The 57671-nt window shown below is 40.9% G+C and carries 51 protein-coding genes and 6 tRNA genes (1 of these 57 only partly in view); 19 read left to right on the forward strand and 38 right to left on the reverse strand.

The window, feature by feature from the left end; translation table 11 throughout:
* On the forward strand, nucleotides 1-1847 hold the 3' portion of the coding sequence (locus tag NO991_RS08180) for a TonB-dependent receptor (RefSeq protein WP_371351933.1). It extends 169 nt beyond the left edge of the window; the window shows 1847 of its 2016 coding nt (coding positions 170-2016); its start codon lies off the left edge, out of view; the stop codon is at nucleotides 1845-1847.
* Here the strand turns inward: NO991_RS08180 and NO991_RS08185 are convergent.
* From NO991_RS08185 to xerD, 13 genes are all read right to left on the reverse strand, one after another.
* Nucleotides 1844-2716 (reverse strand): hypothetical protein, encoded by an 873-nt coding sequence (locus tag NO991_RS08185; protein ID WP_166338101.1) that lies wholly within the window; start codon nucleotides 2714-2716, stop codon nucleotides 1844-1846. The two genes, NO991_RS08180 and NO991_RS08185, sit on opposite strands and share 4 nt — an antisense overlap.
* Complete coding sequence (locus NO991_RS08190) at nucleotides 2700-4082, reverse strand: alpha/beta fold hydrolase (protein ID WP_166338103.1); 1383 nt, start codon at nucleotides 4080-4082, stop codon at nucleotides 2700-2702. Before NO991_RS08190 ends, NO991_RS08185 begins: the two co-directional genes overlap by 17 nt.
* A gap of 603 nt (nucleotides 4083-4685) precedes the next feature.
* Nucleotides 4686-4762: transfer RNA gene (locus NO991_RS08195), tRNA-Arg, on the reverse strand.
* 95 nt (nucleotides 4763-4857) lie between these two features.
* A tRNA-Arg gene (locus NO991_RS08200) sits at nucleotides 4858-4934 on the reverse strand.
* A 140-nt stretch (nucleotides 4935-5074) separates the two neighbouring features.
* Nucleotides 5075-5151: transfer RNA gene (locus NO991_RS08205), tRNA-Arg, on the reverse strand.
* Between the two features lie 81 nt (nucleotides 5152-5232).
* Nucleotides 5233-5309, reverse strand: a tRNA-Arg gene (locus NO991_RS08210).
* 37 nt (nucleotides 5310-5346) lie between these two features.
* A tRNA-Ser gene (locus NO991_RS08215) sits at nucleotides 5347-5439 on the reverse strand.
* A 112-nt stretch (nucleotides 5440-5551) separates the two neighbouring features.
* Nucleotides 5552-5749: a hypothetical protein gene (locus NO991_RS08220; protein ID WP_054551252.1), complete on the reverse strand. Its 198-nt coding sequence runs from the start codon at nucleotides 5747-5749 to the stop codon at nucleotides 5552-5554.
* Between the two features lie 251 nt (nucleotides 5750-6000).
* A complete protein-coding gene (gene lysS / locus NO991_RS08225; protein ID WP_166338105.1) occupies nucleotides 6001-7536 on the reverse strand; it encodes a lysine--tRNA ligase in 1536 nt (511 codons plus the stop codon).
* 26 nt (nucleotides 7537-7562) lie between these two features.
* Nucleotides 7563-8661, reverse strand: a protein-coding gene (gene prfB, locus NO991_RS08230; protein WP_105181232.1) for a peptide chain release factor 2 whose coding sequence is annotated in 2 segments (ribosomal slippage) — nucleotides 7563-8585 and nucleotides 8587-8661 — 1098 coding nt in all. Because the reading frame shifts where the segments join, the coding sequence is not laid out codon by codon here.
* 143 nt (nucleotides 8662-8804) lie between these two features.
* The gene (gene recJ, locus NO991_RS08235; protein ID WP_054551250.1) at nucleotides 8805-10526 is read right to left on the reverse strand and encodes a single-stranded-DNA-specific exonuclease RecJ; all 1722 of its coding nucleotides are present in this window, start codon (nucleotides 10524-10526) and stop codon (nucleotides 8805-8807) included.
* A gap of 77 nt (nucleotides 10527-10603) precedes the next feature.
* Nucleotides 10604-11338 carry a bifunctional protein-disulfide isomerase/oxidoreductase DsbC gene (dsbC, locus tag NO991_RS08240; protein ID WP_054551249.1) on the reverse strand — a complete coding sequence of 245 codons (735 nt, stop codon included), beginning with the start codon at nucleotides 11336-11338 and terminating at the stop codon, nucleotides 10604-10606.
* Between the two features lie 59 nt (nucleotides 11339-11397).
* Entirely contained in the window at nucleotides 11398-12285 is an 888-nt protein-coding gene (gene xerD / locus NO991_RS08245; RefSeq protein WP_229677541.1) for a site-specific tyrosine recombinase XerD, read from the reverse strand.
* Between the two features lie 128 nt (nucleotides 12286-12413).
* Here xerD and fldB point away from each other — a divergent pair, with 128 nt between their 5' ends.
* Entirely contained in the window at nucleotides 12414-12935 is a 522-nt protein-coding gene (fldB, locus tag NO991_RS08250; protein WP_054551247.1) for a flavodoxin FldB, read from the forward strand.
* A gap of 43 nt (nucleotides 12936-12978) precedes the next feature.
* Here the strand turns inward: fldB and NO991_RS08255 are convergent, their stop codons facing one another.
* On the reverse strand, nucleotides 12979-13407 hold the full coding sequence (locus NO991_RS08255; protein WP_138619817.1) for a DUF2147 domain-containing protein: 429 nt from the start codon (nucleotides 13405-13407) through the stop codon (nucleotides 12979-12981).
* Nucleotides 13408-13511: 104 nt separating this feature from the next.
* On the opposite strand from NO991_RS08255, the gene NO991_RS08260 reads away from it, so the two are divergent.
* Entirely contained in the window at nucleotides 13512-13946 is a 435-nt protein-coding gene (locus tag NO991_RS08260; protein ID WP_138619818.1) for a hypothetical protein, read from the forward strand.
* Between the two features lie 57 nt (nucleotides 13947-14003).
* Entirely contained in the window at nucleotides 14004-14687 is a 684-nt protein-coding gene (locus NO991_RS08265) for a hypothetical protein (protein ID WP_138619819.1), read from the forward strand.
* A gap of 3 nt (nucleotides 14688-14690) precedes the next feature.
* Here NO991_RS08265 and NO991_RS08270 read toward each other — a convergent pair whose 3' ends face one another.
* On the reverse strand, nucleotides 14691-15389 hold the full coding sequence (locus NO991_RS08270; protein WP_166340642.1) for a tRNA1(Val) (adenine(37)-N6)-methyltransferase: 699 nt from the start codon (nucleotides 15387-15389) through the stop codon (nucleotides 14691-14693).
* A gap of 76 nt (nucleotides 15390-15465) precedes the next feature.
* Here NO991_RS08270 and srmB point away from each other — a divergent pair, with 76 nt between their 5' ends.
* Nucleotides 15466-16698 (forward strand): ATP-dependent RNA helicase SrmB, encoded by a 1233-nt coding sequence (gene srmB, locus NO991_RS08275; protein WP_055198154.1) that lies wholly within the window; start codon nucleotides 15466-15468, stop codon nucleotides 16696-16698.
* 221 nt (nucleotides 16699-16919) lie between these two features.
* A complete protein-coding gene (locus tag NO991_RS08280; RefSeq protein ID WP_054551241.1) occupies nucleotides 16920-17258 on the forward strand; it encodes a BON domain-containing protein in 339 nt (112 codons plus the stop codon).
* Nucleotides 17259-17279: 21 nt separating this feature from the next.
* Here NO991_RS08280 and NO991_RS08285 read toward each other — a convergent pair whose 3' ends face one another.
* Entirely contained in the window at nucleotides 17280-18212 is a 933-nt protein-coding gene (locus tag NO991_RS08285; RefSeq protein ID WP_138619821.1) for a hypothetical protein, read from the reverse strand.
* 41 nt (nucleotides 18213-18253) lie between these two features.
* A complete protein-coding gene (gene radA, locus NO991_RS08290) occupies nucleotides 18254-19639 on the reverse strand; it encodes a DNA repair protein RadA (RefSeq protein WP_054551239.1) in 1386 nt (461 codons plus the stop codon).
* Between the two features lie 326 nt (nucleotides 19640-19965).
* Between radA and NO991_RS08295 the strand changes: the two genes are divergently transcribed.
* Complete coding sequence (locus NO991_RS08295) at nucleotides 19966-22446, forward strand: PilZ domain-containing protein (RefSeq protein WP_166340641.1); 2481 nt, start codon at nucleotides 19966-19968, stop codon at nucleotides 22444-22446.
* Here NO991_RS08295 and serB read toward each other — a convergent pair.
* Nucleotides 22429-23448 carry a phosphoserine phosphatase SerB gene (gene serB, locus NO991_RS08300; protein ID WP_166340640.1) on the reverse strand — a complete coding sequence of 340 codons (1020 nt, stop codon included), beginning with the start codon at nucleotides 23446-23448 and terminating at the stop codon, nucleotides 22429-22431. The genes NO991_RS08295 and serB overlap by 18 nt on opposite strands.
* Before the next feature lie 125 nt (nucleotides 23449-23573).
* Between serB and NO991_RS08305 the strand changes: the two genes are divergently transcribed.
* Entirely contained in the window at nucleotides 23574-24194 is a 621-nt protein-coding gene (locus tag NO991_RS08305) for an AhpA/YtjB family protein (RefSeq protein ID WP_054551236.1), read from the forward strand.
* Here the strand turns inward: NO991_RS08305 and NO991_RS08310 are convergent.
* The 4 genes from NO991_RS08310 to prfC form a co-directional block, all read right to left on the reverse strand.
* The gene (locus NO991_RS08310) at nucleotides 24161-24934 is read right to left on the reverse strand and encodes a TatD family hydrolase (RefSeq protein ID WP_054551235.1); all 774 of its coding nucleotides are present in this window, start codon (nucleotides 24932-24934) and stop codon (nucleotides 24161-24163) included. The two genes, NO991_RS08305 and NO991_RS08310, sit on opposite strands and share 34 nt — an antisense overlap.
* Complete coding sequence (gene pdxH / locus NO991_RS08315; RefSeq protein ID WP_055020972.1) at nucleotides 24935-25573, reverse strand: pyridoxamine 5'-phosphate oxidase; 639 nt, start codon at nucleotides 25571-25573, stop codon at nucleotides 24935-24937. It abuts the gene before it with no gap.
* A gap of 415 nt (nucleotides 25574-25988) precedes the next feature.
* Nucleotides 25989-27731: an arginine--tRNA ligase gene (gene argS / locus NO991_RS08320; RefSeq protein WP_138599630.1), complete on the reverse strand. Its 1743-nt coding sequence runs from the start codon at nucleotides 27729-27731 to the stop codon at nucleotides 25989-25991.
* A 61-nt stretch (nucleotides 27732-27792) separates the two neighbouring features.
* Nucleotides 27793-29376 carry a peptide chain release factor 3 gene (gene prfC, locus NO991_RS08325; RefSeq protein ID WP_054551232.1) on the reverse strand — a complete coding sequence of 528 codons (1584 nt, stop codon included), beginning with the start codon at nucleotides 29374-29376 and terminating at the stop codon, nucleotides 27793-27795.
* 251 nt (nucleotides 29377-29627) lie between these two features.
* On the opposite strand from prfC, the gene NO991_RS08330 reads away from it, so the two are divergent.
* Complete coding sequence (locus tag NO991_RS08330) at nucleotides 29628-32282, forward strand: hybrid sensor histidine kinase/response regulator (RefSeq protein ID WP_054551231.1); 2655 nt, start codon at nucleotides 29628-29630, stop codon at nucleotides 32280-32282.
* Here NO991_RS08330 and rimI read toward each other — a convergent pair.
* The 4 genes from rimI to NO991_RS08350 all read right to left on the reverse strand — a co-directional run bounded on the left by rimI (nucleotide 32279) and on the right by NO991_RS08350 (nucleotide 34248).
* Nucleotides 32279-32725 (reverse strand): ribosomal protein S18-alanine N-acetyltransferase, encoded by a 447-nt coding sequence (gene rimI, locus NO991_RS08335; protein ID WP_054551230.1) that lies wholly within the window; start codon nucleotides 32723-32725, stop codon nucleotides 32279-32281. The two genes, NO991_RS08330 and rimI, sit on opposite strands and share 4 nt — an antisense overlap.
* A complete protein-coding gene (locus tag NO991_RS08340) occupies nucleotides 32712-33014 on the reverse strand; it encodes a hypothetical protein (RefSeq protein ID WP_138616322.1) in 303 nt (100 codons plus the stop codon). Before NO991_RS08340 ends, rimI begins: the two co-directional genes overlap by 14 nt.
* A 68-nt stretch (nucleotides 33015-33082) precedes the next feature.
* Nucleotides 33083-33159: transfer RNA gene (locus tag NO991_RS08345), tRNA-Trp, on the reverse strand.
* Nucleotides 33160-33345: 186 nt separating this feature from the next.
* Complete coding sequence (locus NO991_RS08350; RefSeq protein ID WP_054551228.1) at nucleotides 33346-34248, reverse strand: LysR family transcriptional regulator; 903 nt, start codon at nucleotides 34246-34248, stop codon at nucleotides 33346-33348.
* A gap of 101 nt (nucleotides 34249-34349) precedes the next feature.
* Between NO991_RS08350 and NO991_RS08355 the strand changes: the two genes are divergently transcribed.
* Nucleotides 34350-35480 (forward strand): FAD-dependent oxidoreductase, encoded by a 1131-nt coding sequence (locus NO991_RS08355; protein WP_194441776.1) that lies wholly within the window; start codon nucleotides 34350-34352, stop codon nucleotides 35478-35480.
* An 86-nt stretch (nucleotides 35481-35566) separates the two neighbouring features.
* On the opposite strand, the gene guaA is transcribed toward NO991_RS08355, so the two are convergent.
* Together guaA and guaB are read right to left on the reverse strand one after the other, a co-directional pair.
* The gene (gene guaA, locus NO991_RS08360) at nucleotides 35567-37144 is read right to left on the reverse strand and encodes a glutamine-hydrolyzing GMP synthase (RefSeq protein ID WP_054551226.1); all 1578 of its coding nucleotides are present in this window, start codon (nucleotides 37142-37144) and stop codon (nucleotides 35567-35569) included.
* Nucleotides 37145-37244: 100 nt separating this feature from the next.
* A complete protein-coding gene (gene guaB, locus NO991_RS08365) occupies nucleotides 37245-38714 on the reverse strand; it encodes an IMP dehydrogenase (RefSeq protein WP_054551225.1) in 1470 nt (489 codons plus the stop codon).
* A 134-nt stretch (nucleotides 38715-38848) separates the two neighbouring features.
* Here guaB and xseA point away from each other — a divergent pair, with 134 nt between their 5' ends.
* Nucleotides 38849-40183: an exodeoxyribonuclease VII large subunit gene (xseA, locus tag NO991_RS08370; RefSeq protein WP_166340638.1), complete on the forward strand. Its 1335-nt coding sequence runs from the start codon at nucleotides 38849-38851 to the stop codon at nucleotides 40181-40183.
* A gap of 2 nt (nucleotides 40184-40185) precedes the next feature.
* Here the strand turns inward: xseA and NO991_RS08375 are convergent, their stop codons facing one another.
* Together NO991_RS08375 and cysE are read right to left on the reverse strand one after the other, a co-directional pair.
* Nucleotides 40186-40776: a hypothetical protein gene (locus NO991_RS08375; protein ID WP_166340637.1), complete on the reverse strand. Its 591-nt coding sequence runs from the start codon at nucleotides 40774-40776 to the stop codon at nucleotides 40186-40188.
* Between the two features lie 86 nt (nucleotides 40777-40862).
* Complete coding sequence (cysE, locus tag NO991_RS08380) at nucleotides 40863-41687, reverse strand: serine O-acetyltransferase (RefSeq protein ID WP_135925949.1); 825 nt, start codon at nucleotides 41685-41687, stop codon at nucleotides 40863-40865.
* Nucleotides 41688-42025: 338 nt separating this feature from the next.
* On the opposite strand from cysE, the gene NO991_RS08385 reads away from it, so the two are divergent.
* Both NO991_RS08385 and NO991_RS08390 read left to right on the forward strand, forming a co-directional pair.
* On the forward strand, nucleotides 42026-42430 hold the full coding sequence (locus NO991_RS08385) for a hypothetical protein (RefSeq protein WP_166340636.1): 405 nt from the start codon (nucleotides 42026-42028) through the stop codon (nucleotides 42428-42430).
* A gap of 3 nt (nucleotides 42431-42433) precedes the next feature.
* Nucleotides 42434-42751, forward strand: coding sequence for a helix-turn-helix transcriptional regulator (locus NO991_RS08390; RefSeq protein ID WP_138616330.1), 318 nt, complete (start codon nucleotides 42434-42436; stop codon nucleotides 42749-42751).
* A gap of 159 nt (nucleotides 42752-42910) precedes the next feature.
* On the opposite strand, the gene NO991_RS08395 is transcribed toward NO991_RS08390, so the two are convergent.
* Genes NO991_RS08395 through NO991_RS08405 form a run of 3 tightly spaced genes read right to left on the reverse strand, consistent with a single transcriptional unit; the run spans nucleotide 42911 to nucleotide 44887 of the window.
* Nucleotides 42911-43351, reverse strand: a complete 441-nt coding sequence (locus tag NO991_RS08395) for a PaaI family thioesterase (RefSeq protein ID WP_166340635.1) — start codon at nucleotides 43349-43351, stop codon at nucleotides 42911-42913.
* A gap of 28 nt (nucleotides 43352-43379) precedes the next feature.
* On the reverse strand, nucleotides 43380-43979 hold the full coding sequence (locus NO991_RS08400) for an NAD(P)H-dependent oxidoreductase (protein WP_054551218.1): 600 nt from the start codon (nucleotides 43977-43979) through the stop codon (nucleotides 43380-43382).
* A gap of 8 nt (nucleotides 43980-43987) precedes the next feature.
* Nucleotides 43988-44887 carry a haloalkane dehalogenase gene (locus tag NO991_RS08405; protein ID WP_166340634.1) on the reverse strand — a complete coding sequence of 300 codons (900 nt, stop codon included), beginning with the start codon at nucleotides 44885-44887 and terminating at the stop codon, nucleotides 43988-43990.
* Between the two features lie 149 nt (nucleotides 44888-45036).
* On the opposite strand from NO991_RS08405, the gene NO991_RS08410 reads away from it, so the two are divergent.
* Both NO991_RS08410 and NO991_RS08415 read left to right on the forward strand, forming a co-directional pair.
* On the forward strand, nucleotides 45037-45615 hold the full coding sequence (locus NO991_RS08410; RefSeq protein WP_138616334.1) for a TetR/AcrR family transcriptional regulator: 579 nt from the start codon (nucleotides 45037-45039) through the stop codon (nucleotides 45613-45615).
* 130 nt (nucleotides 45616-45745) lie between these two features.
* Entirely contained in the window at nucleotides 45746-46687 is a 942-nt protein-coding gene (locus NO991_RS08415) for a diguanylate cyclase (RefSeq protein ID WP_166340633.1), read from the forward strand.
* 35 nt (nucleotides 46688-46722) lie between these two features.
* Here NO991_RS08415 and NO991_RS08420 read toward each other — a convergent pair whose 3' ends face one another.
* The gene (locus NO991_RS08420) at nucleotides 46723-49608 is read right to left on the reverse strand and encodes a pitrilysin family protein (protein WP_300360167.1); all 2886 of its coding nucleotides are present in this window, start codon (nucleotides 49606-49608) and stop codon (nucleotides 46723-46725) included.
* Between the two features lie 247 nt (nucleotides 49609-49855).
* Between NO991_RS08420 and NO991_RS08425 the strand changes: the two genes are divergently transcribed.
* Nucleotides 49856-50812, forward strand: a complete 957-nt coding sequence (locus NO991_RS08425) for a methylenetetrahydrofolate reductase (protein WP_235377090.1) — start codon at nucleotides 49856-49858, stop codon at nucleotides 50810-50812.
* Here the strand turns inward: NO991_RS08425 and NO991_RS08430 are convergent.
* The 3 genes from NO991_RS08430 to NO991_RS08440 form a co-directional block, all read right to left on the reverse strand.
* The gene (locus NO991_RS08430) at nucleotides 50809-51777 is read right to left on the reverse strand and encodes a sensor domain-containing diguanylate cyclase (protein ID WP_235377089.1); all 969 of its coding nucleotides are present in this window, start codon (nucleotides 51775-51777) and stop codon (nucleotides 50809-50811) included. The two genes, NO991_RS08425 and NO991_RS08430, sit on opposite strands and share 4 nt — an antisense overlap.
* Before the next feature lie 41 nt (nucleotides 51778-51818).
* Nucleotides 51819-53060, reverse strand: coding sequence for a DEAD/DEAH box helicase (locus tag NO991_RS08435; RefSeq protein ID WP_300360170.1), 1242 nt, complete (start codon nucleotides 53058-53060; stop codon nucleotides 51819-51821).
* Between the two features lie 95 nt (nucleotides 53061-53155).
* Nucleotides 53156-53857 (reverse strand): DUF3581 domain-containing protein, encoded by a 702-nt coding sequence (locus tag NO991_RS08440; protein WP_300360172.1) that lies wholly within the window; start codon nucleotides 53855-53857, stop codon nucleotides 53156-53158.
* Nucleotides 53858-54379: 522 nt separating this feature from the next.
* Here NO991_RS08440 and NO991_RS08445 point away from each other — a divergent pair.
* The 3 genes from NO991_RS08445 to NO991_RS08455 are packed head-to-tail and all read left to right on the forward strand — an operon-like array spanning nucleotide 54380 to nucleotide 56651.
* Nucleotides 54380-54775: a DUF3019 domain-containing protein gene (locus tag NO991_RS08445; protein ID WP_054551209.1), complete on the forward strand. Its 396-nt coding sequence runs from the start codon at nucleotides 54380-54382 to the stop codon at nucleotides 54773-54775.
* Nucleotides 54772-55464, forward strand: a complete 693-nt coding sequence (locus NO991_RS08450) for a response regulator transcription factor (protein WP_138599614.1) — start codon at nucleotides 54772-54774, stop codon at nucleotides 55462-55464. Before NO991_RS08445 ends, NO991_RS08450 begins: the two co-directional genes overlap by 4 nt.
* Nucleotides 55461-56651, forward strand: coding sequence for an ATP-binding protein (locus tag NO991_RS08455; protein ID WP_054551207.1), 1191 nt, complete (start codon nucleotides 55461-55463; stop codon nucleotides 56649-56651). Before NO991_RS08450 ends, NO991_RS08455 begins: the two co-directional genes overlap by 4 nt.
* Here the strand turns inward: NO991_RS08455 and NO991_RS08460 are convergent.
* On the reverse strand, nucleotides 56635-57477 hold the full coding sequence (locus tag NO991_RS08460) for a MipA/OmpV family protein (RefSeq protein ID WP_300360176.1): 843 nt from the start codon (nucleotides 57475-57477) through the stop codon (nucleotides 56635-56637). The two genes, NO991_RS08455 and NO991_RS08460, sit on opposite strands and share 17 nt — an antisense overlap.
* Nucleotides 57478-57671: the final 194 nt, after the last annotated feature.

The following is a 57671-nucleotide window of genomic DNA, read 5'->3' on the forward strand; positions in this document are numbered from 1 at the left end:
GATCTACTGAATTGCTTGAGTTAATTCCCGGCATGGCTGTCACCCAACACAGCGGCTCTGGAAAAGCGAATCAATATTTTATTCGTGGCTTTAATCTTGATCATGGAACAGACTTTGCCACGAACATTGATGGTATGCCTATCAATATGCGCAGTCATGGTCATGGGCAAGGCTATACTGACTTAAACTTTATAATTCCAGAAACAATTGCCACTGTTAGTTATCAAAAAGGCAGTTATGATGTGCGCCAAGGCGACTTTTCAACGGCTGGCAGTGCTTATTTTCACTTATCTGACAACCCTAAACATGATCAGCTCAGTATCACTGTAGGGGAAGATAACTTCTATAGAGGTGTTGCATTAGGGAGTACCTCAATTGGTAGTGGCAAACTGGTAGGCGCGACAGAGTGGCAAGTTTATGATGGGCCTTGGCAGGATATTAATGAAGACGTTAATAAAAAAAACGCATTGCTACGTTATAGTCGTGATTCAGAACAAGGTAACTTATCAATTACGGCAATGGCTTATGACAACAGTTGGAATTCAGCAGATCAGATCCCGCAAAGGGCTATTGAGCAAGGTATCATTTCAGAGCTTGGCTCACTCGATAAAACACTTGGCGGAGAGTCAAGTCGGTATAGCTTATCGACAAATTGGCAAGGACAAAACTTATCAGTAAGTGCATACCTCATCGACTACGAGCTAAATTTATACTCTAACTTCTCATATTTCCTTAATGATCCAATTAATGGCGATCAGTTTAACCAACGAGATAATCGCACTATCTCAGGTGGAACACTAAGCTATCAATTTACAGCTAATGTAGGTGATATTCCCGTTAATCATACCGTTGGAACAGAGCTTCGGCATGATAATGTGAATAAAGTTGGCCTATACAATACACAAGCCCGAAAGTACCTTTCAACAGTACGACAAGACAGTGTCGAGGAAACAAGCTATACAGCATACTGGCAAACACAACTTCATTTAAGCCAACAGTTAGAGGCAACCCTTGGTGTTAGATATGATTATTTAGATGCTCACGTTGATAGCGACAACAGTTTAAATTCTGGAGATGCAGATGATGATTTACTCGGCTTTAAGGCGAGTCTAACTTACTTATTTACTGATAACCTTGCTGGTTATGCAAACTGGGGGCAGTCTTTTCATTCAAATGATGCTCGTGGCGCAACCATTGCTCAAGACCCAGTAACATTTGAGGCAACAAACACCGTAGACTTACTCGTTAAGAGTAACGGTGCAGAGTTAGGGTTGCGCTACTTCGATGAGCAACAATTTAACTTTTCTGCAGCCCTTTGGTGGCTAGAACTCGACTCAGAATTGTTGTTTGTTGGTGATGCAGGTAACACTGAGGCCAGTGATGCATCACAGCGCTATGGTATAGAACTAAGTGCCTACTACTGGCTTAGTGACACATTAAGCTTAGATGCAGAAGCGTCATTTACGTATTCTCGTTTAGACATTAGCAATAACAACAACCGTATTGAGGGAGCTGTACCAGTGGTTGCAAGTGCCGGGATTAGCTGGCAGTTTGCACAACAGTGGCAAAGCTCATTACGTTTACGCCATATAGGTAAACGTATGTTGAGTGATGATGGCAGCAAACGTTCAGAGCCTTTAACTGTGGTAAATGGTTTAGTGAGTTATCAGCAAACTCACTGGAAAGCAGAGCTTGAATTACTTAACTTGTTTGATAGTAATGACCATGACATTGATTACTACTACTCATCAAGACTAGCGGGCGAACCAACAGAAGGGGTAGAAGATAATCACTTTCACCCCATTGAGCCACGCACAGTCCGATTAAGCATGAGTTTTTTATTTTAAAGAACTTGCTCAGTGTACTTTTGTAAGTCAGTGATCAAATCACGATATAATATTGAGCTTTTATCTTTAATGCGGTCAAGAAAGAAATCATCGGCAATACTGGTGATTTTTTGACGCTTCTTTTTATCGCTTAACTTGCTTTGCGCAACATCCATCAGTTCGGCTATTTTCTCACGTTCATAGCCGTTTAAAGAGGGGTCTGTGCTGATATCTTTTAGCATGATTAATGAGTCTATTGTTGAGCCATTTAATGCTACCGTTAACGCTTTTGCTAAGCTTGGTAGCCAAGGTTTTTCGATCTGCTCACCTATCACATAAAACATGTTTTGTGCTGTCGCCAAGTCACCATCACGCACTGCAACACTGCCAAGAATGAGGTAAGAAATAAGCTGCTCTTTTGGATAGCTCTGGCTCACTGTCGCAAACAAAGGGTCGGTGCGAATAAAGTCAGCTTTTTGTTTAGCCATTTTACGCCAGCCTTTATTATAAAAAGCCAAAGACTGAGCACTATATGCTAAATACTTACCCCGCAAATCAGTTGCTTTAGCAAGCGCTAAGTCGCTTTCAGCAATTGCAAAATCTTTACTTACACCAAGGCTCAAAATGTAGCTCATCATGGCATGAGTGAGTGTTGGCTCAATTGCACCTATTTGCTCTAACTGTTCTTTTTGCAGTTTGTTATAACCATAAGCAATGGTATCGACACTGGTATTCGACACTCCCCTGTACGTTTCATAACTAAAACTATCTTGTAGATCAGCATATTGTTGTTGCTCAGTCTTTGTTGATTTGCAACCACTTAGTAAAGCGATACAAAACAGCGAGCACGCTGCTAATTTAACAAAAGGGATGCTATTTAAAGCGGTCATCAATAATTCCTTTTTCTACTTCTATGGCATCATGTGCCAAACCTTGATATATCGGGCTATGGATTCTACTTAACGAAAATATAATATTGCTGTCATCGACAACATTTATTGCATGCTCAGATGCATTGATTTGCATACCAGCACCATCAAATCGGCTTTCATTAAGTTTTACGCCTTGTTGTGCGGTAATAGTGACATTGGTTAGCTCAACTACTGAACGCTTAATATTCAAAGCGAGTTTAGCCCCTGACAAGCTGACATTTTCTAATCTCACTAATGAATCTTTAATACGAATAGATTCAGCAACCACATTTTTAAGTAACACATTATTACAGTCTTCAATGATCATATGACGATAGTGACCTGAAAACTCACGGCTGTGTTGATCTTCACAATGAAATGTCTCGATTTGCCTAGCTGAAACTTCTGCGCTGACTTCTTTTTGAACTCCCCCATTTAAAGCACTATCTAATAAAGCTAAAAACTGCTTAGGCTGTTGCTTCATCGGAACATGACCCACATCAGGCAAAGTTGCTAAGTCACTATTAATTAACTGGCTGTTCAATACTTTTGCAGTTCGTAATGGAGCAATGGCATCTTCTTCACCCCAGATAATATGTGTTTCTATTTTCAGATTGCTAACAATCTCGCTAAAATCTTCTTCAACTAAACTCAGCGCTGCATTCATATTCGGTGTTTCGCCCATAACTAGCTTCCACGCACCATCACTACGTTGTAATAGCTCTGAAAGATATGAGTAAATTGCCCCTTCTTCAATGAGTCCGGTTGTAAAATCATTAAGCTGGGCTAACTTAGTTGAGAGAAATTTAGGTAGCCTAATATCAGGCTTAGGTACGTTAGAGATAGGCTTTATAAATGCCACTTTATGTAAAATCCCCGCTGCGTCGACTAACACCAATTTATTGAGTTTCTCCGGGTATTTGCCAGCAAAATACAGACTGACCGCGCCACCCATTGAGTGACCCACAACCGAGGTTGGTTCTGCAATATAGTGATCGACCACTTCCGCCAGTACAGCAGCATAATTGCGAGGAGAGTAACGCCCTTCGGGGTTTTCTGAGTGAGCAAAACCAGGTAAATCAATCGCAATAACATGATAATGCTTAGTGAGTTCAGGGATAACCCCAAACCAATCTTGCATACCTAATACGCCTAAACCATGTACGAGCAACAAAGGCGGAGCCTTTTTATCACCTGCTTCTAAGACCAAAATTGATGAATTAAATACGGACTCTTGGTAAGTACTAAATATCCAATCAGCTTTAATAGGTGACTCAAACCTGAGTGCTTGGATTTGTTGTTGGTTCAATGATGTTGATTGCGATGCAATTGACTCGCTTTGCACTGCAAACGCACAAAGCACGATGCAAAAGAAATAGAATAAGTGAAATAGGCGCAAGGGATATTGGTTTAATTATTATTGTATTAGCTAGATTGTACCCTTTGTCGGTTAAATGTAAATAATGCAGAGCATGAACCTAATATTGAGAAATGGTTATTCTGGGATAGATAACAAGATGTGGTAGATAGAGGTCATCATTTATGGCGACTGTATCTTGATCCGCGCGAAACAAGTTTCACGCCTACGGGGTGCATTTTTTGTATTTTGAGTTGGGGATTTAATTTGTGGTGTGGAAGCGTGATGTTCACAACTGAAGTCGCTCCTACAACCACACCTACGCGAATTGCAGGCACAAAAAAACCGACTTTCGTCGGTTTATGTCACTTTAACTCTACTTAAGAGAAAGAGGCGGACGCGGGACGTATTTTGAAACAGTGAACCTCCGGCTGCGTGATTCAAAGTCGCCTAAAGAATAATAAGGTGCAATAAAACGGTATATTTATTCACGACTGAAGTCGCACCTACAACCAAACCTACGCGAATTGCAGGCACAAAAAAACCGACTTTCGTCGGTTTATGTCACTTTAACTCTACTTGAGAGAAAAGTGGCGGACGCGGGAGGATTCGAACCTCCGACCGCCTGGTTCGTAGCCAGGTACTCTATCCAGCTGAGCTACGCGTCCGCAGTATGTTTTGCATGTTTAAGTCGCGCATTGACCATGTCTTAAAGACAAAAAAACCGACAGCTTGTCGGCTTATATCACTTTCTAAGAGAAAGTGGCGGACGCGGGAGGATTCGAACCTCCGACCGCCTGGTTCGTAGCCAGGTACTCTATCCAGCTGAGCTACGCGTCCGCAGTTGCATTTTATAATCTTGCAATGATTTATCTTTATACTCGATGTGAGCTTTCAAATATGGCGGTTTCGGGACGTCTCTTGAAAGAGTGAACCTCCGACCAAATTTGTATCTTTAAACTCGATGTGAGTTTCAAATATGGCGGACGCGGGAGGATTCGAACCTCCGACCGCCTGGTTCGTAGCCAGGTACTCTATCCAGCTGAGCTACGCGTCCACACGCACATTTGAACATTGCTAATTTATTCTCTTAGCAAGAGACTCAAGTTTATACTCGATGCAGAGTCAAAGTAAAAAGTGGCGGACGCGGGAGGATTCGAACCTCCGACCGCCTGGTTCGTAGCCAGGTACTCTATCCAGCTGAGCTACGCGTCCACACATATTACTTTCAAGACATGCCATTTTAGAAAAATGGTGGAGAAGGAGGGATTCGAACCCTCGATAGAGCTACAAACCCTATACTCCCTTAGCAGGGGAGCGCCTTCGGCCACTCGGCCACCTCTCCGTCTTGTGGGGCGTATAATAAAGACTTCAGGAAATATGTCAAACACTTTTCAAGGAAAATCGTACAGATGGTTATAGATTATCCACAACGCACAAAAACAACTCGTTTTTGTTTACCCTTTAGTCGTTTTTTCTTTATCACTCAACGGCTCAAGACCCGTCAGTGGGATTAGTTCATCTGTTAATTCGGCTAGGTATTGGTCTTGATAACCCAATTGTTGGAATTCGGCGATGCAGGCACGATAAAAAGCTTCACGTTGATGCTCGCTTGGCGTTGTCTCTACTGAAGACTGCGAAGGCTTTTTTGTCATTATTATTAAGTCCGTTTAAACGTTGAAGAGAATGGCGTAATGATGTCATATCTTGTCTAAAAATAATACTATCGGACTTAGAATTAGTAGAAAAACTTTACAACTTAGTAACTTCGTTTGAAAAATAATTCAGCATTTTCTTTTAGATCAGCTAATTACAATTAAATATAAAAATTGAGAGCAATAAAAATCAGAAAATTCTGATAACAAAAACGCCGCTAAAAAGCGGCGTTTTCAGAACATTTAGCTGATTAGTCAGCTTGAGGACGCATGTGTGGGAATAGGATCACGTCTTTAATTGTTGGTGAGTCAGTAAATAACATCACTAGACGATCGATACCAATACCCTCACCCGCTGTTGGTGGTAAGCCGTACTCTAACGCACGAATGTAATCTTCATCGTAGTGCATTGCTTCATCATCACCTGCGTCTTTCTCTTCAACTTGACGAGCAAAACGCTCAGCTTGATCTTGTGCATCGTTAAGCTCAGAGAAACCATTTGCTAATTCACGGCCACCTACGAAGAATTCGAAACGGTCAGTCACAAATGGGTTTTCATCGTTACGGCGCGCAAGTGGAGACACTTCCCACGGGTAAGCGGTAATGAAAGTTGGTTGAATTAACTTATGCTCAGCAGTCTCTTCGAAGATTTCACACAAGAACTTACCAGGGCCCCATACGCAGTTTTCTGGGATCTTAACGTGTACTTGCTTCGCGTACGCTTTAAGTTCTTCAAAATGGTTTTCAGGGTCACTAAATACCGCAGCATCAAAGTCTGGGTTGTACTTAAGGATAGCCTCGCTCATTGTTAAACGAGCAAAAGGTTGTCCAAAGTCGTACTCTACTGAATCAACCACTTCACCATTTTCATCTTTCGTTGTGTTTACAACAATTGGTGAACCAAGTACGTCTGTCGCAACAGTACGTAACATATCTTCAGTAATGTTCATCAGGTCAATGTAATCCGCATATGCTTGGTAGAATTCGATCATCGTGAATTCTGGGTTATGACGCGTTGATAAACCTTCGTTACGGAAGTTACGGTTGATTTCGAATACACGCTCAAAGCCACCTACAACTAAACGTTTTAAGTAAAGTTCAGGGGCAATACGTAAGTACATGTCGATATCAAGTGCATTGTGGTGTGTGACGAATGGACGAGCAGACGCACCACCTGGGATCACTTGTAGCATCGGTGTTTCAACTTCCATGAAATCACGATCAGCTAAGAAACGACGGATACCTTCAACAACCTTAGAGCGAATACGGAAAGTTTCACGTGTCGCATCATTAGTAATTAAATCAACATAACGTTGACGGTATTTAGTTTCTTGGTCAGATAAACCATGGAATTTTTCTGGTAACGGACGTAATGACTTTGTCAGTAACTCGTACTCTGTCATTTCTACGTAAAGGTCACCTTTACCTGATTTATTTAGTGCGCCTTTAACACCGATGATGTCACCGATATCAAGTTGACCGTATTTTGCTTTTAAATCTTTTTGTACGTCTTTTGATGCGTACGCTTGAATTTGACCTTTCATGTCTTGCAACGCAAGGAAAGGACCACGTTTTGCAAGAATACGACCTGCTACAGATACAACGTGCTGCTCAGCAACTAATTCTTCTTTCGATTTATCACCAAACTCAGCTTGCAAATCAGCCGTGTAATGTTCACGACGGAATTGGTTTGGATGACCGTTGGCTGGGCAATTTTCGCGGATTGCGTCTAATTTGCCACGACGCTCAGCGATTAACTTATTTTCGTCTTGGATTTGATCAGTCATTTTTTAGCTCTTTTTTAGCTTGGTGGTTATAGGCCAGATTTAAGGCTGGCTTCAATAAATTTATCTAAGTCGCCGTCAAGAACCGCTTGTGTATTACGGTTTTCAACGCCAGTACGTAAGTCTTTAATGCGCGAGTCATCAAGTACGTATGAACGAATTTGACTACCCCAGCCAATGTCAGATTTAGCATCTTCTTGGCTTTGTTTTTCAGCATTTTGTTTTTGAATTTCAAGTTCAAACAATTTCGCTTTTAACTGCTTCATTGCTTGGTCTTTATTCTTGTGCTGTGAACGCTCATTTTGGCACTGTACAACAGTGTTAGTTGGTATGTGAGTAATACGAACCGCTGACTCTGTTGTATTTACGTGCTGACCACCTGCGCCTGATGCGCGGTAAACGTCAATACGTAAGTCTGCCGGATTAATATCAATTTCGATATTATCGTCGATTTCTGGGTAAACGAATGCCGATGCAAACGAGGTATGGCGACGACCACTTGAGTCGAACGGGCTCTTACGCACTAAACGGTGAACACCTGTTTCTGTACGTAACCAACCGTATGCATATTCGCCAACAAAGCGCACTGTTGCGCCTTTGATACCAGCCACATCACCATCCGTTGCTTCAACCAGTTCAACTTTAAAGCCTTTTGCTTCACCCCAACGTAAATACATACGCAGTAGCATGTTGCACCAGTCTTGGGCTTCAGTGCCGCCAGAGCCTGATTGTAAATCAAGGTAAGCATCGTTTTGGTCATGGTCGCCTGAGAACATACGACGGAACTCTAGCTTTTCAAGCTGTGCATTTAAATCGCCTAATTCAGCTTCAGCTTCAGCGAAGGTTTCTTCATCTTCTGCTTCAACAGCAAGCTCAACTAAACCTTCAACATCTTCGGTACCAGACACTAGATTATCAATGGTCTCAACAATAGCTTCGAGTGCCGACTTTTCACGGCCAAGTGCTTGAGCTCGCTCTGGCTCATTCCACACTGCTGAATCTTCAAGTTCTGCGTTAACTTCTTCTAACCGCTCTTTCTTAAGAGGGTAGTCAAAGGTACCCCCGAAGCAGTTCAGTACGTTCGCGAATTTCCTTGATTTGATTAATCACAGGATTCACTTCAAACATGTACATTACTCCAAAATGGCTGATTTACCGCGCACCGATATCGACAATAAATACGGTAAATTATCTACAAATATTAAAAACGCCCGATTTTAACAAAAAACCGAGCGTTTTATTAGCCTTTTATGTCGATTATAACGATATTTTTATGTCGCTTTTTGTAGCTCTCGAATAATCAACTGTAACGAGAATTTACCACGGAATTCATTTATATCGAGTTGATAAGCAGCTTTCACATAACGCACTTCGGTATCTGGCCATGCACGCACATCAACCCCAAATGCAATGCCATCAACTAATCGTCCAGACTGATGTTTTAAAACTAGTTTTAAGTGTTTTTCACCGACAATGCGCTGCTGTATTACTTCGAATACATGTTCAAACACTGGCTCTGGAAATTGCTGACCCCAGGGGCCGGCATTTTTTAGCTGGTTTGCAAACTCCATCGAAAAGCACTCATTAGGTAATTCACCATCGGTAAGTAAAATACTTTGCTTATGCTCTTCAGTGAGTGTGTCTGTCACCATTTGCTCAAACACGGTTTTAAATTCAGTAAAACACTGCTCATTGATACTCAGCCCCGCTGCCATGGCATGGCCACCAAATTTACTGATCAAATGCGGGTAGAGTGTATTTACTCGCTCAAGCAAATCACGCATATGTAGCCCTTCAATAGAGCGGCAAGAGCCTTTTATTTCGCCGTTATCGCCAGCTGCAAAAATAATCGTCGGGCGGTGATACTTTTCTTTTAAGCGGCCAGCCAAAATACCAATCACACCTTGGTGCCAATCAGCTTGGTATAAACAAATGGCATCAGGCACTGACTCGGTTTTAAATGCTAAACGATCAAGCACCGCTTGTGCTTCAGTTTGCATACCCTGCTCTATTTCACGGCGCTCATGATTGAGGCTGTCGAGCTCACTGGCAATACGGCGAGCTTGGTTTATATCGCTTGATAACAAACAGGCTATACCTAAACTCATATCATCTAAACGCCCAGCTGCATTTAAGCGTGGTGCCAATGAAAAGCCAAAGTCACTGGCACTTAAACGGGCCGCATTGCGATTTGCCACTTCAATGAGAGCACTAATACCAGGGCGTGTTTTACCACTGCGAATACGTGCTAAACCTTGATGAACTAAGGTTCGGTTATTGGCATCAAGCGCGACCACATCGGCAACGGTACCAAGGGCTACAATATCAAGTAACTCAGCCAAATTTGGCATTGGATTTTGCTGAAAGTACCCTTGTTCACGTAAGTGGCTACGTAAAGCAATGAGCAGATAAAAAGCCACCCCAACGCCTGCTATCGATTTCGATGGAAACTGACAGTCATGGCGATTCGGATTCACGATAGCATCTGCATTTGGTAGGGCTTCACCTTGTAAATGATGATCAGTTACCAGCACCTTAATACCTGCTTGCTTTACAATGGCAATGCCATCGATACATGAAATACCGTTATCAACGGTGATCACAAGCTCGGGTTGCATGGTTACTATTTGCTCAGCAAGTGCGGGGCTTAGGCCATAACCTAGGCTGAATCTGTCTGGTACCAAGTAATCAAGGTTCTTTAAGCCGAACATAGCAAGACCTTGCATTAAGGTTGCTGTGCTGGTTGCACCGTCGGCATCAAAGTCACCGACGATTAACACGCGACTTTGATCCGCGAGGGCTTGTTGTAATAGCACAACAGCTTTGTCGATATCTTTAAACAGCTTAAAGTCATGTAATGTTGCAGCGCTATTATCGAGTTCAGTGGCACTTTGCACCTGCCGAGTCGCATATATTTGCTTAATTACAGGATGTAAATGGTGTGGTAAATGCGAATCATCAACATGAGGACGAGCTTGAATTATTTTTTCCATGTCGGAAATGGTACTTCTTTGCTTAAGACAAATAAAAAAGGCCTACGACAAATAGGCCTTTTCGTTAAAAAAATCAGTTATGAAGATGTTTTTGGTAAAGCATCAAGCGCTTGGCTAATTTGCGCAGCTGATTGATAACCAGGGATCATGGTACCATCTTCTAAAATAATTGCCGGTGTGCCCGACATTCCAAAGCTTTGACCTAGTTGGTAGTGCTCTGCAATTGGTGCGTTACAACCAGGCACGACAGCGACTTCTGCACCCGCTTTTGCTTCTGTTAATGCTTCAGCAGGGTCTTTAGCACACCATACATTCATTAAATCTTGGTAACCTTTACCACGTAAACCACCACGTGGGAAAGCAAGGTATTTAACCGTGATACCCGCATCTAAGAAGTCATCAAGTTCACGGTGTAATTTACGACAATAACCACAGGTGATATCGGTAAAGACTGTGATCGAATGCTTTTCGTCTTTCGCTTTGTAAACGATCATTGAGTCTTCGTACTCAGCAACACCTTCTTTACGAACGTCACTTAGAGCATGCTCTGTTAAATTAACTCGATTATTAAGGTCAATCAGTGTTCCTTGCATTAGAAATTGACCGTCAGGGCTTGCGTACAACACACCTTTGTCAGTAATTAGTTCTTTAAGACCTGCCACTGGGCTTGGGTTGATTTGCTTAACGGTTACGCCTAATTCAGCAAACTTAGCAATGATAGGGGCATCAGCAGCGTCTGTTGTTGATACGCCATTGGCAAACACATTTAAGCTTGTGCCTAGTAGTGCTGTGGCTAAAACTAACTTTTTCATAAATATCCTATATCCTGATCATTTTTTATATAGACCGGTACATCTTTAAAAATCTTGCACTAAGCACGTGGATGATGTTGCTCGTGTACCGACTTCAATCTTTCATTCGCTACATGGGTATAAATTTGTGTTGTTGATAAGTCACTGTGACCTAACATCATTTGCACGACTCTAAGGTCCGCCCCATGATTAAGCAAATGCGTTGCAAACGCGTGTCTGAGCGTATGCGGTGATAACGGCGATTCAACTGATGCCAAAATAGCATAGTGTTTGATGCGATGCCAAAAAGTTTGTCGTGTCATGCCAATCCCGCGCTTTGATGGGAACACAAAGTCAGTGGCATGTTTAATCATTTGCGAACGACCCACTTTTAAAAACTGCTCAAGCCAGTACATTGCTTCTTCGCCTAAGGGAACTAAACGCTCTTTATTACCCTTACCTTTTACAAAGACCACCGCTTGGCGCAAATTAATTTGCTCCATTCTGAGTCCTACTAGCTCTGTAACACGAAGCCCAGTAGCATATAACAGCTCAAGCATAGCTTTATCACGAAGCCCCATTGCATCTTCTATGTCTGGGGCTGCAAGCAAAGCTTCGACTTCGGCTTCTGACAGTGTTTTTGGTAATGACTGCCCAGCTTTTGGCTGAGCAATATTGACCATCGGCGAATCGGCAATGGCTTTTTCGCGTACAAAATACTGATAAAAACGCTTAAGTGCACTGATGCTTCGCGCTGTACTGCGCGACTTCAGTCCTAAATCAACACGGTATGCTAAATACGCTTCAATATCATCTGAGCGGACAGCCAGTAGGTCTTTATCTTTTAAAAATTGGCAAAACTTTTCAAGGTCACTGCGATAAGCGGCGAGTGTATTTTCGCTGACTCCCTGCTCAAGATACAGCGTATCTAAAAATAACTCTAAATGTTCGGCGTTATTTGCTGTTATTACACCTTTTTGGGCTTGTGAATTATTATCAGCCACGCGTACTCTCATCCTTATCAAGGTATCAATTGATTATACCTTACGGTAAACTTACGCCTATCATATCAGGCAAATACACAGTGATAAATACGATGCAGATTGGTTTATTTTATGGTTCTACAACCTGCTACACAGAAATAGCGGCAGAGAAAATTCGCGATATTATTGGTCACGACATCGTGAGCCTTCACAATATCAAAGATGAGCCATTAAAAAATGCAGAGCAATTTGATTTCGTGATCTTCGGCATTTCAACTTGGGATTTTGGTGAGTTGCAAGAAGATTGGGAATCAATCTGGGACGACATTAAAGATGTTAACCTAAACGGCAAAACCGTGGCTCTGTTTGGTATGGGCGATCAACAAGGTTATGGTCAGTGGTTCCAAGATGCACTTGGCATGTTACACGATGAAATTTGTGATCAAAGCATTACCTTGTTAGGCAAATGGCCTAACGATGCAAGTTATGAATTTGAGGCTTCAAAAGCACTCACTGAAGATGGCAAACAATTTGTTGGCTTAGCCCTTGATGAGGACAGTCAATACGAGCTTAGCGATGAGCGTATCGCAAGCTGGGTTGAACAAGTCATGACTGAGTACAGCGAAAGCTTGTAAGTCATGAATAAAAAAGCCAAGCATTGCTTGGCTTTTTTAATGGTTATTCAACACGTTGCCAATATTGATTACGATAGAAAAATGCAATATATCCGCGTACTTCAAGCACCTTACCTTGTTCTTTTGGAGTCAGTTTAAGGGTATAGGTTTTACCATTGTTTGGGTCTAGGATTTCCCCCTCTTGCCAGCTACCATCACCGGCATCTTTAGCACCTTCTATAATTTGTAACCCTAAAATTGGCTGATTTTTCTTATCACCTTTACACTCTTCGCAGATTGCATCTTGCTTGGCTGGGTTAAGGATTTTTTCAACACTACCAACCAATACACCATCTTGCTCACTAATACGTACTAAAGATTTCGCTTCATTCGTTTCTTCGTCAATGGTTTTCCAAAGACCCACTGGCGTCAATGCGGCAAAGCTCAACTGAGAAAATAATAAGGTAGATAAAACAATTGATAAACGGAACATAAAAAACTCGTATAAAACTTAAGACTTTGGCACTATATCAGGGCTTAAGCAAACACACCATTTTGCTTAGCTCTGAAATCGACACAACATTGCGAGGGAACACAATGAGTCAATTCACATTAATTACCGGTGATATTGTCAGTTACGACAGTAATCAGGTTGCTACAATTAACGCCACGGGCGAAATAAAAATAAATCGCTTTGCTGAGCCATTATTTATTCCTGATAGCGCTAAAGCCGCCATTGAGCTGGGTCGGCTCGATGATAACTTGTTTAATTTAAAAAAGTTATTACGCTCAGGCTATGCCGATCCCTGCCCTACGACCCGCGTGCTAATTGAAACCACACATCCTTTACCTGACATCGAAGGTCTGCTGGTCAAACGTCGCTTTAGCATTATTGATTTTTGCAGCGCCGAAATAGAAAAGTCGCACAGTAAAGCTGTATTAGATACCCTATTAAAGCTTGAATATGTTCAGCAAATTCAGCTTGATGAAGTCATGCAATTACAACCACCGGTACAATTTAACAATCAATAAAGGTACAATAACTTATAAGTATGCTAAACAGCTCCTTCATTTGTAAAAGGAATAACAATGAAAAGTGCGCTACCAATAATAGCTGCCGCAAGCATTTTGCTCGCAGGGTGTGATGAATTAGAAGTTGAAGAAACTCATAACTTTGGCGACGAAATGTATGAGAACAATTACACGCTCGTAAATACCACTGATTTAGAAGTGGATTATTACATGGCGAACACTGATTTATTTGGTGATGCTCAAGAAGTTAAAGACTCTGAATACTATGTTGATACGCTTGCATCGCAATCACCTCCCGTTGATGTAATACATGCTCACAATGAACGCAGTCGTATTTCCTTTTATGTAGTCGATCACAGCGACACAAGTAACTCAGCCACACAGATGTATCAGGTAGCTCAAGATCAACCTTATCATTTTGTGGCTTGGCAAAATGAAGAAAAGCTCCGTTTAACACTCGTCAAAAAAGCCAATGATAATAAAGATGACTTTTTTGCGATTCGTATTCTCGCAACTGAAAACCTTCGCTTAAAAGTCGAAAAACAACTCGTTAATTTATATCAGAATCAATTAAGTTACTGGTACCACATTGATGACTGCGCTGATGACTTGAAAATATCAAGAATTAACGATGAGGATAAGCGAGTCTATGAACCCGTCTCAATCTGCGACGCATCATATGGGCAGTCATATACCTTGCTCTTAAGTGAAGATGGCCTTGAAGCGAGCATTGCTGAATAACCATTACATCTTTAGGTAAAAAGCTTTACATAGCTCCTTATAATCTTGGCTGTAGCTGCCATCAGCTGCATGTATGGTTAACGACGTTGTTTCGCATTCACCGTTGTTTTGGCTGAATAGCATCAGGCTTCTGCTCGCTTGCTTTTTGTCGGTGGTGCGAACCAAGCAATGGCGGTTTAAGTACCAGCCAGCTTGCTCGGCAACAGCAATGAATTGTTGTGCCTCTACGCAAGGCAAGATCACATTCAAGCGTGTTTTACTGTGACTCAGTCTAGAACATGATGCTATTAATTCGCTGAAGCTAAGGCCATCAGTATGGCGGGCAGTATTTCGAGCATGATTATCACCTTTTAGGCTCGCATTAAAATAAGGTGGGTTAGTGATGATCGCATCAAAAGGCTCTGCTGCACTAAATGACTGCACAGCTCCTTCGAAAAGGTTTATATCAGGCCAAGGGCTAGCCGCAAAGTTGTCTCGAGCATCATTACAGGCATCAGAATCAATTTCAATGGCACTTACTTTTGCATCAGGCATTCTTTGTTTTGCCATTAACGCCAACAACCCTGTGCCTGTACCAATGTCTAAAATGTGCTTAGCACCACTCACATCAGCCCACGCCCCTAACAAAATACCATCGGTCGATACTTTCATCGCTGCGCGCGTTTGCGTTACCGTAAATTGTTTAAACACAAAGCCTGACATTTTTTCACCTTTTCATTCACCACAGCCGCGTTAACGCGTATAATTAGGCTCAATTGTCCTCTATTTATGTCACTCTATGCAATTTTCTGAATTTGATATCGATAACAAGCTGTTAAATGCCATTAATAAAATGGGTTTTGATACGCCAACCAGTATTCAACAACAAGCGATCCCTGAAGCACTTCAAGGTCGTGATATTTTGGCATCTGCCCCTACTGGTACGGGTAAAACAGCCGCGTTTTTGATCCCTGCAATTCAATACTTGCTTGATTTCCCGCGTCGCGATCCTGGCTTTGCACGCGTATTGATCATGACACCAACCCGTGAGCTTGCTTACCAAATTCATGAGCAATGTGAATTACTCGCAGCACAAACTCATCTTAAAATTGGGGTTGTGACAGGTGGTATAAACTACGGGACACACAGAGAAATTTTCGAAAGCAATAACGATATTCTCATTGCCACACCAGGGCGTTTAATGGAGTACCTCGAAACAGAGAACTTCCATGCTGAAAACGTTGAAATGCTTATTCTTGATGAAGCTGACCGCATGCTAGACATGGGTTTTCGTAAAGAAATGCTACGCATTTGTGATGAAGCACGTAACCGCCGTCAATGTTTCTTATTCTCAGCCACCCTTGAAGGTGACAGCGTTGAGTTATTTGCAGAGCGAATCTTAAACGATCCGGCACTGCTTGAAGCCGAATCTTCACGTAAAGAAAAAGGCAAAATCCATCAATGGGTTCACCTTGCGGATGACTACGACCACAAGCTAAAAATGTTGGTTGAAACGTTAAATGGTGACGACATTCATAAAGCAATTGTGTTTGTTAAAACTCGTGAACGCCTTGAGACACTGGTTGGCGAGCTAAATAACGAAGGTCTTCGTGTTGCTTGGTTACGCGGTGAAATGCCACAAGATAAGCGCATGAAAGCGATGGAAAACTTTCACTCTGGCCGCAACAATATCCTAGTTGCAACAGATGTTGCTGCTCGTGGTATTGATGTTGCTGATATCAGCCATGTTATCAACTTTGATATGCCACGCACCGCAGACGTATATGTACACCGTATAGGACGTACTGGCCGTGCTGGTAAAAAAGGCATTGCGATATCATTTATTGAAGCTCATGATGTGGCAATTGTTGGTAAAGTTGAGCGCTACATTGAGCAAAAGCTTAAACGCCGCGTAATTAAAGGGCTTGAGCCACAGCACAAAGAAGCGAAGATCCCATCTAAGAAGAAAAAAGATCCAGTAAAAATGAAGGCAAAGAAAAAAGCCAAAGCTAAAACGAAGAAGAAAAAGTAGTTTTAACTTTAACATCATAAAAGTAAAAATGCCGAGCTTGCCTCGGCATTTTTGTACCCTACCCTTTTTACTTATTTAGTGTGTAATTAGTTCACACTTTCTTACCCATACAGACCGGCAAAAATAGAAAATCAATTAAATTCAAAAACTTAAAAAATGGAATAATAATTGTAACTGGTTCAGCAATAGTTCACAGCAGACTAGAACAACGAGGGAATTGTATGAGCCGCTTCAAATTAACCATAGTAATTACTTTATTAAGCTGTATTTTTTTACTTGCTTGCGCAACGAATGTGAGTGCCAATACTAGCGTGCTAACAACCAGCACATCGGCACAACCTCGCCTACAACAAATGGCCCTGAAAAAGTTAACAAATAATCCGAATTTTAAGATTAAGCATCTTCAGGTGATTATCGATGGCAATACTGTTGAATTAAAAGGAATTGCAGAAACAGGATTTCAACGTGCTTTAGCGCAGAAATTTTTGGAGCACAGTCATGGTGTAACCCAGATCAGAAATAACCTTAAAGTGAACGCATTAAACAACCCGACACTTTAAGGTTAATAATTTAACAGAGGTTTATTTACCGCTTGCTTGTAAATTAATGTAGCTAGCTAATTCTTCTGGCTGCCCCATTAACGCCATAATCTGTTGGTTTATCTCCATCATGGTTTTTCCTTCAGGTAAGCTTGCTGACACAGTCAATTCAGACAATCCACTTACGAAGTTTGTGATAGCAGCTGCTAGCTCTTCACTTACTGGCGCCTGTTGTAACTGCATGGCAACAGTCTGTTGGAACTGCTCGTGGCTCATACCTTGTGCTTCTAAGAAACTATCAACAACTGCTTTAAGCTCACCTTCGTCGGCGATCGACATATTAATGCTACGTGGCTCAAGTTGAGTCATTGCAGCCATCATTTTTGATTGCTGTTGCAGTTGTTGCTCTAAAGTCAGCTCTGCACCTTGCGCTTCATTTTGCATTTTACTTATTGCCATTGATGCTTCCATTAATGGCGTTGAGTTGGCAAGGCCTAAGTTAAAACGCACATCAGCAACTTGGTTTGCAATAACGTTTAAAGCAAAATCACTGCTACCAGTGTCTTTATCATAATCTAGCGATGAATTTACGTCATAGCTTGCAGATGCTAACTTATTGTTCGCATTTTCAGGAAGTTGCGCTAAAAAGTCATCACTAAAACGAAAGCTCTTCATTACAAAACCAGTGTGAGGCGGCACTGCATCGACTTCATATCCTGTCACTTCAATATTGTCGATTGTGGCAATCATCTCATCACCAGTATAGCTTTGTACCTTAATCCCTGAAAGCTGCATGCTGCTAGCAAATACATTTGCTGAAATATCATTGTAAGTAATATCTACACCACTTTGCGCTGATAATGCACTTATTTGCTGATCAACGACCTTTTTTACTTCCTGTGTAGCTGCGTAGTTTGCGTAAAACGCACCGCCAACAGCCGCAGCAACAACCGCTGCTATAATTAACTTTTTCATTTTATTTCCTTTAATTGGTGTAAATTTTTAGCAGTGTATCATTAGTTGATTAACGACAATAGTTCATGCACGGTTTTCACTGGCGTGATCTTAGCGCCAAGCCCTTCCATTGATTTATGGTAATTGCGATGCGGAATAAAAATCTCTGTAAAGCCGTGTTGCGCAGCCTCCTTCACTCGAGGTACGCCGCTGTCGATTGGTCTTACATCACCATTTAAACTAAGTTCGCCCATAATACAGGTGGTGCGTGGTACAACAAATTCGTTCAAGCTGCTTAATAACGCTGCAACCAATGCTAAATCGATACAAGTCTCTGACTCATCGATTTTTAAGCCACCGACAATATTAAAAAAGGTGTCGTGAAAGATTTTTGTCTTTGTGTGTTTACGTAAAATTCCCGTGAGCATCTTAATACGATTCATGTTCAAACCAACACATACCCGCTGTGGAAACTCAGCTTCGGTTTCTGTAGTTAAACATTGAATTTCGAGTAGTAAGTTACGGTTACCTTTACGTATACAGGTAATGGCTGAGCCTGGGGATTCTGTGCTTGAACCAGATAAAAAGATTTCGCTCGGGTTATCAACGCTCAGCATTCCGCGTTCACACATTCTGAAAATACCCACTGTGTCGATATCACCAAAACGGTTTTTATTGGCACGCAATGTTCTGACTTGCCCATCGTTAGTATCAATATGCAGTAAGGCATCAACTATATGTACCAGTGTTTGCGGCCCAGCAATTTCGTTATTTTTGTTTACATGGGCAATGATGAACATAGTTACATCGTTTTGCTTACAGTATTGCGTTAATGCTTGAGCTGCACTTTTTACCTGTGAAGGTGAACCTGGACTACCATTTGCCGTTTCTGTCACCACTGCCTGAATTGAATCGATAACTGCAAATTTAATTTTGTTTTTATCGAGTTCTTCAATGATTGCTTCAACACTGGTTTCAGAAAGCAAATAAAGCTCATCTTCGTTATAATCTAAGCGCAAGCGATTCACTCGGTTTTTAAACTGAGATAAAGACTCTTCCGCTGTACAGTATAAAGACGGCATCAGCTTTGACATACGTGCAACTAAATCAGACAACAAAGTCGTTTTACCGGCACCAGGGTCGCCTGAGATAATGTTGACGGAACCTGTCGTTACACCACCGCTTAATACTCTGTCTAACTCACCGATTTCGGTAAGGCGTTTTTCTGCCTCGGTGGTTGCAACTTCGTTGATTTTCTTTGAGCCACCGCTTGCGATACCGGCATAGCCTGCCACTGCAGCACGACTTGCCGCTTGCTTTGATTGCCCTGCCGATGGTTTAAATTCTGCAAGTGTATTCCATGCACCGCACTTACACTGCCCTTGCCAGCGCTGATAGTTCATGCCGCACTCAGTGCAAACAAATTCGATTTTTGCTGATTTTGCCATTCGGCCTTACCTATTGAATTATTCTATTTTGACTAATTAGTAACTTAAAAAACTGACTAGCTAAATATTTCATGTATAGTAGTTTTATGAGCTGAAGCCTTTGAACTTAAATCTGTTCGGCTTTTTTACACAGCTATAAGCGCAATAAAAAGTGCTTTAAGGCACATTTTTTGCTTATAAATAAAACTTTACAATTCTTGCCATTTATTTGGCAGGTACTTATAACAATAACTAATACAATAAAAAAGTAGCGATTACTCAAGTTTTAATAATTTACTGCCTGCAAGTATACCTACTTTTTTAGATAGACGGTGATGGTTTTATAAATGGCTGAAGACATTTTGCTTAAATATGAGAGCCTAGTTGAAGAGCTAAAGGCGCATTTAGGCACTCCTAAGTTTGACAAACTATTTAAATCAAAGACAGCTAGCTTAACGAAGCCAGAGCAGTTTTTGATTAAAATGGAAATGTCACGCTTATCTCAGCCAGTAGCTCGCTTTATTGATTTACGTGGTCAAGTAACTGGTCAAGTCAAACCCTACGAATATGATGGCAAACAACACTTTATGGACGATACCGCCATTGAAGTGTTCGAAGATGCTATAAAACGCCACGGTGGTTATACTCTTGCTGTTTACGAAGCGGTAATGAACACCGAAAACAATCACCGGGTAATGCAGAAAAAAGCCGCTGAGCAAGCTTTAGCTGACGATAGTGCCGCTACAGAGCAGCCAGCTAAGGTTATTAAGTTTGCATCATACGAGAGTCGCCGCGAAGAGCGGATGAATTACTCAATTAAAATCACCGTTGAACTCGATAAAGACAACAAAGTTGCAGCATCAACGTCTGATATTTCTCTGAGCGGCGCTAAAATAAAACTAGCTCCACGTTATCAAGTTAAAAAAGGTCAGTTAATAGGTCTTCGCTTAGTTGGCTTAGAGCAAGATTTTGAGCTTGGTTTAAAAAACGGTATTCAATATGAAATCGTAGCGGTAGAGAAAGTTTCTCGTGAATATAACCATATACGCCTAAAGCGTACCTTTATTGAAAATAACGAAAAATTTGATGAGTTTCTAGAAAGCTTTATCCATGGCAATAAACGTCGCTATAAGGTTAATCTCGACAACACCTTAGATGCTGTTGTTTCAAAAGGCTACGAGCAATACTATATCCCTCGTGTTACCTCACTTTATACCTTTTTAAGCCTACAGGGTGATAAGCTATATCCTAGCCTTGCGCTAACCACAGAAAATAATATTTTTATTCAACGCTATTTTTGTGATGAGCGTAAGTTGTCTTGCCTGTACAGCATCATCAATCAACAACGATTGGGAGACTTACTAAGCTCTCCAGAAGCTGTTAAAGAAGAGTATTTATATACTTTTACTCATACCGTTGCCGGGAAAATTTATTATTATTCTGCAACTCGATCTGAGCTTGATAGCCAACCAAACTTAAAAAATTTATTTTTAGGATTTGGTAGCCAGAAAGATAGCTGGCAATGCTTTAAGCTTCAGTTGATGCCAAGCCATCCGGAAGATTCGTATATTCCACTGTCGCTACCAAGCAGTGCTGGTAAAAACATCGAAAAACTAAATAAGCCACCGACACCTCGTGTGCAAGGGTTGATCAAAGATGTTAAATATCTACTTATTTTGACCTCAATCGGTACTAAGTTTGAACAACAAACGTACCAACAGCTTGATTACAATAAAGATGCGGTAAACCAACTTAAACAGTTTGGTCACAGTAAGCATAAAACGCCCCCTCATTTAGAGCCTGTGGCGCTTGAGTATGTGAACCTTCGTGCTCATAAACGCTATTTATACAAAACAGCTGTAAGTGTAGAACACCATGAGCAAACTGTTACAGGCCATACCCGTGACTTATCTGTGATGGGCTTACAAATTGAGTTCGACCAGCCTGTTGAGTTCAAAAAAGGCGATATCATTAAATTAAACTTGCCTGAATTGCAAAAAATCACCAAAAAGCATGATTTAACAAACCTTGCTTATGAAGTCATGGCGGTGAGTAAGTCACTGACGACCGTGAATTTAAAAGTGCATCGACTTACTGACTTACCGCATATGGCAATTAAGTTTTTCACGGTATTAATTGATAACAACAAAGACAAGCTACGTGTTTGTGAAGAATCCCCTAAAATTCCAGGGCTATCTACTGCACTAAGAAATATGGTGACTAAAAGCGTATGCCAGTTTCCGTTTTATTTACATAAAGAAGCAGCGCATTTTAAAACCGGCGCTATTGGCCAAGGCTTATACCCAAGCCCACTGCATGTTTTATTACAAAATTTTGGATTGTTAAATGAAACAACTAGTATCGATGGTTTCTTATCGACAGATCAAATTACAGAAGTGATCACACCGCTGATCAAAGACCGTAGTCGCCAAGACCCACCGTTACCATTCACTTTATTTGTTCGCTTTGACCCACGTAAAACTGTTATAAGCGATGCCATTACTAGTCGTTGTATTAGTGAAGATGACTATAAACCACAAACCTTGTTTGTAAAAAAAGCACTAAAAAGCGATTTAGTATATATTTTCAGGCTGTACATTTCTCGCACAGGGCGGCCTGATATTGATTATTTGGCGAATGAATTGAAATATATTAGTCAGTACGCATTACATAAAGCAAAAGATCTTGAAGAAGCGCTATGGGCAGTAGCTGGCGTAGGCGATATAATTGATATTACCGACGAAGCGCTTACCCATTTTGATATTGAGCAAAGGTTGATCAATGAAATGAGTAAACGCAAAGCAACATGGTTAAAGCGAGTAATCTAATGGTAGGCCAAGCAAGTAGGCAACTTGTAGTAATGAGCCTTCATTAATTGCTGTTTGTGCTTGCTCAACTACTTTCTGTTTACCGTGCACAGCAACACCAAGCCCTGCAGCAGCCATCATTTTTAAGTCGTTTGCTCCATCACCCATGGCAACAGTTTGGCGGTTATTTAAGTTAAGCCTCTGTTCGATTCGTTTAAGTACACGGGCTTTTTCCTCAGCATCAACTATCGTGCCTATGACCTTGCCTGTTAAACGATTATCTTTGAACTCAAGGGTATTGGCATGCACTTCATCTAAATCAAGCAGTGACTGCACTTGCTCTGCAAAAGGCACAAAGCCACCTGATGCGATTGCTAAATGCCAATTATGCGCTTTTAGGTATTGGCATAATTCACTCACCCCCGGCATCAGCGGTAAACGCGCTTTTAAGCCATCAATTAAGTCACCATCAATACCTTCAAGCTTAGCAACACGCTGCTTTAAGCTTTGTGCAAAATCTAGTTGACCAGCCATAGCTTGCGCGGTCACCGCTGCAACTTCGTCATAAACATCGGCTAGGCGCGCAATTTCGTCGATACATTCAATAGTAATAGCTGTTGAGTCCATATCCATCAGCAATAAGCCTGGTTCATTTACCGTTGGCGGATCCGTTAATTGCACCAATTGAATACCCAATTGCTTTGCAAATTCCACTAATACTAGTGGACTAAGTACTGTTGTTGTTTCGCTATGAAAGCCCCACGCTACTGGCATGTCTGCGACTGGCTGATAACAACAAAGCGATAAATTACTAAACCCTTGCACGGCTAAAAAATCACTAATCGCGAGTAATTGCTCAGCATTAAGCTCATTACCAAAAGCAATACTGAACACGCCTTGATTTGCTTTTGGCGTAAAGTCTGTTGTAATAAGGTGTTTATTTTCAATTTTATACCAGCAATTTAGGCTGATTTGTTCAGCTAAATTTGCTGAAGGTGTAGCAGCTAAGCTAAGCTGTGACATAGTGGCTCCACATTAGACTTATGTCTGTCCTTGGAAGTGCTTTTGGCACTCGCACTCAAGGGGCTGTTAAAGTTATCATGTTGTACCATCAAAATTAAATGCTGTCAGTAACGTATACGGTGACTATGAAAAATAACCAACTTAAAATTCCCTTTTCAGCCACTTATCGCCAACGTGTTGTGCGCTTAAGCTTGGCTACAGCCTGTTTTGTGCTGTTAAGTTGGGTTGCCATGAATAGTAGCTTTCAAAGCCACCAATTACTTTATGATAGCGCTGATAGCACAGCGATAAGCTTAACCAAGTTTATGGCACTGAATGCCAAAACGCCGCTACAAGAAAAAAATAAACCTGAATTAAATGCGTTGTGTAATCACATTGCTGAAGATGAGTATGTGTTAGCGGCAACGATTTACGATCAGCAAGGTATTCAAATTGCTGCCAGTGATAATTGGCAAAGCCACCACACCTTTGGTTTATTACCCGATTCAACCCCCGGTATAAGTAAGCTTAAAACCCCATTTGTAGAGCCTGTGATAAGTGATAATGAAAGGCCTATTGGTTTTGTATCGATAACCTATTTAACACAGGCTTCTATTGCAACCAGCCACAGTAATTTCCATGACTTAGGGCGACAAGTGTTATTAATGTTGGTGATCACCTGTATATTCACTTGGCAATTGGGTCGAGGCTTGAAGCTTTGGCAAATAAATCGTTATATCAAGAAAAGTTCAGAGCAAGAATCGTAGAGTTCTGCAGCCAGTTGCAGCTTTGCATCGCCTGTCGCGCCTTTAAGCTCACATAAATGAGTAAATACATCGCGCACCTTTAGCGGCGTATTAACCTGCCCTTGAAAACCTGCCAGCGGCATTGATGGCGAGTCGGTTTCAAGCACTAAATGCTGCAGCTCAATTAAGCTGATAACTTTACGAGTTTTAGCAGCACGAGGGTAACTTATCACACCACCAACACCAAGTTTAAATCCTTGTTTTATATAACTCTGAGCTTGTTGTTCTGAGCCAGAAAAGGCATGAATTACCCCGCCAAACTTTGGTTTGCAGCGCTTAAATGAGCGAGCAATTAAATCATGACTTTGCCTATGATGCACAATAAGTGGTAAAGCGAGTTGGTTGGCAAGCTCTATCTGTCCTTCAAAAAACTGTGTTTGTTTATCGAGGTTATCGATGCTTCGATCAAGGCCGCACTCACCGATGGCAATAAACTGCCCTGAATGGGTTTTCGCTAATTGCTCTAGTTCAGCGAGATGATGAGTTTGGTGATCAGATAAAAAATAAGGATGTAAACCTAAAGCCACTGAAATACTTGGCTCTGATTTAGTAAACGATAATAGTTTTGTCGATTGTGCCAAGCTCACACCCGGCACAATGAAATGCTCGATCCCTACTTGCTTACATGCTGTGATGAGCTCTGTGCGAGTCTCATCAAATTCGCTAAAATCAAGGTGACAGTGGGAATCGATAAAACGCATTTACGGATTTAAGCGACCAAACTGCCAACTACCATCGGCTTGGCGTTGATACATAAAGCGGTCATGTAAGCGGTGTGCTCCGCCTTGCCAAAATTCAATTTTAGTAGGCTCAACACAATAGCCTCCCCAAAAATCAGGCAATGGAATTTCACCCTCAGAAAACTTTTGCTTCATTTTCGCAAATGTTTCCATTAATACCTTACGTGATGACACTGGACGACTTTGCTGAGAAGCCCATGCAGCTAACTGGCTTTCTTTAGGACGCGATAAAAAGTACTTAGCCACAGCAGTTGTTGGTAAGGGTTTAGCCTCGCCGTAGACTATGACTTGTCGCTCCATGTGGTGCCATGGGAAATGCAGAGAAATTTTGTTATTACCTTTTAGCTCCTGCGCTTTGCGCGAGCCGGTATTAGTAAAAAACACAAAGCCATTTTCATCAAGATGCTTTAACAGCACAATACGCTGCGAAGGCTGACCATGCTCATCAACCGTTGCGACGACCATCGCCGTAGGATCAGGCAAATTAGTGGCAACAGCTTGCTCAAGCCATTTTTCAAACTGCTTGATTGGAGACGCATCAAGCATGTCTTCAGATAAACCATCCTGTAAATATTCACGGCGAATATCTTCAAGTTTCATAAAATTCCCTCTATCGCTACTATCAGCTATCAGCTATCAGCTATCAGCTATCAGCTATCAGCTAAAGATTAATCAAGGTTATTGAGCTGTCAATTTGTTGGGTTTCGCTACGCTCTACCCAACCTACGAAGCTAGGTTCTACAAGCTACTCCCCTAGCGCCTAGAGTCTAGGGCCTGCGATTTATGTTGGGTTTCGCTACGCTCTACCCAACCTACGAAGCAGAATTCACCTAGGTAGTTTAGCCTAAGACAAGGCGGAAAACCGACTTATCCCTACGAGCTCTTAAACGTTCTGCAAGTGTAGGAGTGCTGACAAGGCGAAGTGCTTTTTTATACCAAGGAGCATACGTGTTTTGTATGTGACTTCGGTTAAAAAAGCACGACAACGCAGTCAAAGCGAACTACACGAAGCAGATTACATTTGCTCCATGACTTCGATACCTAAAAGATCCAATCCTGATTTCAGTGTCTTCGCAACCAAATTACAAAGTACTAAACGGCTGTCACGAACACTTGGCTCTACGCCTTCTTTTAGAACTGGGCATGCTTCGTAGAACGTCATGTATAGGCTTGCTAGTTCGTATAGGTATCCACATAATACGTGCGGTGTCGCTTCGCTGATCATTAGATCGAGTACTTCTTCTAGCTGAAGAAGTTTAAGTGCCAGCGCTTTTTCTTGCGGCTCGTTGATTGCAACGTCTGCTGTTAATGACGCCGCATCAATACCTGATTTACGGAAGATACTGCGAACACGTGTATATGCATATTGTAAGTAAGGCGCTGTAGCACCTTCAAAGCTCAGCATTGTGTCCCAGTTGAAGATATAGTCGCTAGTACGGTGCTTAGAAAGATCCGCATATTTTACTGCGCCAATACCTACTTTACGGGCAATTTCGCTACGCTCTTCGTCGCTTAAGTCTGACTCACGCTCAGCTAGTTTAGCGGCTGCACGAGTGATTGACTCTTCAAGTAAATCAGCAAGCTTAACGGTACCGCCAGTACGTGTTTTGAATGGCTTACCGTCTTCACCCATCATGGTGCCGAATGGGCAGAACTCATAACTTGTTTCATCACGTAATAAACCTGCTTTACGTGCGGTTAGCTCAACTTGATTGAAGTGTAAGCTTTGACGTGCATCTACAAAGATTAAGATGCGATCAGCACCCAGTTTATTTGAGCGGTAATCACAAGCAGCTAAGTCAGTTGTCGCATATAAGAAACCACCACCTGATTTCTGTACGATAAACACTGAAGGCTCGCCGTCTTTGTTAGCAAGCTCATCTAAGAACACGACTTGTGCGCCATCAGACTCAACGGCAATATTTTTGTCTTTCAATAGTGCGATGATGTTTGCAAGTTCACTGTTGTAAGCACTTTCAGCCATGATGTCATCTTGCGTAAGTGTTACGTTTAGACGCTTATAAACTTCTTCAGAGTGCTTTACAGAAGTGGCGATGAATAACTTCCACAGTTTTTCACAGTGTGCGTCACCACTTTGTAATTTAACCACGTAATTACGGGCTTTATCGGCAAACCCTTCTTCATCATCAAAGCGTTTTTTCGCATCACGGTAGAAGGTTTCAAGATCGGCCAGCGCTACAGACTCTAAGTCTACACCTTGGTTGATTTGATCTTCTAAGTGCGCGATTAACATACCAAACTGAGTACCCCAGTCACCCATGTGGTTTTGACGAACAACTTCATCACCACGGAACTCAAGGGCACGAACAACCGCATCACCAATGATGGTTGAACGTAAATGACCTACGTGCATTTCTTTAGCAAGGTTAGGTGATGAGTAATCAACAACTACTTTTTGTGCTGTTGCATGTGGCGCAACTGCTAGCTTTTCGTCTTCGTTTGCTGCTTTTAAGCTAGCTGATAAAAACTCAGGCTTTAAGTGAATGTTGATAAAACCAGGGCCCGCGATTTCTGTTTTTTCTGCGATATCTGCAAGGTCTAGGTTATCAATAATTTTTTGCGCAAGTTCACGCGGGTTTGATTTTAATTTTTTAGCCGCGCCCATTGCGCCATTGATTTGGTAATCACCAAACTGTGGACGTGTGCTTTGTGTTACCGCTGGATTAGTGTCTTCAGGTAACCCTGCTGCAACCATAGCAGCAATTGCTTTGTCGATTAAAAGAGTACGAATATTCATTGTAATTTTTACCTTTATGGCCCGCTGTACGGGCACTTAAATTTGAAGCAGACTTAGCGTATTAGTTTTCGCGCGTGTGGTTAAACTTGATGTCTGGATAGCGTTCCATCGACAAGTTTAGGTTTACACGGCTTGGCGCGATATAAGTAAGGTTATCGCCACCATCAAGCGCTAAGTTGCTTTCGCACTTACGCTTAAACTCTTCAAGCTTTTTGGTATCGTCTGAGCTTACCCAACGTGCAGTGTTAACACTCACACCTTCGTAAATCGCATCAACGTTGTATTCTGCTTTTAAGCGCGCAACAACTACGTCAAACTGTAGTACACCGACCGCACCAACGATAAGGTCGTTATTAATAAGCGGTCTAAATACTTGCACAGCACCTTCTTCAGATAGCTGAACTAAGCCTTTTAATAATTGCTTTTGTTTTAATGGATCTTTTAAGCGAATACGACGGAATAATTCTGGTGCGAAGTTAGGAATACCACCAAACTTCATTTTTTCACCTTGCGTGAAGGTATCACCAATTTGAATTGTACCGTGGTTATGTAAACCAATGATGTCACCTGCGTAAGCATCTTGCGCTCGCTCACGATCACCAGCCATAAAGGTTACCGCATCAGAAATACTCACTTGCTTACCAATACGCACATGGTTCATCTTCATACCTTGGCTATATTTGCCAGATACTATACGCATAAAGGCGATACGGTCACGGTGTTTAGGGTCCATGTTCGCTTGGATTTTGAATACGAAGCCAGAGAAGTTATCTTCTGTTGCAGCAACTTGGCGGTCTTCTGTTTCGCGTGGTAATGGCGCAGGAGCCCACTCAGTTAAGCCATCAAGAACATGGTCAACACCAAAGTTACCAAGTGCTGTACCAAAGTAGACTGGTGATAGTTCGCCCGCTAAGAACAGATCTAAATCAAACTCGTGTGATGCACCAATTACCAACTCTAGCTCTTCACGAAGCTGCTCAGCAAGTTCGCTACCAATCGCAGTATCAAGCTCAGGGTTATCTAAACCTTTGATAACGCGAACTTCTTGAATTGTGTGGCCTTGACCTGTGCTATACAAAATCGTTTCTTCACGGTGGATGTGATACACACCTTTAAACTCTTTACCACAACCAATCGGCCAAGTTACCGGCGCACAGGCAATGTTTAGCTCAGTTTCAACTTCGTCTAATAACTCCATTGGATCACGAATATCACGGTCACACTTATTCATGAAAGTGACGATAGGTGTGGTACGTAAGCGTGTTACTTCCATTAATTTACGAGTACGATCCTCAACACCTTTCGCTGCGTCGATGACCATTAGGCATGAGTCAACCGCAGTCAGTGTACGATAAGTATCTTCAGAGAAGTCTTCGTGTCCCGGAGTATCAAGTAAGTTAACTAGACGCTCATTGTAAGGAAATTGCATAACAGACGTAGTTACCGAGATACCACGTTCTTTTTCCATTTCCATCCAGTCTGATTTTGCGTGCTGGTTTGAGCCACGACCCTTTACGGTACCCGCTTTTTGAATCGCTTGTCCGAATAACAGAACTTTTTCTGTAATCGTGGTTTTACCCGCATCCGGGTGCGAGATGATCGCAAAGGTGCGTCGTTTATTAATTTCGGTAGTTAAATTAGACATGTAAGCTGCTTTTAGTCATAACAAAGCGCACTTAACTGCCTTATAAATTATAAAGCTCGGTGCGCACTGTAAAAATAAAATAGAATTGCCGAGCATTATACCTTGTTTGTCTTAGCCAAAAAAGCAGCGATTGCGAGTAATTACTCCCTTTTAGTTGGGTATTTTCGTTGTTCACTTTTTTGCTAGGCTTGTGTAATCAAGTTGTAACGCATACTATTGATAAATTGCACGGAGGGATGTCAATTTAGGTCATGAAAACCAGTAAGCTCAGTATTCGATTATTGTGGTATATCACACCATTAGTGATCTTACCTTTGTTGTTTTTAGGTGGCTTTACATTAACAAATGTGACCAATTCAACAAAAAAACAAGCTGAACTTATTGTCAGTCGCTTTGTTGAGCAACAGCAACAAAAAATCTTTAATTACATTGACTCATTTCATTCGATTACTAAGCTACTCTCAACCTCTCCTGTATTAGCAGACTTTTTAGCCCGCGAACCTGACTCAAAAAACCAATATATTGAACGCCTTGGCGAGTTGATGAATGTATTTGCAAGCTATTCAGAAGCTTACCCAGATATTGTTAGCATTAATTATGTTGCCCCAGACGGTAAAAGCGATGCATTTTATTCAAGTCAATTAACTCCAGCACCTAAAAGTTACCCGTTTTTTGAGCAAGTGCTACAATCGAATTTACGCCAGCAACAATTCATGATCCCCAAAGAAGATGGCTCTACTAGCCTCTACTTTGTGCACCCCATTTATAATATTGATTACTACTTAAAACAGCCGCAGCAACTGGGGTTTATTGTTGTGCATGTAGAACCATCAATATTGAATGCTAGTATTCTAGAAGCACCATTTAATAACACTCTAAATTTATTTTTAACGACTAAGGGGCAGATTTTATTTAGCTCCGACTATGACTTACGCGGCAATTATTTAAGTGAATATGAGCTTGAGCAAATTAAACAACTCGCTAACTACGGCAAACTTGCCAATATCGAACTTTCAAGTATTGATAAAGAAGAGCGCATAATTTACGCAGTTGAAATGACTGATGGCGATTATTTGATCTCAACCACCCCTAAAGATTTACTTTACCAGTCAGGTAAAGCCATTAGTTTAATCACAGCACTTATAGTTATTATTTCTGTGATTTCGCTGCCTATTCTTATCTATATTGTGGTACGCAACTTACTGCTGACCCCAGTTGAACTATTAGGTGCGGCAAGTCATCGGGTTGGTGATGGTGATTTATCTGTGTACTTGCCAGCCCACACAAACGATGAAGTAGGCGTGCTTTTCAACGATTTTAATCACATGGTGAACCAAATTCGTCATTACCAAGACGAGCTTGAAGAATATAAACATCACCTAGAAGAAAAAGTAGAGAGCAGAACGAAAGCACTCGAAGCAATGAACAGCAAGCTAGAAGTAGCCATTGCGCAAGCTGAACAAGCAAACCAACTTAAAAGCCGCTTTTTAGCGAATATGAGTCATGAAATTCGTACTCCACTTACCGCAATTATGGGCTTTACAGAGCAACTTCTGCACAACAAAGATGCGGTAAATGATGAACAGCATTTAAGCACTATTTTACGTAACTCTAAGCACTTGCTTGAGCTTATTAACAACATTCTTGATTTATCAAAAATAGAAGCTGAAAAACTCGCCGTTGAACGCGGACCATGTAATGTAGTGCAGCTTATACATGATATTGATTCAATTATTCGCCCACTGGCTAATGAAAAACAACTTACATTTAATATTAACTACCAACTACCAGTACCCAAAACCATTAATAGCGATACCACACGTTTAAAACAAATCTTGATCAATATTGCCAGCAACGCAGTTAAGTTCACTGAGAAAGGCAGCATCTCGATTGATATTAGCTACAACAGCAATAAACAACATTTAGAGTTTGCGATTCAAGACACAGGTATTGGTATGTCAGAGCGTGAGGTTGAAAGGGTATTCAAACCGTTTGAACAAGCCGATGCGACGACAACTCGCCGCTTTGGCGGTACAGGTCTTGGTTTGTGTATTTCAAAGAACTTAGCCCAGTTGCTAGGCGGTGATGTACAGCTTATTAGTGAACCTGGAAACGGCAGTTGTTTTACCATACAAGTTGCTGCTCATTTAAACGCCGAGCAGTTACAAGCAGAGGCGTTTATTCATAGCTACGAGCAACTCTCACCAAGTAAAGACGTTCAGCTTTCATTCGCAGCGAATAGCTTTGATGCCAATATACTAGTGGCCGAAGATAACCCAGATAACCAGTTGCTGATCAAACTATTGTTACAAACCTGGGGACTTGAGCCTGACATCGCGAAAAACGGTGCAGAAGCAGTAGAAATGGCATTAGTTAATGATTATCAGCTGATCATCATGGATATGCAGATGCCAGTCATGGGCGGCTTAGAAGCAACGCAAATGCTACGTCACGCAGCCTATGATGGCCCTATTATTGCGCTTACGGCCAATGTAATGAAGACTGATGTTGATACCTATATTGAAGCGGGCTGTGATGAAGCACTCGCCAAACCAATCGACAAAGATGCCCTAGAGCAAGTACTTGTAAGCTACTTGCATATCGAAAAAGACAGTCAAAACAAGTGGGAAAACTTACTGAAAAGTGAGAAGTTCCAACAAATTAACGACAACTATCGCTCAAAACTACCTGATTATTTAAGCCAAGTCGTGCAGTTGTATCGTGCTAAAGAATGGGAAGCGCTACGTTCATTAGCACACAGCTTAAAAGGCAGTGCGGGGTGTTTTAGTTTTGAAGCTATTCACAAGACTGCGGGTCAGCTTGAAAATGCGCTACGCAGTAATCAAACTGATCAGGTAGAGCAATGCTACGATGCACTTATCAATGCCCTTGAAGAAGCATCTTAAAGGCTAAAGCTCATCCCCATCAAAATAGCGTCTTCATTGCCTGTTGCGGTTGGATAGTAGTTCTTGCGCACCGACATATGTGAAAAGCCAGCACTTTCATACAAGCCAATAGCGGGTGCATTAGACTCACGCACTTCTAAAAATAGGTTTTCGGCTTGGTGCTGCTCGCCGTGCTCAATAAAGGCATTTAACAACTGCTTAGCAATGCCCTGCCCTTGGTACTTCGGCGCAACACAAATATCCATTAAAGTGTAATCTGGGCCCGCTTGTTCACCGATATAAAAACCTAGCATCTCATCACCTTGAAAAGCGGCCAGGTTAAAATAACGCCCAGCTAAACACGACAGCATGGTTTTCTCTGTCCAAGGGTGACTATGGCAGGCGTTTTCGATAGCCATTAACTGGCTAATATAGGTTGCATCTACAGGTTTAAAGCTTATCAAGTTGTTCACCGATTAAAGACCAAAGTTGTTTTTTCTGTTCGCCATTCAGCTTATCGCTTGGTAAGCCTAAGCAGCCCTCTTGCCAGCTAATATTTGCTGTTTTAACGATTTGAGTAATAACTAACGGCGCAAATGCCTTTTCGAGGTCTTGGTGAAACTGTAACGGGAGTGTCAGTGTTTCTTGTTGAGTGTTTGGCATCTGTTCGCCAGAAGTAGCAGGCGCAGTTCGATAGTGTTGATTCAACTCTAAAGATTGTACAGAGAATATCGCAGCGTAACTTGGATTCATAACAACTCAATCATGATTAAGAGCAAGTAATATAGGGAGATTTGCGATTAAAGTAAATAAGGAAGAAATGGCAGGGGCGGAGAGATTCGAACTCCCAACCGTCGGTTTTGGAGACCGCTGTTCTACCAATTGGAACTACGCCCCTGCAATGACGACGAATTATATAGAGCTTTTTTCAAAGGTAAAGTAAAAAAACACAGTTTTTAGTTTAACTGCTTCTTAAATAAACAAAGCGGCGAATTAGCAAGCTATCAAAGCTCATTTTAAACATACCCAAGTTATCTGCGGATAATTAAAAGAGCCAAACACAGTTATAATAATTTAAATAGCTTCACTCATCTGAAAGATAGTGTTGCTGAATCACAAGTTGCAGGTACTCAAGAAATGCTTTTACTTTTTTGAACGGATATCGACGCCCAGAATAAAAAGCGTACAAAACTAAATCTTCAGGCTCATCAGCTAGGGAATCTATTTTTATTAACAGTCCTTCCTCTAACTCTTGTCTGCACGCGTCATAAGGAAGTATCGCAAAACCTAACCCTTTAAGGGCAGCTGACTTTGCCATATGTCCACTATTTACTTTATAACGAGATGAAACGTTAACCGTGCCAGCTCGTTTGAATTTCCATGGCATGCCTTGTAGAACTGATAGGCTTGTAATACAGGGAAGCTTAACGAGTTCAGTCATTGAATTTGGTTTAGGATGTTTATCTAGTAAACTAGGAGAAGCTACGACACAACTTGGCCAACGAACGAGCTCTTTTGCAACCCATCCAGAATCCTCCACTGGGCCTCGCCCAAAACGTATTACTATATCAAATCCTTCTAATAGCCCCTCTTCGGGATTAAGCTGAGTATCACAACTTAACTGAATGTTAGGGTATTTATGACAAAACTCAGCTATAGCGTCCGCCAAAAACGGCAAATCAGGCGTAATGACTTTTAAGTGGCCGGAAACTAAATCATTACTTTGATAGCTTTCTTGTAAAACATCCCCCATCGCAACAAGCAACGGAGTTAAGTTCTGGTAAAGAAGTTCCCCCGCTTCTGTTGCAACCATTTTTCGTGTCGTACGTTCCAATAATCTTACATTCAACGCTTGTTCTAAAAGTGCAACATGACGACTCACATTTGATTTTGGAATTTGGCTGAGCTCAGCGGCCCGCTTAATACTTAATTGTTCATATACTTTTTGGAAGCTTAGAAGCCACTGTAATTCAATATTGCTTATCAAAACTATCTCATCAAATGGGATTTACAAACCAAAATTACCATATTTATCCTATTTAGTAGATCAGTAACAATCATTTTTTTCTTAGCAACTAGGATATTTAAATGAGTTCAGTTAAACATATAGCCATTATAGGTGCGGGAGTTGCAGGCCTTGCTTTAGCGATATTTGCAAGAAAACAAGGCATCAAGGTCACATTATTCGAAAGAAACAATAGCTTTTCTACAATCGGTGCCGGTGTTACGTTATGGCCTAATGCGACCTTTGTGCTTAAACAATTGGGTCTATTAGATGATTTCACCCAATATGGTGGTCTGCCAGTTGCTATGCGGCAGTACGATAAACAAGGCACTCAACGGGGTGAGTTTAACATTCAAACACTAAACTCTCTGTGTGGCTTTCCAACTATTAGCATATTACGTCGTGACTTAATAAAGATACTCGCTGAGCGACTAGAGAAACTGGATGCCACTATTCACTTCAATCAAACCATCAATACTCAAGACATTGCGCAATTAAAAGATAAGTTTGATCTTGTGGTGGGCTGCGATGGACGAATGAATTCGAAAGCACGAGAGTATATGTATAAAGTACCTATACCAACTAAATACCACGGCTTCGTAAATATAATAGGCACCTGTGAAATTGATCTGAATCCTTTTGAGCAGACAATTCATGATTTTAGAGATAATAATGAGCGTTTTGGTATAGTACCCGTTGCAAATCAATGTTGTTACTGGGCTGCGGCATGGCCTAGTGACCTTGATAATACAAGACCAATAAAGCAGTGGTTTGAAGAAATGCATGAGCGTTTTCAGGATTGGCCTAAAACAGTTCAGCAGGTACTTAATAACTATAACCCACGCAGTTTAAAACGCATATTTGTACATGATATTGACCCACTCCCCTATTGGCACAAGGAGAATCTCATTATTATTGGAGATGCTGCACATGCTTCCTTACCCACATCGGGGCAAGGTGCTAGCCAAGCGCTTGAAGATGTTTGGCACCTAGCTCAATTATTTAAGACAGGATGTAGCCTCAATGTTATTTTGAAAAAGCTATATGAAACTCGTATTCATAAAACCTCCAGCGCCCAAAACACTGGTAGACTAATAGCTCAGCATATCTTTCAACAATCACCTCATTCAACCACAGATGCACCAAGTATATCCGCAGATCAACTCAGTCAACTCTATATGCAAGGACTAGACTTAACTCACACCAAATGCTAACCGTCTAAATAACAAAAGCCCGCTTCAAAAAAGCGGGCTTTTGTGTCTTTATAAATATTCAGTACAAGTGACTAGCTTACAGTGGATTATTCCCACTCGATTGTTGCCGGTGGCTTACCTGAAATATCGTAAACAACACGTGAGATACCATCGATTTCGTTGATAATACGGTTTGAAACCACACCTAAGAACTCATATGGTAAGTGTGACCAACGTGCTGTCATAAAGTCGATTGTTTCTACACAACGTAGTGATACAACCCAGTCGTATTTACGCGCATCACCCATTACACCTACCGATTTAACTGGTAAGAATACCGTGAAGGCTTGGCTTACTTTGTGGTAAAGCTCAGCTTTGTGTAGCTCTTCAATGAAGATAGCATCTGCGCGACGTAGTAAGTCACAATACTCTTTCTTGATTTCACCAAGTACACGAACACCTAAACCAGGACCCGGGAATGGGTGACGGTAAAGCATGTCGTATGGTAGGCCAAGCTCAAGACCAATTTTGCGTACTTCATCTTTGAATAGCTCACGTAAAGGCTCAACAAGACCCATTTCCATATCGTCTGGTAAACCACCTACGTTGTGGTGAGACTTGATTACATGTGCTTTACCTGTTGCTGATGCAGCAGATTCGATTACGTCTGGGTAGATAGTACCTTGACCTAACCATTTAGCACTTTTCAGCTTTTTAGCTTGCTCGTCAAAAACTTTAATGAAGGTATGACCAATCGCTTTACGCTTATCTTCTGGGTCTGACTTACCTGCTAAGTCTGCTAAGAATTGATCTTCAGCATCTACTTTAACAATGTTTAGGCCAAACTTGTTGCCGAACATATCCATAACTTGCTGACCTTCGTTTAAACGAAGAAGACCGTTATCAACGAATACACACGTTAGCTTGTCGCCGATTGCACGGTGAATAAGCATGGCAACAACAGATGAATCAACACCACCTGATAAGCCTAAGATAACTTCGTCATCACCTACAGTTTCCTTGATACGCTCAATCGCATCGTCGATGATTTTTGCTGGTGTCCATAGCTTTTCACAGCCACAGATATCAATCGCGAAGCGCTCAAGTAAGCGTAAACCTTGGTGAGTATGAGTTACTTCTGGGTGGAACTGTACGCCATAAAAACGTTTTTCTTCCCAAGACATTGCAGCATGTGGACATGTTGAAGTTTTAGCCGTTGTTTTGAAAGTCTCTGGTACTTCCATCACTTTATCGCCGTGGCTCATCCAAACGTCTAGTACGCCTGCACCGCCGTCAGTAATGTGGTCTTCGATAGCATCGAATAACGCACAGTTACCTACTTTTTCAACTTGTGCATAACCAAACTCTTTTTTATCAGAGCTGTGAACGCTACCACCTAGTTGCGTTGCCATTGTTTGCATGCCGTAACAGATACCAAGTACTGGAACGCCTGCGTTAAATACATACTCAGGAGCACGTGGGCTGTTTTCAAGTGTTGTAGACTCAGGGCCACCCGACAAAATAATACCTTGTGGATTAAATTCGCGGATTTGCTCTTCAGTTACATCCCATGCCCATAGCTCACAGTAAACACCAATCTCACGTATACGACGTGCGATTAACTGTGTGTATTGCGAACCAAAATCTAAAATGAGAATTCGTGAATCGTGAATGTCTTTGCTCATGGAGTATCTCGTTAGTCAGGAACTGCTCTCCCAAAGGGAGATGATCAATAAATTAGGGCTAGCAAATGCTAGCCCATGTAATTTCAATACCTTAAGGTAATTAACCTAAGCGGTAGTTTGGCGCTTCTTTAGTGATTTGCACGTCGTGAACGTGTGACTCACCCATACCAGCTGAAGTCACGCGAACAAATTGAGGTTTAGTATTTAACTCTTCAATTGTTGCACAGCCTGTTAAGCCCATTGCACTGCGAAGACCGCCCACTTGTTGGTGAATGATTGTCGCGATAGGACCTTTATAAGCAACACGGCCTTCGATACCTTCAGGAACAAGCTTGTCTGCTTCGTTCGATTTTTGGAAGTAACGGTCTGATGAACCTTCTTTTTGGTCCATAGCACCAAGGCTACCCATACCACGGTATGATTTGTAGTAACGACCTTGATATAGCTCAACTTCACCCGGTGCTTCTTCAGTACCCGCTAACATTGAACCCACCATTACACATGATGCACCAGCAACAAGTGCTTTTACGATGTCACCAGAGAAACGGATACCACCGTCAGCAATAACAGGAATATCACGGCCTTTTAAGCCTTCAACTGCGTCAGAAATAGCAGTAATTTGTGGAACACCACAACCTGTTACGATACGAGTAGTACAGATAGAACCAGGGCCGATACCAACTTTAACAGCATCAACACCCGCATCAGCAAGGGCAATCGCGCCTTCAGCTGTTGCAACGTTACCTGCTACGATTTGTAGATCTGGGTATGCTTGACGTGTTTGTGCAACACGGTCGATAACACCTTGTGAGTGGCCATGTGATGTATCGATAAGTAATACGTCAACACCTGCTTCAACAAGTGCTGCGATACGCTCATCAGTACCCGCGCCAACACCAACAGCTGCACCTACACGTAGACGACCTTGCTCGTCTTTACATGCATGCGGCTTGTCTTGTGCTTTTTGATAATCTTTTACAGTGATCATGCCTTTCAGTTTAAATGCATCATCAACTACGAGAATTTTTTCGATACGGTGCTCGTGCATTAGACCTAAGATTTCATCACGGTCTGCACCTTCTTTAACAGTCACTAACGATTCTTTTTTCGTCATTACTGTAGAAACAGGTTGCTCAAGTTTCGTTTCAAAACGCATATCACGGCTTGTCACAATACCAACAAGGTTATTGTCAGCGTCGGTTACAGGGAAACCTGAAAAACCTTTGTCTTCTGAAAGCGCGATAGCATCAGCAATTGTAAGATCCGCAGTCACAGTAACAGGGAAAGAAACAATGCCCGCTTCGTAAGTTTTAACTTTACGAACGTTTTTAGCTTGCTCTTCGATTGTCATGTTTTTGTGGATGAAACCTAAACCGCCCTCTTGCGCTAGAGCAATCGCTAAGCGTGCTTCTGTTACAGTATCCATAGATGCTGAAACTAGCGGCAAGTTAAGATTGATACCACGCGTTAAGCGAGTTGAAATATTTGCCGTGTGTGGCAAAACAGTAGAATGACCTGGTACTAAAAGTACGTCGTCAAAGGTAAGAGCTTCTTTAGCGATTCTTAGCATAGTGCAACTTCTCACATGTGGATCTGAGTATAAGGAATTGCGGCCAAATTTTATCAGCGTTATGAGCATGAGTAAATAAAATTATTCATTTATTTGTGTTAAAGTACGCAGAGAATTTTTTACTGGGGTTTTTAATGGCTTTTACGCACTCAACACAGCCTGTTTACACGGTCTCGCGCCTAAATAAGGAAATTCGCCATGTTCTTGAACAAGGCTTCTCATCGCTTATCTTAAATGGTGAAATTTCTAACTTTATAGCCCCTGCATCTGGACACTGGTACTTTACGTTAAAAGACGACCGAGCACAGGTAAAAGCAGCAATGTGGCGCGGCAATAATCGCGGCCAAACTTTTCGCCCGAGCAATGGTGCACAAGTAACCGTGCGTGCCCGCGTATCTTTATATGAACCTCGTGGTGATTATCAGCTGATTGTTGAGCATATGGCCCCTGCTGGCGAAGGCTTATTAAAACAAGAATTCGATGCGCTTAAAATGCGTTTAGCTGCCGAAGGCCTATTTAGCTCAGCCCACAAAAAACCATTACCAACCAATATTAATCGCGTTGGGGTGATCACCTCAGCCACAGGTGCGGCTATACGCGATATTCTAACGGTACTTAAACGCCGTGCTCCGCAGCTTGAAGTCGTGATTTACCCAGCGATGGTGCAAGGTGCAGATGCACACAGTCAATTAATAGAAAAAATAAACATCGCCAATCAACGCAACGAAGTAGATGTGCTTATATTAGGTCGCGGTGGTGGTTCACTCGAAGATTTGTGGTGTTTTAACCATGAGCAATTAGCTCGCGCTATTTTTGAAAGTCGCTTACCTATTGTTAGCGCCGTTGGTCATGAGGTCGATACCACAATTAGTGATTATGTTGCCGATATTCGCGCCGCAACACCTTCTGCAGCCGCAGAGCTAGTTAGTCCAAATACCGAAGAGCTATATAACAAAGTTACGCAGTTAGTTAGGCACTTAAATCATGCCTTTAAACACGCTTTAGCTGTAAAACGCAGTACTGCCACTCAATTTGAGCATCGCTTGCAGCTATGCCATCCGCGTAATCAACTCAATCAACAAGCGCAAAAGTTAGATGAGCTTAGTTTGGCCTTACATGGCGCGATGAGTAGTAAAATCCAGCGATATGAGCGAGTACTTGCTAACTTAACACCACGCTTAATGCAACGCTCACCCGAAAAGCAGTTAGCGAAAAGCGAGCATCAACTGGCGCAATTACATGCAAGGCTTACACAGGCGATGCAACAGCAACTTTCAAGTTTTCGAAACCAGCTTTCTTTACAAGCGAACCGTTTAGATTCTGTGAGTCCGCTTAGTGTGTTAGCGCGTGGTTACAGCATTACTAAAAATCAGCAAGGTGGCGTTGTAAAATCAGTTAACGATGTAAGCTCTGGTGAGCTTATAACTACCGAGCTTGCTGATGGTCAACTGCAATCAAAAGTTGTATAAAATTACTCCGTGCTTGCAATAATGGTTAGACTATCGTCACTTGAGGTGGTGGAGGTAAATTTAAATTGCTTCCACCAGCTTTGTTCCATCATCTTATCGGTCATGTTACGCCAATAATGACTTGGCAAGTCATCACTCCCCTCAGGTTGCAATAGCTTAAACTGACACACAGAGCTTTTGCATGTTGAGACACTCAGCTGTGGTTGCACAGGTAAATCTGCCATGATTAAAAAATCGCTCATGGCTGTTTCAACTTGGTAGGCCCAAGCCTCATCCCGAGATTGCTCTTCTAACAAGGTATAAAGTTCATCTAGGTGTGAGTCGATTTGCTGTGGAGGTATCGCACTTGAACGGTAACTGGCAATCACCGCTTGTTGGTTTTCGACTTGTAACTTTAACTCTGCAACTTGCTGCTCAAGCTCAGTTTTGCTAACAGCTGCTGAACTATTTGAATTCACTTCAGCGACTTGTTTGTTAATAACAGGCGCTACAGCAGTGGCTTGCTGCTCTGGTGCTTGAGCTATGCGTTCTTCAACAAATTGTTGCTGATAAGTTTGCGGCTGTTGTTGTGGGTCTGATTGAAAAAGTGACATAGTGACAGCGCCACAAATAAATGACGCTGCAACAGCTAATCCGAAGGATAATTTAGACAATTCCATTGCTCTTTTAAAATGTAAAACTACAACATAGCACTAGTGTGGGAGGCATTACTAGCGGTAGTCGTACCATCGTCTAAAAAGTTTTGGTTCATGCTTTCTGCTGGACAGGGACAGCTCGGTTTGCCGACCACTTTAGCTGGCACGCCAACCACAGTTGTGTGTGCTGGAACTGCACTTAACACGACAGAGTTTGCACCAATACGTGCCCCCTCTCCTACTTCGATATTACCCAGTACTTTTGCACCCGCACCAATCAATACACCGGCGCGAATTTTTGGATGGCGGTCACCTTGCTCATTACCCGTACCACCTAAGGTTACAGATTGTAGAATCGATACGTTATCTTCAATAACTGCTGTTTCACCAATTACAATCCCAGTTGCATGGTCAAACATAATACCATGACCAACTTTACAAGCAGGATGGATGTCAACGCCAAATACTTCTGAGGTTCTGCTTTGAATGAAGCGAGCAAGCTCTTTTCGGTTTTGTTGCCATAAACAATTTGCGAGTCGGTGTGCTTGTATTGCATGGAAGCCTTTAAGGTTCAAAATAACAGTTAAGTAACTATCGGCCGCAGGGTCGCGATCTTTAACTGCTTTTATGTCATGAGCAACATGCGTCAGCATTAGGTCACATTTAACAAAGGCTTGGTCGAATAATTCACGGATAGTAAATGCTGATACCACCGCATCTGCAAGTTTATTTGCAACAATAAAGCTCAGCGCTGAACCTAAGCATTCATGATTTAACACACACGAATAAACGTGACTTGCTAAAAGCGGTTCACGGGAAACGACTTCGTTTGCTTCTTCTCGAAGCTTTTGCCAAATTTCATGACGCATAATATTGCCTTTCTGGTTGTACCTAACTGCTAAGCTTTAAGTTTAACGGATTTGTAGCAAGATGTACTAACCCGTTGTTTATTTGTTCTGGTTATATCTAATAACCAGAGTAACTACACCTATTTTTACTCTTTTTGCTGTGCTTTTTAGCCAACCACATATGACAGTAGCAAACTCATACGCCGCAAGAAAAACCCAGCTAAAATGCTTATTTTTCAATAACAAAACAGATATGACATCTTATCTGTCATATGCCAAAATTGGTACTGACATATCGCTGACGGCGTAAAAAACAAAAATAATCATTAAATTTACATCATCAACTTAACAAGGAAACGATGATGAAAAACGACGTACTAAACTCACATAAACTAGGTTATAAATTTTACTTTCAAGATGGTGACAACCAAATCGCATGCTTTGGTCACATTATGAGTGGTAAAGAAAAAATATATGTAAACGACGAATTGGTTAGTGAAAAGCGCAGCTTTGGCTTTAAAAGTCGTCACGACTTTAACTACCAAGGTAATGCTTATGCAGTCGATTTTGCGATGCAAAATATACTTACCGGCAAGCTTGAATGTTCGTTTTATAAAGCTGACAAATTAGTTAAACAGAGCACACAAACCTCACTTACTGATAACCCAAAACAAGTGGCTTTGGTTACCTTGGGGTGTTTTATCGGTGGCGCAATATCAGGTTATGCAGTCGTTACTTTTATTGAACCATTGCTTGGGAAGTAAGTAATGCAACTGAACCCCAATACAATAAAAGCACTCAGACTTAAATTCGATTGGACGCAGCAACAATTGGCAGATGCCTGTGATGTAAGCTTACGTACCATTCAACGAGTTGAAAAAGAAGGCGCGGCATCAAAAGAAACTACCATGAGTCTATGTGCAGTGTTTGAAGTACGCCAAGGTGAGCTCATTAAGCTCGATGACGAAGTATCTGAACCAACCACAACACATGCAGTGAGTAAGCAAAATCTCGCTGCAATTGTAGCCGCATCTTCGTTTGTCAGTTTTGCCCTAGGTATGGCAACCGTATTTGTTATTTTTTAGGAGTGGAAGATGACCAAAGAACAACGCGGCCACACTACACTTATCGGCTTTGTAATAACAACCATACTCTTTGCGCTAGCTGTTAAAGTTAGCTCAATACTTTAGTTGATAATAGGTCAATATAGAGCCCAGCTACATCACGGCTGGGCTGTATTCATGTTACTGCTTTAATTGATAGCGATTAAAGGTTGCAGTAGCTAACGCAACAGGTATATCTGGCGCATCAGATTTATAAACATTCGCAATAACCGTGCATAAGGTTCTTCCCTTATGGATCACTTCTGACTCGGCAATAATTTTATCACCTGGAGAAAGCGGTTTAAAAAACTTTACGTTAAGCTCAACAGTACTGCACATTTGGCCTTTATCCATAATCGTTACCATCGCACAGCCTAAGCTTGAATCGAGAAATCCAGACACAACACCACCATGCACAGCCCCTGTTGGTGAGACATGATCACGTCTAATTAATAATGATGTAATAACTTTAATTTCTTCCTTTTTAACTGAATCTATTTCAAAACCTAGCCAATCACCATAGCTATCACTTTGCTGGAAAGAAATACCGATATGTTCAGATAAAAAATCTAGCGTTTTCAACTAACCGCTCCTCTACTTCATTAAGATTTTAAAGGCCTAGTTGCGCATATACATCAATGAGTTCTTCATGTATTTTTGCGTTTGCGTATTCAAGCCCATCGGCGCGCCGAGGGTCATCAATGACCTCTACCCATTTTTGCCCATACTTAACAACCTCGTCTTCACCACAAGCGTCTGCATTAAACATGTACAATGGCTGAGAATAATTCATTTTGGCTAAGTTGGCTGTAAGCTGAAATGGTTTTAAAACCTCAGGTACAGTAGCGAACATATGAAAGCCATTGTAATTTTTTGCTTGTCCTCCAGCAGAGCAAATTATTTGTAAGTCTTTGCCTTTAAGCTTGTCTCCTTTACTTCCGTATGCAAATTGATATTGTAAAACATCATCAAGCCACTTCTTAAGAAGAGGAGTCATTGACCACCAATAGATAGGAAATTGAATCACGATTCTGTCATGAGACAACAGCAACGCTTGTTCTTTTTCGATATCGATTTTAAAGTCAGGATATTCCAAATACATATCTCTACTTGTTGCTACTTTACCTGACTGCTCTAATTGCTTCTTCCAAGTATTATTGACTCGTGATGCGTTGAGATCGGGGTGAAATACTAAGTGTAAAATTTTCATAAAGATCCTTACTTTATTAATTTAAAATGTTTAAGTGCTGCAACAGCAACGGTGTCTCCAAATTCCTGCACAAAATGCCCTGCATTATTTATTTCTAGAGGTTCAGGGCAATTTTTGATTACGCTTTGCATAAAATTCATAACTGTAGGTCCTAACATTTTGTCTTTCATACCTATTGCCATGAATGATTCGCCTTGCCACTCACTTTTCCAAAATTGAAATGCTCGAGTTGAAATTTTTACGCACAGAGGATCTGGCGCAGCAACAATTTTAGGGAACTTTTTGACGCCAGCTTGATAACTTGCATCTGGATATGGAGATGCATATGCACTCGCTTCATCGCTGTCAATTGTTGGCGCATACTTTTTGAAAAAACTAGCGAGATTTAATTCATTTGGCAGAACGATATCGTCATGCCATTTTAAGAATTCAGGACTGCTCACAGGCTCAACCAGCAACCCTGTATTCATGATGATTAATCTTTTAAAACGCTCTGGCATATCTTGAGGCAATGTAAGACCCAAAAGCCCTCCCCAATCTTGGCAAACCAAAGTAATATTATTTAAATCTAACCTCTTAATAAGTTCGATTAAGTAGTTACGATGAAACTCAAACGTATAAACTTTCTCATCAATTGGTTTATCTGACTTACCAAAGCCAAAAAGATCTGGGGCTATCACCCTGCCTCCGACATTAACAAATTCAGGGATCATCTTTCTGTAAAGGTAACTCCAAGCAGGCTCACCATGCAGACATAAAAAAACTTCTTCAGAGTCAGGATTACCTTCATCAAGGTAGTGAGCCCTCAAGCCTTCATATCCCTTCAAATCACTAAAGTAATTAGCTTTAAAAGGATAATCTTTAATATTATCAAAGCTACTTTGTGGTGTGCGTTTACTATTTATCATGCCTATTCCTCAACAATAAAAAACATTAGGTCAAGTGACCTATTTAAAATTTAGGTCAGATGACCTACAATGTCAACATTGAATTTAACTGTTGAGTACTCGTAAAATGATAAGGTTTGATTACTAAGCAGAAATACTTTGAGATTTTAATGAAGAAAAATGCCAAAACAGATTTAATAATAGATACGGCTTTGCATATTCTTAGACACGAAGGTGATTATGGCGTGACAATGAGAAAAGTTGCCAACGAAGCTGGTATGACTTTGAGCAATGTTCAATATTATTTCAAAAATAAAGATGAGCTTTTAAAGGCGATGGCAGATCGCTATTTCAAATCATGTCTTGACGATATGAGACAAATGGATCCAATAAGCAACCTAGAGAACCCAAGCAATGAGCTCCATTCGCTGCTAGAGAGCTTTCTAAGTCATGGTTTGAAATTAACCCAAATGTGCAGAATATTTAGGGAGTATTGGGCTATATCGACACGAAATGAAGTTATCAATCAACATATAAAATTTTACTACGAAGAAATGGCATTGATCTTAGCTGATAAATTGCGACCTATTTCTCACTCAGACTCAAACGTTTCTAGAGCTGTATCTATATTTATCCCATTTGTAGAAGGTTACTCAATCACTGCACAAGCTATGCCCGAACGCATTGATTCAATCTCAAAAATAATGACTGAAGTTATACTTAACTTACTTACTGATGAGCATGAATAAATTAAACTACATATAAATCTTCGTAAGTTATCATCTGTAAAATTTATTCAATCACACTCTTTTTTACTTTTAACCATGCAATCTAATAATTTATTGCTACTCTTTAGAAAAGTGTAAAGCAGGAATTGGTGTGCTTGAGTCAAAGGAATTTTTAAGGTTAATACTCGATACTCTCCCTGAGCATATTGTTGTCATCAACGCCGAAGGCGATATCAAATTTGTAAATCGCAGCTGGCAAACATTTGGCGAACAAAATAACTGTGCGTGCAATGAGCAATGGCAACAACAAAATTACCTCGCAATTTGTAGGTCAGCGGCTTGCCAAAACGATGAGTTTGGAGCAAAAGCGTTTAATGGAATAAAACAAGTAATTAACCATCAGTGCGAAGAGTTCTATCTTGAATATCCATGCCATAGCGACATGGAAAAGCGCTGGTTTTTAATGCGAGCAGCTTCTCTTTTTTATGATAATCAGCGTTTTATCGTTATAAGTCACTTAAATATCACCGAAAGAAAGCTTGCTGAACAACAAGTCCAACAACTTGCTAGAATTGATGGCCTAACACAAATAGCTAATAGACGATTTTTTGATAGTTTTATTTTACAAGAATGGAGTCGTTGCTCGAGATTAAATTTACCTGTTTCGTTAGCTATGATTGACCTTGATAATTTTAAAACGCTAAATGATAAATTTGGTCACTTAGTTGGTGATAGCTGTCTAAAAGAAGTTGCAAAACTACTGCCTGAATTTACTCGCAGGCCCGGTGACTTGTGCGCCAGATACGGTGGTGAAGAGTTTGTACTGGTGCTTGGCAATACACAAAGTAAGCAAGCACAAAGTCTAGTAACACGCTTAATAGATATGATCAGTAAATTACAATTAGCTGAACTTACAGGTCATCCATTAACGGTTAGTATTGGTTTAGCTACTATTTACCCTAGTAGCGATAGTGATGCCATGTTACTCATTGAAATGGCTGATTGCGCGCTTTATCAAGCAAAAGAAGCTGGCCGAAATCAACTTGTGGTTGCTGATAACATCGAGCCATTAAACCTAGAAAAATGCCCCTAATTAGGGGCATTGATTAGAGCTTGTTTATCCAGTTATTACTGAAATACTTTTTCGACATCAAGTACTTTAATATTTTTTGCTGGTATTGCGAGCTTATAGTCTGCAATTACTTTATCTTCAGCAACAAGTTCTGCTGGTTTTTCAGCGTTATACACCATTGGTGATGTTTGCTCTGAAGCTAAGCGTTTTTGCATGTCTTTGCCATCACCAGTAATAAACACATAGTGGATATTCTCTGTTTGCAGGTTATCGCGAATAACACGGTTAACATCATCAAGGGTTAGCTTTTCAAGCTTGCCACGCACATAGTCAACAAAGCTCTCTGTGTTATAGAACTCACTATCAAGGGCATAGCCTAATTGGCGGTCTTGGCTTGCAACCATTTGTGGCACAAAGTTAATTAAGAAGTTACGAGTCGCTTCAAAATCTTCTTTGCTGATGCCACTTTTAATTAGCTTATCAAGTTCAAATAATGCCGTACGTGTTGCAAAGTGCGCATCGTTATTAGAACGAAGCGGACGCAACCACACTTGGAAAATTTGCTCTGAACGACCTAAGTTAGCATCAGGTTTAGTTTGGAACATACCACGTGGGAAGTACTCAATGTATGCATAGTCACCATAGTTCATACCACGGGTTTGACGAATGCGCTGATACAAGAAGCTGTTTGAGCTGCGGTGTTCACCAAAGTAAGAGCGCACTAACCAAAGTGCGGTCCAGTCATCACTGCTACGAATTGTATCGATTGGGAAACCAAATGACACAGCGGTAGATTGCGCTGATTTTTCAACAATCGTTGCATGATGACCTTTAAGTTCTGGCGCATCAGGGATCGTTAAGCGGCTTTCTTTACCTTGTGGAAGCGATGTTAAATCTTTCAGCATAGTCGATTTAACATCACTCGGAATAGCACCAATTAGACCCACTGTTAACTTAGATTGGGTAAACTGATTAGCATAAAATGCTTTTACATCGTCAAGCGTCAGTGCTTCAAGGTCTGATAAATCACCATAGTTATAGCTTTCATACGGGTGGCCTTTATAAAGTTGATGATAAAGCACTTCTTTACCTAGCTCTTCGTCATTTGATGCTTTAAGGCCTGCTTTAATGCTATCAATAAGCTCTTTTTTCAGGCGTTTAAAATCATCTTCTCTGAAGCCAGGGTTTAGCATCTGATCGCTAACAAGTGCATACCACTGCGCAGCATTATCTTTATGTACACGACCACGTAAAGAAATCATCTCTTTATCAATTTGATAGCCAAAGCTTCCCGCTAGTGGGTATAACGCTTTTTGAATATCTTTGTAGCTCATCGTTTCTGAGCCACCTTGCGCTAGCATTGCAGCTGTTAATGCCGCCAAGCCTTTTTTGCCTTGGGGATCAGCCGCTGCACCGGTATTGAATAACCAGTTCACATCAACCAATGGTGAGCTATTTGTTTTATCAAGTACTTTAAAGTGACGCTCTGTTGGGGCTTGCTCAATACTGGCAACCGCCGCATTTAGGTCAACTTCTTGCTCAAAACCCGCTACTTTATCAAGCGCCGACATTGTCACCGTGGTACGGCTTGAATCAACAAAGTACTTGTTTGCTACCGCTTTGATATCTTCTGGCGTGATGCTATCAGCCGTGGCATAAAGTTGGTTAATCACTTCAGGGTCACGCTCAAAGTGCATGTAGCTTGCAAGTGTTGAAGCGATTGACTGCGATGAATCAAGACCATTAATAAAGCTATATTTTAGGTTTGATTTTAAATCCGCTAACTTTTGTGCATCTACTAACTCAGTACGTGCTTGTGCATAAGTACGGTTAATCGCATCACGGGCTTTAGCAAGGTCCGCTTCGTTCTCTACTTTTACAAAAACATGTAATAAACCTGGATCTTTAGTATCTGGGTTATAGGTAAACATTTGGCTGGCAATTTGTTTATCAACAACAAGTTCTTGATAAAGTGCCGAATTATTAGAGAAATAAAGCTGTGAGATCAAATCAAGAGCGGCACGGTCCTTTTGAGTAGGATCCCATGCCGTGCCTTTGTATGACACAAGCAACCAGTGGCCTGGTAAACCATCATTTTTCTCATGTACATATTTTGCTGTTTTTTGCTTTGGCTCAACAGGAATGTCTGCTTGGTAATCGCCTTTTTTCCAGTTACCCCAATGCTTTTTCACCATCGCCATGGTTTCTTGTGGATCAACATCACCAACAATGACTAAAGATACATATTCTGGTTTATAAAATTTAGCGAAAAACTCTTTACCGTACGCCATTTGATCAGGCATTGCTTCAATGTCTTCGAAAAAGCCCATTGTAGTGTGCTTATACGTATGCTTTTCGAATGCTTCGTTACGAACTGCAGAAAGTAACTTACGAATTGGGCTAGCATTATTCTTTAAATACTCACCTTTTACAGTCAGCGCTTCGGTGCGGAACTGCTCTTCGCTGTATGTCAGATTTTGGAAAATATCAGCTTCGATTTCAAGTACTTTATCTAAGTGCTCTTTTGAGAAGTTTAAGTGATAGTTCGTGTAATCGTTGGTCGTATACGCGCGATTATCAACACCCGAGTTCTTTAAAATATCTGAATACACATCTTGCGGGAATTTTTCAGAGCCTTTAAACATCATATGCTCAAAGAAGTGGGCAAAACCGGTTTTACCTGCTTCAACTTCATTACGTGAACCAACCGATACCGGAATTTGCAGTGACACAACATCTGGGTAATCCGTTTTAACGACCATCACGCGAAGGCCGTTTTCAAGCTCTTCTAATAGGTAATCTTGGCTAAATACACGGTTATCACCTTGGCTGACTCGCTGCTCAATTTCGACTTCTTTAACCATAGTTGACTGTGAGTTACTTGCGCAGCCACTCAGCGCCAGTGTTACAGCAACACTGGTTGCTAATAATCTAAATTTCATAATGTTCCCTTGTTAGTTATTTTTCTCATAATCATTGCTGCTTGATTATGCATCAAAGCGCCAGAAAATATGAGGGTCAGCGCAATAATTTATGTAAACAGGCGTGTCAATTTAACTAAACGCTCAGCTTTAAACTTGAGTAAAATTCATAGTCATTGAAAAACTTTCATGAAAAAAATCTATCTAGACGTCTAAATGGCTGCTATATTATTTGTCATAAACATTAGCACGAGCTGGAATGAGGATTATGGCTTTATCATTACAAGAGAAAATTGAAGACACCAACCAAGGCGTCTACCTGATCGGTACCACACCTCCAAAGTCAGGGACTGATAAAGCACAGCTTGAAACCATTGCCCAAAAGCTACTTGGTCGTTTACACGAAATTGAATACGATGGTGTGATTATTTACGACATTCAAGATGAAAGTAGCCGCATTGCAAAGCCTCGTCCTTTCCCATTTAAAGAAACAGTGGATCCACGTGAATACAGTCAATTACTGCGCAGCTTGTCACAACTAGATGTGATCACATACAAAAGCGTAGCGCAACGAGGTGAAGCTGAGTTTACCGAATGGCTAAACGAAACACGTAACGACTTCGAATTAAAAAACTTAGTGTTAGTGGGTAGTCCATCATCTCATGGCGATATCAAACTAAGCCTTCCTGATGCATATAAAACGCTTGTAAAGCAAAGCAGTGATGTGTTTTTAGGTGGCGTTACCATTGCCGAACGTCACGCTAGCAAACGCAATGAACATGAGCGCTTAGTTGAAAAAACAGCACAAGGTTGTAAGTTTTTCATCTCACAAGCCGTTTACAATGCCCAAGCGACGATTGATTTAATCACTAGCTACGCCCGTAGTTGTAAAACACAAGGCACAGCACCAAAACGCATTATTCTAACGTTTACCCCTTGTGGGGGTGAAAAAACCTTAGACTTTATGGAGTGGTTAGGAATTTCAGTACCAGAAGCAACTAAGTACCGCATGTTAGATTCTGCAAATACATTGAGTGAATCAGTGCGTATTTGCCGTGAGAATCTCGATTTAATTTTACAAAGCTGTGCGCATTTAGATGTACCGCTAGGTTTAAATATTGAGAGCTTAACTAACCGTAAAGAAGAAATTGATGCGTCAATTAACCTTTACCGTTTACTTAAAGCAACCATGGAATTAAACCTAGCTGAAAAGCAAATAGCTTAGCGGGTAAGTTTAGAGGCTTGCTTTTTCTCATACATATCTTCATCAGCCCGCTTTAATAGCTCAGCAAATGTTTCTTTAGGTTGAGCTACAATACCTGAGCCTATACTCAAATTAAGTTCAGGTATTGCCATATGTTTAAGGTTTTCTTTAAACGCTTCATTAAGTTTGTAGCTAATCGCTTCGATACAGTCGTTACTTTTCACTTGCAGAACCGCAATAAATTCATCTCCTCCTAAGCGGCCAATAATATCAGCCTCTCGTAGATATTGCTTCAATGTATCAGCCAGACATATCAGTGCTTTATCTCCTACTTCGTGACCATGCTTATCATTGAGTGGTTTAAAGTTATCTATATCGATAAACAAACAACAGATATTAAAGCCCAACCGGGCGGCAAGATTTAATTTATGTTGGCAAAGTAAATTGAGTGCGCGGCGATTATAAATATTTGTGAGGGGGTCTAGCATCGCAATTTCACGCATTTGGGTGAAATTATCAAGTAGAGCTAAATCATCTTCCACCATATCCCTAAGCTGTTCGATGAGTTCTAAAAGACTATGCTGATAATCAGTTTTCTTAAAATCCATTACACAAAAAGTACCAAACGGTTCCCCGCTCGGCCAAGTTATAGGCACACCTAAATAGGATTCAACGCCATCGACAGTAAGTGGACAATCATCCCATTGATTATCTAGACTAACTTGTGGAATGTATAAAGGAGCCATATCTTTTAATACCTTTTTGCAAAAGATATTGTCGTCAATGGCTAACTCGATTCCAGCATGGTAAGGGTTTTCTCGTTGTTCGCTAGAAACAATTATGCGGTATGCTTCATCTGTCTTATGAACAATAAAGCCTGCAGGCGCTGAGAATAACTCGGTCATTAAATCGACTGTTTTTTGCCATTTTTGCAAAGAAAACTGGTTGTCAGGCTGACAAAATGACCATTTATTAACTTCTAACATACTACACACTTATTTTAGTCAGTGGATAGTATAAATATACGTCACTTTTTACAGTGTCTCATACTTTTTTGACCCAAAATACGCTTTTTATCTCGCGAGCGACGAGCTTTATTAGTGTTTTTTCTTATATTTTTAGGCTCTTTCGTTAAATCAGGCTCATACCCCGGTAACCACTGAGGAGTAAGTCTGGTGCCCAGTAAAATGTCTATTTCATCTAATAACCATTGTTCATCAATGCTAACTAGCGACAACGCTAACCCTTTTTCGCCAGCACGACCTGTACGACCTATTCGATGCACATAATCTTCAGCCACATAAGGTAGCTCATAGTTAATGACATATTTTAAAGAGGCAATATCAAGGCCGCGAGCGGCCACATCAGTCGCGACTAATACCCGAGTTACACCAGATTTAAAGTTTTGTAATGCTTTATCTCGCGCCCCTTGGCTTTTATCACCATGAATTGATTCGGTTTTTAAGCCATCTTTACACATTTCTTTAGCAAGCACATCAGCAGTTTGTTTAGTTCGGGTAAATATCAGTACTTGCTGCCAATTTTTCATGCCAATCATATGTGACACCAGCTCACGTTTACGGTCTTCATCAACCGCATAAACTAGTTGCTCAACTTCAACCGCTGCCGAGTTGCGTTTATTCACTTCAACTAGTTTAGGATCATCTAGTAACTGTTTACTAAGCTTAAAGATACTGTCATCAAATGTGGCTGAAAAAAGTAAGGTTTGGCGTTCTTTCGGCACATGACGCAAGATACGTTTTATCTCGTCAATAAACCCCATATCAAGCATGCGATCAGCTTCATCAAATACCAAGGCATTAATACTAGAAAGTTTAATACTGCCTTTGATCAAATGATCAAGTAAACGCCCGGGAGTTGCAACAACAACCTGCGCCCCTTTTATGGCTTTAATTTGTGGCCCAATACTAGCGCCGCCATAAGCCAATGCCGCTTTTATTTCAGTATGCGCAGCATAACGCTCTACACTTGCAAAGACTTGCTGTGCGAGCTCTCGGGTTGGCGTTAAAATTAGGACTTTAACAGCATCAGGGAGTACTTCAGCAGATAACAAATTGTGCAGTAGTGGTAAAACAAAGGCAGCGGTTTTACCCGTACCAGTTTGTGCGCTGCCCATTACATCTGCACCCGCTAAAATAAGTGGGATGGTTTGCGCTTGAATTGCTGTGGGTGTGTGATAATTCTCTTCTTGCAAGGCTGTTAGCAATGCAGGTGCAAGATTTAACTCTGAAAAGGTCGCTACTGACATAGTCTGAAGTATATTTAGCTATAAAAATGCTATTGTACGCGGAACATCAGCAACAAAAAAGGCGCAATAAGCGCCCTTTGTCGTAATTGTAAAGATTACGCCGGTTTAAGTGACTCTTTACGGTGATTATAAAAACTAATTAGGTCATTAACCGTTGTTTGGCAATAATCACGAATGCCAGATACAAGCATGTGCTTTTCACCCGCCCCTACTTTTTCGCCATTTTCTAACAGGTTGAAGCGAAGCGTAATTTTTCCGCGTTTGCCAGTAAACTCAAAATCAGGCTCAGCAAACTCTAATTCAGGTGCACTGATATCAAGGCGGTCAAGGTTAATCAACATTGATTCGTAAATCACCATTGGGCGGGCTGGGTTGATCATCACATCTTGCTTGCCCATTAATGGAATGATGACATGTGGGAAGGTAGTACCAGAAAACTCAACATAGTTTTTTATTAAGCTATTTGTTAACTCAGGACATTGGCTAACAGCCCCTTCACGCTTTACTTTTAGCATCACTTTTTCGCCATCGGTGATAGCAAACTCATCAGCACCTTCAGGAAAAGTCAGCTTTGAATTTTCATCAACCATACCGGCAAAAGTGAACTCCATTTTTTCACTAATACCATAGCGGTTTAAAACCAGCGAAAAAAGTAAATCGCCCGGCACACAAAACTTTTTAGCATCTTTATCGTGTAACGGATTGAAATCATCCGCCACTAACTTAGCAAAGCGACAGCCTTGCTCGCGTGAGATAGAAACGTAATCAGCATGCTGCTGATAATAAGGACTTAACATATTTGTTCACTGCTTAAACTACTTATAACCTATCTATACTATCAGAAAAAAAGCAAACAGAGGTCGAATCTGTTGAGTATCATTTTCTATATTAACTTTGTGAAAGACTAATTACTTTCAGAGCGCGCACCAAATTGTATCAATTTGTACGAAACAATTAACAAATAAGCGTGAATAGTAAAAACTAATAGCGCATTTATATAGTGAAAAATTATTACATAAAAACAAATATAAATTCACTTTATCTTTTAAAACAACAAGCTAATAAAGATCTGAACGAGGCACTACAAAAAACTCTGAAACACAAGCTTTAATGTAAGGCAATTTGTAGCTAATGAAATAAATGAGGTATGATAAGCGCGCTTTTTTATCATGAAATAACTCATATAGACTGCATAAATAATAATGATAATAAGCGGTAAATAAATGAATACTCACTATGATTTTGAATGGTTTCATCTGTTTTTAATGGTAAATATTGCTTTGAAATTTAGACGACCAATCGCTCAGGGACTTGGTTAAATGATAAACCGATTAAGCTGGGCGGCTCTGCTTTTTTGTTTTTGCTGTTACTCTCAAGCTGAAGATAAAGCTGAACAGGTCTTTTTTAAAGTTTCACCAACAGTCTGTGTGACAGAAGCAAAACAAAAAGCCTGCGAGTTTAATGTGCAAGTTCATTTTCGAGTTGCTCCTTATGAAGAACTTTGTTTAGAAGTAACCCAACGCCCTCATTACACTCAGTGCTACACGCAAACAGGATTAATAGCCAAACAGTTTTTAATCAAAACAGAATACCCTCTTACCGTTAAGTTAATTAACCCTTTGAGCAGCAACGTTGTTAAACAGCAGCGTCTCTCAATAGTTAGCTATGAAGCCAAAGATTACCGTATAAAGCGGCGCTTTGGCTGGAGTTTATGATGCAGCATATTTTTTTAATTGAAGATGATGTGAAACTAGCCAATTTAATTCAAACATTTTTATTAAAACACGGCTATACCATTGATGTATTTAATACAGCTGAAGATTACCGTAGTAGTGAAATTACCTTTATTCCCTCATTGATTATCTGTGATGTGATGTTACCTGATGGCAATGGTTTTGAATTAATTTCACAACTAAAAGAAAAATACACCTGTCCTGTTATTTTTTTAACAGCTTTAGACTCAGTGCAATCACAAATTAAAGGCCTAAACTTAGGTGCTTACGACTACTTAATAAAGCCCATTAAACCTGAGCTATTATTAGCGAAAATTAAAACAATCATCGCCCACACTGTAAACCAAGATAGCTTTTCAGATCACAGCGACTGTTTACGCATAGACAGTAAAAAGCGTGATATCTACTTTCATAATACTGCTCTGAACCTAAACGAGAGTGAATTTGATATTATCGCCTATCTAGCGAAGAATATGCCGCAGCCAGTCTCTCGCGAAGTGCTGTTTAAACATGTCATTGGCCGTGAGTATGACGGACTAGACCGCGCTATAGATTTAAAAGTGAGCCGATTACGTAAAAAACTCAAAGATACGATAAGCAGCCATAAAAATTCTTTGGATATTAAATCGGTGCGAGGCAAAGGCTACAGTTTGGATATTTCAAAACTATGAAGCAGCAATTTTTTAAGCTTTACCTGATTATCACAGTAAGCTTAATTGCTTTAGTTCTTGCGTTTGGTCAGCTTTATAATGAGTTTTTTTCTAAGCATGTGCCGAGTATACAAATTAGTGTTGCTGAACTTACACAAATAGCAGAGCAAAAAGACTCGCGGATCAGTAGCCTAAGCATAAGTGAAATTGCATTGCCTGATTCTTTGCTCAACACGTTTAATCAAGACGGTATTATCAGTGTCACTGAGCATAATCAGCAATTTATATATCTCAAGGGCAGTAATGGTAGCATTCAAAAAGTTGGCCCCATTAACCTGATTTCACACGCAAAAACTGACTGGTTTGCTTTTTTCGCCTTTTATTTTTTGCTTGGTGTGATGATTTTATTGTTTATACGCCCAGTGTTTCGTGATTTGAGCTTATTGCAACGTGCAGCCTACCGCTTCAGCAAAAAACCGCAACGAATAGAGCTCGATATAAAGCCAAATTCATCCATTGCACCGCTTGCAAACACCTTTACTGATATGTCAGAGCGTATCAACAAATTTGTGCAGCTTCATAGCGATTTATCCCGCATTATTTCTCATGAAATTCGTACCCCACTCTCGCGTATGCGATTTGCGTTATCAATCGCAGAACTAGATTCGTTAGAAAGTAGCCAAATAGAACGTGATATCGATGAGATTGAATTGCGCTTAGAACAATATTTATCGTTTGCTCGTTTAGAGCATCAACAAAGTGTGTTTAACCAGGAAAAAGTTAACTTATCTAAACTGATCAACACGGAAATAGCTAAATTTGATTTATACAAAGAACTCAAATTTATTCCAACTCTTGAGGTTGACGCTGCTTTTTGCGAAACAAGCTTTATGGCAATCGCGGTACAAAACTTACTGATCAACGCCACAAAATACGCAAAACACACTATTTATATAAGCACTGAAGAGAAAGCAGGTAATTACTTGATAAGCGTCACAGATGATGGACCAGGGTTGCCTATAAATGCTGATGCGTTAATTGAACCATTCAAACAAGGTGAAGGAGATAAATTGGCGAGTGGTTATGGATTAGGACTTTATATCGTGCATCGTATTGCTAGCTGGCATGGCGGTAAAATTGGTTTAGCCAATAACCTCGAAACGGGCGGCGCTCAAATCTCAATCAGTTGGCCTAAAAATGGTATGTAATGCCAGTAAAACCTGAGAAATAGCCATTTTTATTAATCATATGTGAGTTAGCTAAATTGCTATCAAGCCAAGTGTGCTTTAGTTTGAAATCAACACTAAAATTATCACTGATCGGATACTCGTAGCTTACTTTTAAATAGTAATTGGTGGCACTTTCTAAATTATAACTTAATAAGCGAGTTTTGCTCTCAGTGGGGCTAACCGTGTAGTAATAGTCAATTAACTCTTCATTTTTGTAGTTTATACCAGCCTCAATGCCAGCAATACCGGAAAACAATGTAAATGCTTGGTAGCCATTGAATAAGATTTCATAGCCATTATGAACATTGGTTATATCGTGCACGTATGCCGCACTCAACCAAATGTCGTCATAAACATTTAAAGCTGATGAAAAGCCAGCCATATAAGAAAGGTTACGCTCTATCGGTGTTAAGTTAATTGGTGAAGCACTTGGAATTATAGGTCGACCTGAACTAGAACGTACCACACCTGTCGCGTAGAGTTTATCTACCCCATCTAACTCAAAGAAAAAGCCATCATCATTAAAGCGCCCCAGTAAATCAATATAAAATTTCTCAGATTCAAATAAGCTGTAACCAATAGAAAAATCATCGAAATACCAGCTATCACCATAATAAGCCAAGCTTGGCAGAATTGGCGAAATAACATCATCGGCATCAAGTACTGGGTTCTCAATACCACCGTAGCCTAGCGTAACGCTTGCATGAAAAGTAGACTTTTTAATCAATTGCGGCTGCTTAACATCATCCTGCGCAAATGCAGTTGATGCAGCTAAGCAACACATTGAACCAAACAACCTTTTCATTAACGTAACTCACCTTAATGCCGAAATAAACGACTACTATACTAACTTAATAAACTAAAACTCTTTTAGCCCTTTCTGTGCTGGGGCGATCATAGCGTTTGCATACATTTTTGTATAATTTTTTTGCCACACAACGCAGTAAAATGACTTATTTTATCTACTATCGTCAAACTAACATACTGAAAGAAATATTA

The sequence above is a fragment of the Pseudoalteromonas sp. DY56-GL22 genome, assembly GCF_041414715.1.
Classification (GTDB): Bacteria; Pseudomonadota; Gammaproteobacteria; order Enterobacterales; family Alteromonadaceae; genus Pseudoalteromonas; species Pseudoalteromonas simplex.

Bases quoted from the DNA above. Each gene is read 5' to 3' on its own strand.
- NO991_RS08185 (WP_166338101.1), bottom strand. From the start codon at position 2,716: ATGACCGCTTTAAATAGCATCCCTTTTGTTAAATTAGCAGCGTGCTCG.
- NO991_RS08220 (WP_054551252.1), bottom strand. From the start codon at position 5,749: ATGACAAAAAAGCCTTCGCAGTCTTCAGTAGAGACAACGCCAAGCGAG.
- lysS (WP_166338105.1), bottom strand. From the start codon at position 7,536: ATGACTGATCAAATCCAAGACGAAAATAAGTTAATCGCTGAGCGTCGT.
- recJ (WP_054551250.1), bottom strand. From the start codon at position 10,526: ATGGAAAAAATAATTCAAGCTCGTCCTCATGTTGATGATTCGCATTTA.
- dsbC (WP_054551249.1), bottom strand. From the start codon at position 11,338: ATGAAAAAGTTAGTTTTAGCCACAGCACTACTAGGCACAAGCTTAAAT.
- fldB (WP_054551247.1), top strand. From the start codon at position 12,414: ATGCAGATTGGTTTATTTTATGGTTCTACAACCTGCTACACAGAAATA.
- NO991_RS08255 (WP_138619817.1), bottom strand. From the start codon at position 13,407: ATGTTCCGTTTATCAATTGTTTTATCTACCTTATTATTTTCTCAGTTG.
- NO991_RS08260 (WP_138619818.1), top strand. From the start codon at position 13,512: ATGAGTCAATTCACATTAATTACCGGTGATATTGTCAGTTACGACAGT.
- NO991_RS08265 (WP_138619819.1), top strand. From the start codon at position 14,004: ATGAAAAGTGCGCTACCAATAATAGCTGCCGCAAGCATTTTGCTCGCA.
- NO991_RS08270 (WP_166340642.1), bottom strand. From the start codon at position 15,389: ATGTCAGGCTTTGTGTTTAAACAATTTACGGTAACGCAAACGCGCGCA.
- srmB (WP_055198154.1), top strand. From the start codon at position 15,466: ATGCAATTTTCTGAATTTGATATCGATAACAAGCTGTTAAATGCCATT.
- NO991_RS08280 (WP_054551241.1), top strand. From the start codon at position 16,920: ATGAGCCGCTTCAAATTAACCATAGTAATTACTTTATTAAGCTGTATT.
- NO991_RS08285 (WP_138619821.1), bottom strand. From the start codon at position 18,212: ATGAAAAAGTTAATTATAGCAGCGGTTGTTGCTGCGGCTGTTGGCGGT.
- radA (WP_054551239.1), bottom strand. From the start codon at position 19,639: ATGGCAAAATCAGCAAAAATCGAATTTGTTTGCACTGAGTGCGGCATG.
- NO991_RS08295 (WP_166340641.1), top strand. From the start codon at position 19,966: ATGGCTGAAGACATTTTGCTTAAATATGAGAGCCTAGTTGAAGAGCTA.
- serB (WP_166340640.1), bottom strand. From the start codon at position 23,448: ATGTCACAGCTTAGCTTAGCTGCTACACCTTCAGCAAATTTAGCTGAA.
- NO991_RS08305 (WP_054551236.1), top strand. From the start codon at position 23,574: ATGAAAAATAACCAACTTAAAATTCCCTTTTCAGCCACTTATCGCCAA.
- NO991_RS08310 (WP_054551235.1), bottom strand. From the start codon at position 24,934: ATGCGTTTTATCGATTCCCACTGTCACCTTGATTTTAGCGAATTTGAT.
- pdxH (WP_055020972.1), bottom strand. From the start codon at position 25,573: ATGAAACTTGAAGATATTCGCCGTGAATATTTACAGGATGGTTTATCT.
- argS (WP_138599630.1), bottom strand. From the start codon at position 27,731: ATGAATATTCGTACTCTTTTAATCGACAAAGCAATTGCTGCTATGGTT.
- prfC (WP_054551232.1), bottom strand. From the start codon at position 29,376: ATGTCTAATTTAACTACCGAAATTAATAAACGACGCACCTTTGCGATC.
- NO991_RS08330 (WP_054551231.1), top strand. From the start codon at position 29,628: ATGAAAACCAGTAAGCTCAGTATTCGATTATTGTGGTATATCACACCA.
- NO991_RS08340 (WP_138616322.1), bottom strand. From the start codon at position 33,014: ATGAATCCAAGTTACGCTGCGATATTCTCTGTACAATCTTTAGAGTTG.
- NO991_RS08355 (WP_194441776.1), top strand. From the start codon at position 34,350: ATGAGTTCAGTTAAACATATAGCCATTATAGGTGCGGGAGTTGCAGGC.
- guaA (WP_054551226.1), bottom strand. From the start codon at position 37,144: ATGAGCAAAGACATTCACGATTCACGAATTCTCATTTTAGATTTTGGT.
- guaB (WP_054551225.1), bottom strand. From the start codon at position 38,714: ATGCTAAGAATCGCTAAAGAAGCTCTTACCTTTGACGACGTACTTTTA.
- xseA (WP_166340638.1), top strand. From the start codon at position 38,849: ATGGCTTTTACGCACTCAACACAGCCTGTTTACACGGTCTCGCGCCTA.
- NO991_RS08375 (WP_166340637.1), bottom strand. From the start codon at position 40,776: ATGTCACTTTTTCAATCAGACCCACAACAACAGCCGCAAACTTATCAG.
- cysE (WP_135925949.1), bottom strand. From the start codon at position 41,687: ATGCGTCATGAAATTTGGCAAAAGCTTCGAGAAGAAGCAAACGAAGTC.
- NO991_RS08385 (WP_166340636.1), top strand. From the start codon at position 42,026: ATGATGAAAAACGACGTACTAAACTCACATAAACTAGGTTATAAATTT.
- NO991_RS08390 (WP_138616330.1), top strand. From the start codon at position 42,434: ATGCAACTGAACCCCAATACAATAAAAGCACTCAGACTTAAATTCGAT.
- NO991_RS08400 (WP_054551218.1), bottom strand. From the start codon at position 43,979: ATGAAAATTTTACACTTAGTATTTCACCCCGATCTCAACGCATCACGA.
- NO991_RS08405 (WP_166340634.1), bottom strand. From the start codon at position 44,887: ATGATAAATAGTAAACGCACACCACAAAGTAGCTTTGATAATATTAAA.
- NO991_RS08410 (WP_138616334.1), top strand. From the start codon at position 45,037: ATGAAGAAAAATGCCAAAACAGATTTAATAATAGATACGGCTTTGCAT.
- NO991_RS08420 (WP_300360167.1), bottom strand. From the start codon at position 49,608: ATGAAATTTAGATTATTAGCAACCAGTGTTGCTGTAACACTGGCGCTG.
- NO991_RS08425 (WP_235377090.1), top strand. From the start codon at position 49,856: ATGGCTTTATCATTACAAGAGAAAATTGAAGACACCAACCAAGGCGTC.
- NO991_RS08430 (WP_235377089.1), bottom strand. From the start codon at position 51,777: ATGTTAGAAGTTAATAAATGGTCATTTTGTCAGCCTGACAACCAGTTT.
- NO991_RS08435 (WP_300360170.1), bottom strand. From the start codon at position 53,060: ATGTCAGTAGCGACCTTTTCAGAGTTAAATCTTGCACCTGCATTGCTA.
- NO991_RS08440 (WP_300360172.1), bottom strand. From the start codon at position 53,857: ATGTTAAGTCCTTATTATCAGCAGCATGCTGATTACGTTTCTATCTCA.
- NO991_RS08445 (WP_054551209.1), top strand. From the start codon at position 54,380: ATGATAAACCGATTAAGCTGGGCGGCTCTGCTTTTTTGTTTTTGCTGT.
- NO991_RS08450 (WP_138599614.1), top strand. From the start codon at position 54,772: ATGATGCAGCATATTTTTTTAATTGAAGATGATGTGAAACTAGCCAAT.
- NO991_RS08455 (WP_054551207.1), top strand. From the start codon at position 55,461: ATGAAGCAGCAATTTTTTAAGCTTTACCTGATTATCACAGTAAGCTTA.
- NO991_RS08460 (WP_300360176.1), bottom strand. From the start codon at position 57,477: ATGAAAAGGTTGTTTGGTTCAATGTGTTGCTTAGCTGCATCAACTGCA.